This is a genomic window from Nitrospirota bacterium (assembly GCA_030684575.1).
In the GTDB taxonomy this organism is placed as follows: domain Bacteria; phylum Nitrospirota; class Nitrospiria; order Nitrospirales; family Nitrospiraceae; genus Palsa-1315.
This window is the reverse complement of the sequence record JAUXVD010000012.1, coordinates 55,048-110,906: the sequence shown is the minus strand read 5'-3', so window position 1 is coordinate 110,906 and position 55,859 is coordinate 55,048. Positions and strand designations below refer to the sequence as shown.

Here is a 55,859-nt window from a genome sequence, read left to right as displayed (position 1 = left end):
TCGACGGGTTGACGGCAATCCTCAAGCAGATTGAAGCAGGGGCCATTCGTTGTGTCGCGGTCGATACGCCGATCCCTTCGCCATTCTCGCACGAGATCTTGAATGCCAACCCCTATGCCTTTCTCGACGATGCGCCGTTGGAAGAGCGGCGTGCGCGGGCGGTGGAGATGCGGCGCACGTTGCCGGCTCAGTTGGCCGGCGAGGTTGGGGCGTTAGACCCTGCGGCCATTGAGGACGTGCAGCGCGAGTCCTGGCCCGTTGTGCGCGATCCGGACGAATTACACGATGCCTTGCTCACGTTGGTCTGGGTGCCCGACTCAGCGCTCGGCGATTGGGTAATGTTTCTTCCATCGCTGGTTGAGTCTGGACGTGCGGTGTCTATTCAGGCGAGAGGCGAAGGGCCAGGGGCGAGCGGATTGTCCCCCCTCTCGCCTCTGGCCTCAATCCTTACGCCTGGCAGTGCAAGAGGCTGGGTGGCGAAGGAATATCAGGCCCAGGTCGAAACGGCATTGGTGGGAGGGGATGAGACGACGCTCGATGCCATCATGCTCGGCTGGATGGAAAGCATCGGACCGACGACGGCCACGGAACTTGGCGCGAGATTGCACCTTCCGGCTGAAACGGTCTCTCATGCTCTGCTTCGCCTCGAAGCATCCGGTCAAGTCCTCCGCGGCCAATTCCGGCCATGCGCAGCACTCAATACTCAGCACACAGCATTGTCGGGCGCGGGCGCGTCAGAATGGTGTCATCGCCGGTTGCTGGCCCGCATCCATCGATTGACCATTGGCAGGCTGAGGAAGGAAATCGAGCCGGTCACGGCGGCTGAGTTCATGTCCTTTCTCTTGCGGTGGCAACATGTAGCGACTGGGGCTCGCCTGCATGGCGAGGCGGGGCTGGCTGACGTGATTGCCCAGCTGGCCGGCTTTGAAGCGGCCGCTTCGGCCTGGGAGCCACAGTTGTTACGGGCGCGGTTGGCGAAGTATGAGCCGGAGTATCTGGACCGGCTCTGTCTGAGTGGGGCCGTCAGTTGGGGCCGGTTGTCTCCTCATCCGCGGTTGGCACAAGGCAGCGATCTTGACCGGCGTCGGATCGTCCCGACGAGTGTGGCGCCGATCGGTATCTTTCCACGTGAGGAGAGCGAGTGGTTGATGGATGCCTTCCATGCTGACATCGCATCGGCCGCGCCTGACCCTTTTGTTCAGTTAAGTGCCGTGGCGCAAGACCTGTGGCGCGCCTTGTCTGAGCGAGGGGCCAGCTTCTTTGCCGATCTCGTTCGAATGACCAACCATCTTCCGACGGAAGTGGAAGAGGGGCTGTGGGAACTCGTGGCCACCGGCCAGGTCACGGCCGATGGGTTCGATAATCTTCGCGCGCTCATGGATCCGCGTCGCCGCCGTGCAGAAGGACGAGGGCGGTTTCGCCGGCCCCGTCATTCAGCCGGGCGGTGGTCGCTGCTCGGGCAAGCGGTCAGCGTTCAGTCATCAGCCATCAGCGCTAAGCCTGCGCTGCCTGGCGCATCACCCATCACGCATCACGCATCACCTCGTATCGAGTCCGTTGCGCGCCAACTCCTTCGTCGGTATGGCGTGGTGTTTCGCGATTTGCTGGCCCGTGAATCATTGGTTCAGTCCTGGCGCGATCTGCTGGTGCAATATCGGCGCATGGAGCTGCAAGGCGAGATCCGAGGGGGGCGTTTCGTATCGGGATTTGTCGGGGAGCAATTTGCCTTACCGGAGGCGGTCCAGTCGATGCGGGCGTTACGCCAGACCGGCTTCGGCCTGGCTCAGGAGGTCACGCTCTCTGCCTGCGACCCGTTGAATCTGGCAGGAGTCATCCTGCCGGGACCGCGGATACCGGCGGTGCCGGCCAACGTCTTGGTTTTCAAAGACGGGACGATCGTACGAACGGTCATCGACCGGGGAGGCGAAGACCGACCGATTGGCCTCGCGCAGGTCCTGCGGTAGCCCGATGCGCGCGGAGCGAGGGTTACTTCACGGCTGGCGCAGGGGCGCCGGCACAGAGCACGTTCCATTGCGTGGCCAGATTCGCACTTCCCCCGCCCCATGACAAAAATGTTCCCGTATGGTCGACGTTGGCTCCTGACCCTTCCCATTTCAGGTCTTTGGCGTCACCCTTGGCGCGGAATCGAGGTAGGCCCTTGCCCGCGCCTTCTTCCCAGATGCCGACGTAGCTGTAAGTCGTGCCATCGATGGCGATCAACCGGCCGGCGAGGCAATCCGCGCTGGCGCGATACAGGGGGCGAAACCCGATCCAGCCTGATTTGACCTGCTCTTTCGGGCAGTACTTGTCGCGTGGTTTGTTGCTGGCACACCATTTCTCCGCATCGTCGGGAGAGATTCTCGCTTCAGCCGTCGCTGCGGCTGTGCCGATTCCTGATTTGGTCGTCACTTGAGGATTCAGACATTTGGGGAGGTTGCAGATCGGCAGGTATTCAGGATTCCCGCTCGAGGCCGGAGGAACGGAGATGAGGAAGAGGCCCAGGAAGGTTGAGGCACAGAGCCAGGCGATATTGGGAATGGATGAGCGTCTGAGTTGCGGCATAGGATCTCCCTGTCGATAGTAGGTGGGGTGCGAGGTGGGGCCCACTGTACTCACCGCCTATTTTTCTGTCAACAGAGTCGTGGGGCTAGGCAGGTATTGCGAGCAGGGGACAACGGGCCCCACGGACCACCCGCTCGGTGGTGCTGCCGCGAAGCAGGTCGAACAGGCTGTTGTGGCCTTCCGTCATCATCACGATCAGGTCTACGTCGAACTCCGCTCCCGCCGCTAGGATCCACTCAACCGGATCGCCCTTGGCGGCGAGGGTCTCCCACGACCAGCCTGGGCGCTCGGGCTTGGTGAATTTCGGGAGATCGTCCTCTTTTCCAAGATGCACCAGTTCGAATAAGACCTTCTCGCTGCCCAACGCACTCGCCAGTTCTGCGGCAAGATCGATGGCCGGTTGCGGGTGCGGCGTATGGACGATGGGGATCAGCACGCGGGTGAGGTTGATCTTGCCCGTCTCCGTTGAGACGAACCCTTCGACGCCGGTCGGGACAAAGAGCGTTTTGGTCTGAGTCTTGCGCGATAAGGGTTCGGCTACGGCCTTGTGTGTGAGTCGAGCGAAGCCATCTCGCTGGTGCGTCGACAGCACTAACAGGTCTGAGGGGTGGGCCATCAACTGCTGGAGGATGGCGTCTGTGGCATGGTCTGCGACGGCGCGGACTCGTTTGATCTGGATCCCCAAATTCACGACATCGCTTTTCGAGCTGCCTTCCGGCAAGACTCCCCATCGAGCGAGGAGCGGCCGGATGCGAGGGAAGTCTTCGAAGTCTTTGCGCCCAACCGTGGGGTCGACATGCATCATCGTCAGCTCGCCCTGTACGAGGCAGGTGAGTTTGAGAGCATGGGCGAATGCAGACGACTCTGCGGCGGAGAAGTCGGTGGGATGAAAAATTTGTCGAAATGAGAGCATTGGTCGATTATTCCTTATGCAATGTCTAGCGAGCCAGCATCCGTACTTGTTGGATCTGGGTGTCTCGATCGGTGGTGGTGAGCGCCTCGAAGTTCTTCTGCGCCTTGCTGTGAAAGGAGGCCTGCTGGTCGTCAGGTAGTCCTAGAAGTGCGCCCAGCGACGTCACATATTCCCCACGCCCTCGTGCCAGATCCTGCTCTACATTGGCCTCGTTCAGGGCCAGAAAGGCCGTGAGTTTATGCTCGGGATGCAGGAGCCCGTCTTCATTCCACCAGGTGCGGCCGGACGTTGTCCCTGTCACGTTGGAGGTGGTATCGGTCGTTTCCTTGACGGTGGCTTTGAGTGTGCAGCCGGAGGCCAACAACAGAAGTACCGGAAATAGGGCCCAAACAGTACGTTGTGTCATCACGGTCCCTCCTCTGTGGAGCATGGAGTCGATGGCCTTGTCGCAGATCGTATTCGTTATATATAGCACAAGCAGGCCCCCGCACTAAAGTTCAACCTAGTGGGTGCCGATAGGAGAGCTACGCGGTAAGTTGCACCGAGCCTATTAATCGAGGAGAGACCTCATGCCCGTCCAAGCGCTGACTCAAGTCGATCCCAGCCAGTTCTTCAACCTCGCGCCAACCAATACCACTGGCAACCAGCGGCTGGATACGAAGGTCAGTGGAGTTGCTGTGTCGACCGACTTTTCAGGTCGGTTGAGCGTGACGACGGCAGAGGGAGACAAGATCACCATCTCGGCGAATCTTCAATCCAATTTCCGTGCGGTGAGCTATAAGTCCCATGCCGAAGGCGACGGCAAGACGGTGGATGTGAACGCTAAGTATGCCGAGTACTCGCTGAAGCAAGAGTTTGGCGTGACCGTCGAAGGCGATCTGAACGAACAGGAGGTCAAGGACCTCACCAGCCTCTTTCGGAAGGTTGCCAACATCTTCAAAAAAGTCTTGAGCGGACAGGATGACGCGGCCTTGGCCAAGGCCGTCAAGTTGGGCGAGAGTTTTGAGAACTACTCCTCCCTGTCCGCTCTAGACCTGAATGTTGATTATGAACGGTCGGTAACCGCCTTTGCCGCCCAATTGACCGGCGAGGTAGTCGGCCAGGCAGGCACCGCGCCTGAGGCCGTCCTTCCGGCTCCCACGACTCCCGCCGTGACCCAGGGACCGCTGCCGACGACGGATGACGTGATCCAGGCGCCCCCTGCCGACACCACGGTTCCTGATGGCGCAGTCCAGGCTTCAACGACCGAGGCCGTGCCTCAGGGTGAAGCACCTACGAATGACGTGGCGACGACGCCTCCGCCTTCCGAAACGCCTGTGCCCAGCGAGCCTGTGGCCTCAACGCCCATCGCGTCCGGCGTTGTCGGATCCCCGCTGACCACGGCGTCAGAATCGGCGCCCAACCAGCTCTCGTCCATCGTCCAGCAGGTATTGGACGCCACCAGAAACTCAGGGATCTCGCCGCGAAAGCTCGACAAGTATTTCTCGCAATTCCTGAGCAACCTCGGGAAGGCCTTGCAGAACGGGAAGCCGGCCGAAAGTCCGGTCGAAGGGACTCTGCCGACCCAGGCGAATGAGACTCCCGCGGCTCCAGCACAAGCAGGACCCTCGGTCTCTCTTGCATATCAATCGACCAGACAGACGACCTTCTCTCTTTCAGTCAGAACGTAACGGATGCTGAAAAATGGAGTGGGGTAGATGGGGCGATCCCTTTGCTCGCGCAACGCGCGGCCTCGGAAGGCCCTCGTTGGACGCGCGCAGTTGGGATCATCCCATCCACCCCTAAGTGAACGGGTGATCGCCTGCGGCCTTGCTGGACGGACTTTTTGAGCATCCTGGAAATATCTTCAACGGCATAGTAGAGCAACAGCGTCAGCCGCAGGGTTGGCGTGAGTGTACGGCGCGGCGTGGAAATCCCACGCCGCGCCGTTGTCGTTTCAGTGCCAGTCTCCGTGGTCAGTGTGCCCACAGATTTTTATACCACCTCTTGTCGCTCGGGGCTGAGGCCGTTTGAATGTTCATCGTCCGGCGGATCTCTCCGATGTTCCAACCGGTCAATGTCGCCAGCGTCTGTGCTTCCTTCTCATAGCGCTCGCGGAGCTGCTGCCGGTAGGCGGTCGCTGCCGCACAGTCATCCTGACCGGTCCAGGGATGACGCAGGATGTAGCGGGCCTGGAAGTTTGACCGATCCGATGTTTCCTGGAACGTGAGGTCTTCCGGAAAATGTGCCGCATCGTAACGGACATGCAGCCTGGTGAGAAAGACGTTCTGTGCCTGGCCCATGCCCTTACCCATCCGTCCGGTCGTCTCTTGCCAGAATACGCCGATTCCGCGAAGTTCCTCGACGGACAGAGGATTGGCTGCGCAGGGATCGCACCAGTTCATGTCCCAGGCATATTCCATAAACACACCGCGCTCACTTTCCCGCTTCACTTGTTGCGTAAAGAGATCGCGATAGAAGTCGCCAAACTTGTCTTTTACGTAGAGCGGAATCTCCTGTGCTTCAGGCAGACGCACAGTCCGATAGTTCGTGGTTTCAACGCGGCCCTGTTTCGTCAGGAAGTATATGAAGAGTTCCTGCGCCCCATCCGCATTCACCGTGCCGAGGCGGATCGGCAACATGAATTTCGGCGACTCGAAGGCGATCTGCAGTGGCCGCAAATGGGTGAGGCCCTGCTTGGTTTGCTCGTCCAGGTTCACTTTCGCCACAAAGAACTTCATCCCCTGTTTCAGATAGCTCTGCAGTACAGACGATGCGCCGACGGGAATACGATAACCGTTTTCGGTCAGCCAGGTTTCCATCCCGCTACTTTCCTTTGCGGAGAGGATCAGGATGTCGTATTCGCCGACGGTATATTGCGCCTCGACCGTGACGCCCAGGGCACGCTGCCGTTCAGCTTTTCCAACCGAGGCCGGTGCCATGCTTTTGAGGGCGTCCATGCTGCGTTCCTCCATTGCATAGCGCAGGCAGGGATTTTCATCGAAATATTCGACCAGTCTTGGCGCCGAATAGTCAGCCAGGTGTTTTAAGACCGTCGCATCGCCGACGTGGATCTGTTCCTTCTCCAAGATCGTCGGGACCGGCACCACCATCGCGAACTCCTTCACCTCGCCTGTGAAATCATTCGCCATCGTGAGGACCGTCTTGTTGTCGTGGCGTGCGATCACGACTTCTGAGGCCTTGTTGAAGAGTTTCGTGTCGGCCTTTCCGACATAGAAGCCGCAAAAGGCGGAAGCGTCGCTGCTCCAGATCAGCAGGCCTATCAGGAATGTAAATGTCGGAACAATGATGCGTCTCATGAGAACCTCCTTTGTGGTTGAAGGGACAATGTCAGCGGAACAGGCACAGAGGACTGGCCCGTTGTTGGGCGGGACCAGTTGTAACGAACACCGGGGAGCAAGTAGTCCAAAAATGGCACCAGTAGGGAACAGACAATCAGCCCCCAGAGCGGGCCGTTGGGTTGGAACAGGCCGAACTGCACGTAGAGAGCCGCGAAGGCGACGATCAGCGCGAAGACGATTCGACCCGCTCTGGAGTCCGGCGTGGTCTTCGGGTCCGAGATCATGAAGAAGGCAAAGATGAGGAGCGCGCCGCTTTCGATTTGATGGAGTGGAATGGTCAGGGGATCGCCCAGCCAGAATGCTCGTGCAAACAGTAGCCCGACATAGAACCCTAAGAATCCCAGCGTGACATCAGCCCGCGCCGCGCGGGTCACGACGAGGCTGCCGAGACAGACGATGAGAAAGCCGAACCAGGCGACCTGCCCCCATTGTCCCGCCGAAATCCAGCCAAACCCGCCGGAGAGTATGAGGACCAGCGCCAGGTTGGTGGGATTGAAGAGGTGCTTGTCCTTCCAGCGGATGAGGAACTTGCTGGCAATCGCGATACAGGCCGCCAAGGCGGCAATGGCGAGGTGGTCGGTGCGGAGGAGCAGGCAGAGGGAGAGGGCGGAGATGAGCGGGCTGCGGGGATCGAAGACAGGCAGGTTGTAGTAGCGCGTGCCGGCATATTGGGTCAGCAAGGCAGTGCCGAGTGTGACAACGATTTGCCATGGGGATACATCGAAGTGCAGCCAGAGGAGGCCATACAGCAGCAGGGTGCTCAGGCTGGCAATTTGGTAGAGGCGGGGGTCGAGAGAGGAGAAGTGGGTTTTAACTCGGTCTAGGATCATCCGGCACCTCGTGAGTAGGAGAATCACTGTTCCTACTCAGGGTATGGCGCGAGGGGGAGGATCCTTTCAGAGGGGGGAGGGGATGGAGCCTGATGATCTTCTGTGCTCGCGCAACGCGCGGCCTTAGAAGGCCCTCGTTGGACGCACGCAGTGGAAGATCAATCAGTCCCCATCCCTGAAGAGATAGCGAGCAAGCTTGGAAGGATCGTTTATATCGTTCGACGCGCGCAATAGAGGATCAACCAGGCCGCCCTTTTAGATAGTCATGAGCGAGCTCGGAAGGGCATTGAATAAGGAAGGGGGAGCAGCCAGACCGCCCTTCTTGCTCGCTGAGGCCGCACGATCAGAATGTGCTCCCTCAATGCGCGCAGTGAAGGGCAATCTGGCTACTCCCCTTGGAGAGGTAGATATGAATCAAGAAGAAGATTGGAAAGTTTTCTGTGCTCTCGGAACGTGCGCCCTTAGAAGAGCCCCGTTGGACGAGCGCAGTGGGTGGCTAAACAGACTACCCACTTGAAGCAGATATGAGCAAGCTTGGAAGGGTCGTTGACAAGATGTTATGCGCGCGCAAGAATCACGTGCCAGTGTTCAGCTTGTGCGATCCGTAGCCAAACAAATCAGAATGTCCCTGTTTCTGTTCTCAAAGGCAGCAGTAGAGCTAATACGAGCAGAACTTCGCAAGAACCAGTATCTAATTCAAACGGTGCGCAAGCAGTATGCGAAATCCACAAGGAAAGGCAAAGGGGTCTCACCCGGTAAATCCTCTCGGCTGTTACGGAAATTGCTGAAATATGTAAAGTCTCATGTGTCGGTTTCCGGTATAACCGTGTTTGGCTATCGTCGAGTATTGGAAATCTATGCCTGTTGATCGCAATCTTTACTCGAAATCAATCACAAAGGAAGGGGCGCCTAACTGGCCGTGCCCTCGCTGTCGTGGCGGTCACTTTCGTTTGGTGCCAGACTCGCTGGTATCTTCATGGACTGGGGACACGCGGGCCTCTTCTTCAGACGAATCATTCGATCCCAGCTGGGTTGAGCTACGATTTGGGGCCATGCTCAAGTGTGATAACCACAGATGCAGTGAGATAGCGGTCGTCGCTGGTACGGGAATGGTCGCGGAACGACCCGATGAGTACATGGGAAATATGTCATATGAAGATGTCTTTTCTCCGAAGTACTTTCTGCCATCGCCACGACTAATCGACATTCCAGTAAACGCTCCAGCAAAGGTTGTTTCTGAATTGGAGCAAGCATTTGTCGCTTCTTGGAGCGACTACGCATCCGCTGGAAATCGCATCCGCGCTGCCATCGAGCGGCTATTAGATTCACTACGCGTTCAAAGGCTAACTGTTAACGTCAAGGGTAAGCGCGAGCCAATCAATCTTCATAATCGTATTTCCAAGATCAAGGGGAAGCATACGGCTGCCCATGACTCCCTTATTGCGATCAAGTGGATAGGCAACGCCGGTAGTCATTCTAATGCGCTGACTCGTGAGGCTGTCTTCGACGCGCTCGACATCTTTGAGTCCGTGTTGGCAGGTCTTTACTCTAAGCATCCCAGTGTTATTACTCGTTTAGTCAAATCGGTGAATGCACGCAAGGGGCCAGCACGAAAGCGAAAATGAAAGTGGGCTGAGCCGGAAATCTTTTAGATCCCTCGCGGTTGAAACCATGGCCGCGAGTCTTCTATCAATCCTTGGGGAAGTAAATGGGGACGCTCTGGAGCCGATAAAGGTTCCAAGAACCATTGATTGCCACGCTATTTGGTGAGCCGTCTAGCTATTAGGCGAAATTCAGAATGCCTTCATTGGTTTGATCATTTCTCACCCAAGGAGCCTTGATGCAAGGATTCTATGACAACTTAGGCGATACTTCTTGGTGGATGAGTGTCGTATTCGTTGGCCTTGGTCTGAATCTTCTCGCGGCCTATTTAAAGTGGCCCATAGATACCATTATGAGTAAGCTCTTTACATCATGGACGAGGCGACTAGAAGCGCAGAATCAGTTCCGTGCGCAGTTGCTAGAAAAGGCAGTAGAGGATTCGCCACTTCAATTATTAATGGCCATAGAGCTACTTCGTTTGAAAGTAAAAATTCTCTATTCGATGTTCTTAGGGATTGTGTTCCTCTCAATGGCCTCGTCCTTCTCGCCGGAACTTTCTCCTGAGGGTGCGCCACATACTATATTGTGGGGGATGAAAGTAATCCTCTCTTTGGTTGGGACAGGTGCGCTTTTCTCCACCATTCCTTCCAGTATGCGCGCAATGAGGATGCAGAAAGTTGTTCAGTCATTTCCGTACTCCAAGGAACTAGGCAAACTTTAAGCGAAGAAAAATGTTTCAGGAACGATTGATCCTACATTGTGGGTAGCGTCATAGCTAGGCACCATGCTTGAACTCAGACCGACATGCGAGCACTGCAACAGGGCGCTGCCGCCTGATTCGATTGAGGCGCGGATCTGTTGGTATGAATGTACGTTCTGCGTGGCCTGTGTCGAACAGGTCCTGGGAAATGTCTGCCCCAATTGCGGCGGCGGGTTCGCTCCAAGGCCAATCAGACCTTCGATGAATTGGAATGGCGATAATTTCCTCGGCAAGGATCCGGCTGGTACGATGGGATGGATAAAGGGTCTTGGAACCATTGATTGCTCTCGGAGCCAGATAATGCGTAGCAATGTGCTTGGCCGCCACTCTCTAGTAGGTTCGTGACGGAGGTTGAAACAGACATGCGTACTCTAGAAAGCATTGCACTGATCGTTGTTTTGTTGATGGTAGGTTGCGCTACGGCCTCACCGGTACAGATGGCGGATAAAAGTGCCTCAGATTTTGAAGGTGCGGTCTATGGGGGTGAGGTCCACTTTGTCAGCGAGGACATGCCAGGCAGTGTGAAGTATCGAATCTTTCATCAAGGGGCCTTGCTCTTTACGTCTGTGCAGTCCGTTAGAGGCAGTGCGACGCAGAGGACAGAAGCCTTTTGCGCCAGAAATGGGAAAGTGCCTCAGGTGATTACGGAGCAGACATCGACGCCTCCGCACATTCTGGGAAATTTCCCCAGAATTGAACTCGTTTTTGTCTGTGTGAATGACCCCAAGACAGCACCTGCTTCCGTGAGCAAAGACGTGATGTACGAGCGTCTGAAGACGTTGAAGTCACTGTTGGATAGTGGAACGATCACCCAGCAAGAATTTGACGTAGAAAAGAAGACGATTCTATCCCAATGAGGCCCACCCTTAAGCGAAAGCAAAGGGGGCTGAGCCATAAAGGCCGTTCCCGAACTCAACGATTAGGTGCACGGCTCATCGAGCCATCGTGACCCCACGGACGGAGAGACAAGTTGTCTATTCATCTAGACCTCATACTGGTTCCGGTCCAGGACAGCGTGGTCTCTGCTCGGCTTCTTGACTCGCTCCGTAAGGTCGGAACATGCGCTATTTCATAGGACTCGTACTGGTATTTGTGTGGTTGGGGACTGCACAAGCATTAACGCCTCTGCCTGATCATTCGCCCAACTTCTTTTCGGGTGAATGGGCCGGTACTGGTCAGCAGGGCGCCTACTGCTATCTGAGTCTGAGTGCTGATGGCTGGGGCTGGGTGCTTATCGATGGCGGGGCGGGTGACTGGCTTGGCGCTCGAATACAATGGCGTAATCGGCAGCAGTCGTTGCACGTCGACACCATCATTCCCGTTCAGGCGTCTCCCCAACTACGCGTGATGCCATTGGAAAAGCTTGCCCTCAGCAGCGGGTTTAATCAATCCTTGACGTTGACGTGGCATGAACCGTCCGGTGGGTGCCAACTACAAAAGATAGAAACTGCGGCACGTCACCTCCTTGGGGCGCGTCAAGCCATAGAGCGCTTGCTGTCAGGAACAAGCAAGTGATGAAGGATGGGAATAGGTTCTGGCAGGCCGTCCGCATCTCATGGCCTGTGCTCGGTGGCATGTGGGGCGCGTGGGTAGGATTTGGGGGTTACCATGGAGTTACCCCCAATGCCGATAGTTTCGCGATGGTGTTTGTGTTGGGGTTTTATAGTTTGTTCGCATTGGGCGGCCTTGTCGCTGGCATGACATCGGCTGCGCTGACCGGTGGGTTGGTTGAGTGGCTGCTCCGGCGATATGGCGTGGGGCTTGCCGGCGCTGTGATCGTGGCAACCGTGGTGAGTGCATTGGTGGTATGGCAACTGTCCGTTGTCGTTCAGGCAAAGTACCCTGGATTGCGCCCCCCTGCTGCGAAGCCCGCAGTGTCTTCACCAATCAGGTCTTCTCCAGCGAATCCCTGTGCGCGCATGCCTCCGGAGAATTCTAAGGAGCGTCGAAGCTGGGACGCTGAATGCCGTTGACAGGTCAAAGACGTGATTGCTAAATCCGGGGCAAGGGTTCCAGGAGCCATTGATTGTCCTCGCCAGCTCTGGCTTGAGCGATGAATCGCCTCAAACACATTTCGCGCTGGCTGTATGGCCTGTTCTTTATCGCGGCCGGAGCGAACCATTTCCTTCACATGCCGTTCTATGTGAGCATCATGCCACCGTACCTGCCGTGGCCTGTGGCACTGGTGTACATCAGTGGTGTGGCGGAGATCGGGTTGGGAGGACTTCTGCTGTTCGAGCGGTGGTCGCGGTTGGCGGCATGGGGGCTGATCGCCTTGTTGATCGCGGTTTTTCCTGCGAATGTGCACATGGCCGTGCACTCTGAACTGTATCCCTGGGCCTCGCCGCTTGGTCTATGGCTCCGGCTGTTCCTTCAAGGCATATTGATTGCCTGGGCTTATTGGTTTACAAGGCCTCAATATGCGGGGGCGTAAGCGCGGAATGGTTGATCATGAATATCCTTGCACCGACAAAAAGTTCAGCCGCCGATGAATGTCTCCATGTTCTAATCTTGGCCAGGAGGAAATCGTGAAGCAGAGAAGCCTCGTATGTTCAGCGGTCGTGATCATGTCTCTCGTTGTGTCCGCCTCACCTCTGTACGCCGATATCAAGGTCACGCCGCCGGTTAAGCCGTGGCATGTGACTCAGATCGCGACCGACGCCCCCCGATGCGACTCGCCGACCACCTATTCGTATAACGTCACCTGGAAGCCCGTATACGAGACTTGGAACCAATTGCGAGCCCCGTCAGTCTGGACGCGCTACGTGGTGAGGACCTATAACTGCGCCGCAACCAGCATCCCCATTTGTGATGCCTTGTGCACGGCACGAGCTTCCGGTTGCTCGATCAAGCAAGCAACCTCCTGGATGCGGATATCCACGATTCTCACGGACAAGGAAGCGCCGATAGGCTCCTTTATGGAGATTAGCGGTATACTCAGGCCTGCCCTGACGCGGGTCGGCAAAGCTATGCAGTGCGTCAATTAGTCGCGTTGTATATCGCTGTCTGAACAGGGTCGAGCCTCATGCAGTCCAACGACAGTACCGATGAGTTAAGGAGCGATATGGAAGCCCCAAGACCACCATTGCCGCCATTCGACGCGACCACGGCTGCTCAAAAAGTTCGCATGGCCGAAGATGCCTGGAACATGCGTGACCCGCAGCGGGTTGCGCTGGCATACACGCCGGACAGTGTCTGGCGCAATCGCGCGGAGTTCCTGGCCGGCCGCGAAGCCATCGTGCAGTTCTTGACCGGAAAATGGAAGAAGGAGTTGGACTATCGTCTGATCAAAGAACTCTGGGCCTTCAACGGGAACCGCATCGCCGTCAGGTTCGCCTATGAATGGCATGACGCTGCCGGCAGATGGTTCCGGTCCTACGGTAACGAAAACTGGGAATTCGACGACCAGGGATATATGCGCCGTCGCATCGCCAGCATCAACGATTTGCCGATCAGCGAGCAGGAGCGCAAATATCACTGGCCGCTGGGCCGCCGCCCTGATGACCATCCGGGACTCTCCGACCTCGGCCTGTAGAACAGGTCAAGAATGGAAGAGAGTTCCTGGAACCATTGATCAGCCTGAATCCATTCCATCGTTCGCGCCTCTTACGTGCTATCGGGTGGTATTGAAGTCGAGGAGAGGATTGTTATGGGATCTGCAGATCTGGTTCGGGTGGGTTCGTATCTGTCCGTGCTGGTCATCATGGCCACGTGGGAAATGCTGGCGCCGCGCCGTGTGTTGACGGCTTCGAAGCTCTGCCGGTGGGGCGGCAACCTCACGATCGTCATCATGAATACGGTCATCGCGCGCGTGCTGTTTGCTGGTGGCGTGGTTGCGATGGCGGTGATGGCGCAGGAGCGCGGGTGGGGGCTTTTGAACTGGATTGACGGACCGGCCTGGCTCGAAATGGGTGTGGCCGTGGTGGCGCTTGATTTCATCATCTACTGGCAGCATCAGGTGTTCCATCTGGTTCCGATCCTCTGGCGGTTTCATATGATGCATCACTCAGATCTGGATCTGGATGTGTCCAGCGGGGTGCGGTTTCATCCGGTGGAGATGGTGCTCTCGGTGATGGTCAAGAGCGCAGCGGTGGTGGCGCTGGGGGTCGCTCCCCTGGCGGTGGTGGTCTTCGAGATCGTGCTGAACAGCACGGCCCTGTTCAATCACAGCAATGTGAAGCTCCCCCTCGCAGCCGAGCCCTATCTCCGCTGGTTCATCGTCACGCCGGACATGCACCGCATCCACCATTCAGTGGACGTGCGCGAAACCAACAGCAACTATGGATTCAATGTGCCCTGGTGGGACCGGCTGTTCGGAACCTATTGTCCGGAACCGGCCTTGGGGCAGACGGGGATGACGATCGGCCTCGAGCACCTGGGCCCCCCGGTCTGTTTGAACCTGTTCATGATGTTGCGGTTCCCGTTTGTGACGCGGCTCGGGCGCTACGTCGGGCGTACCCAACCATGACTCCGATCTAGCAGGATGCTGAAACAGTCCGCCAGCTTCGTTCTCGGCTCATCGAAATCCTCAACGTACCCCTGAGGGTACGCCTCCGGTTTCGATTCGCCTGCGGCCTCGCTGGACGAACTTTTTGAGCATCCTGCGAGGATGTTCTGATTTTTAGACGAACTGCCTCCGCCTGCAGAAGATTCCGGTACAATCCATTCTATGCTGGAGTTTCTGCTGGTACTCGCTAGTCTCGTGGGGCTGTGCGCGATCGCGCTTGCCACGGTTGTGGTTACGCCGCAGATCATGATCGAGCTGGGGCTCTGGGTCTTGGCTGTGGGCCTCCTCATCGGGATTCCGACGGGCCTGTGGTACCACGTGACACTCTATCGGCAGCTGGCGCCACGGGTGACGCTTCCGCCACGTTGGTGGAGGGATCCGGTCGCGTGGCATGCGCAGCTCTCACCATCTGACTTCAGACCTGTTCGTCCCTGGTTCCTGCTCGGCGCAGCGGGCTTTGTGCTCTGCTGCCTGGGTGGCGCGGCGGCGATCATCGGCCTCCTGGTCGCCAGACTCCAAGAGTGACTCGAACGAAGCTCAATCAATCTCCAGAGGCCATGTCATTACACAGACCGGTCGCGTATCGCACGCCGCCGTGGTCCTGAGTGGGCGTGAGGGCGTGACTGAGCCGGCGCGAGAGTTATGAGTGGCATAAGGGTGGCGAGGGCTCTTATGCTGGAGAGGTGCCAGCCTGTTCATCCCACTCGCTACCTCGGTCGCGGTGAATGTCTCAAGCTCGAAATCAGGAGGTACAGCCATGCAGAAGCGAATCATCGATCCCCTTCCACAACCATCCGCGACTCCTGACCAGGACTGGTTGAATGTGGAGGCGCTCGCGGAGGTGGAAATTACTTCTGAGGATGCGGCTCACCCGATTGAGTCCGCGTTGATCGCCGGGCGTACGTCGGGGTGGCGGGCGGCAGGGCCAGGCAAGCAGACGATCCGGCTCCTGTTCGCCCAGCCGCAACGGCTCAAGCGAATCTGGTTGAACTTTGCTGAACCCAGTACGGAGCGCATGCAAGAGTACGTGTTGCGTTGGTCTCCGGATGGCGGGCAGTCGTTCCGGGAAATCGTGCGGCAGCAATGGAACTTCAGTCCGCAAGGCGCCACCTCTGAGACCGAAGACCACCACGTCGAACTTCCGGCGGTCACGGTGCTCGAATTGAGCATTATTCCGGACACCAGTGGGGGATCCGCGCGCGCTTCGTTGGATCAGTTGCGGATTGCGTAATTCCGGTGGGCTATGAGGGCGATCGTGTGGTGTCTTGGGATCCTGCTGTTTCGGACCTACCGGCCAATCGGAATTTCGACAGTCGTCAGTGCGGTGAGTGAAGTGTCTTGGTTGACGACGTAGATGGCCTGTTCCTGTGGGTCGGCTGCTTCGGTCGCGCTGATGACTTCCTGGAGTTGAGTGGGAGAGAGCCGGTCGAACATGGCGGCTTCCTGTCTTGTGATCGGTCCAAACGGGACTCGGGAGAGGCGGGCCGTGAGGCTGCCTGGCTCGACGTCGGCCGGCACAGAAATCTGTAGCCGTTGTCCTGCTGCGATCTTCAGCGAGATCTGACCTGATGTGTTTTGAGGTATGAGTAGTTGTGGAGTTGAGGGTCCGGCTTTCAGCCAGACTTGTAGATAGGCTGCCTGGTTGGCCTCCAGGGTGAGACGCAGTGGGCCTGGGCTTTTCGATGCCATTGCCGCACTCACCTCTCGATCCTGCCCGCCTGCTCCTTGAACCATAAAGCTGTAGCGGAGCCCGAGCGGCTTCAGTTGGGAACCACTCGTCGCGGCTTTCCCTGCCGGGGCGGACTGATCCAGCTTTCGCTCAAGCCGGTTGGCTTGGGCTGTCGACTCGGCCAGGGGGCTCATCGCCCGTTCTCTTGTCGGAGCGACCCTGCCTGTATCCTGGCGAATGGCGACTTCGCCATAGAACAATGCGCGTGCGCTGATTGCCGGTGCCGGTGGTGGGGCAACGCTGGCTGCGACTGTCTGATCGGCAGAGGAGCTGCGTCCATCCGCGTTGTCGCTGAGCGCCGCTACGGGCGTATCAGCTTGTCTGCGGACCTCGTCTTGTTCGTTCCGCTGGCTCAGATTGTCGCGGGTGCTGTCTGCTGCCTTGTGTTTTTGTTGGGAAGGCGGAGCCGCCCGTTCTTGCTTGGCCGGCTCGGCGGCAAGTGTGTCTTTCTTTGCCGGGGCAATCGCTGTCTCGCTGTTCTCTTTGGCGTTCACCTGGGGCTCAACGGCTTGCGGCTGCGCTGGCTGAGATGCCGGAGCTGTCGACGTTGGTGGAGCTGCGGGCCGTGACTCTTCAGTGACGACCGATTGCGCCGCCTGTTTCAGACTATCCTGATAAATCCTGATGCCCAGCACGACTGCAAGGGCCGCTGCGGTGAGGCCGCCGGCGAATGCCAGTCCGGTCGGACGTCTGACCCAATCCAGCCAGGAGAAGGACCGGCCTGCACGTGAGGCATTCGGCTGCTTCAATGCAGCGAGGAGCCTGCGGCGCACGGCCGGATCGGCGAGCAACTCCTTGAAGGCCTGTTCGTCGGCCAGGGCGTTGAAAAGTTGCTGGTCTTGCAGCGCCGCGCCGTAGAGCTGCTGTTTCTCTTCAGGCGTCAACGTGTCCGCTGCGAATCCACCCAGCAGTTTTTCGAGATCGTGTTCAGACATTCTTCACCGTCGTTCGTGAAATGTGAAGCATATCTCGCTCAGGACTGAGCACTTCCTCCGTCATTCCCAGCTCCCGCCCAACAATGTGAGTAGCTGTTTTCGGCAGCGCAGGTCCCAGGTGTAAATGGTGTTGATCGAATTCTGGCCCATCAGCTTCTGAATCTCAGGGAAGCTGTTGCCTTCCAGTTTCCACTTGAACAGTTCGCGGCAGCGTTCGCCGAGTTGAACCATGGCGGCTAGCAGCCGGTCGACGCGCTGCTTTTGATCGAGTTGCGTGGCAGGGTCGTCCCGGGAGTCGGCAATGGGAATATCGTCAATGGACTCTGCATTATACTCGCCTCGCCGGAGCGACTTGCGATGGACATCCAGCATCTTGAACCGGAGGATTTGAAAGGCCAGAGGAACCAGTTCGGTCAGTTCCGTGACGCGCGCATATTTGTCATGAAGGACCGAGAGCACGTCTTGGACAAGGTCCTCGGCACGATCCCTCGATACTCGTAATGTCGCGAAGGCCAGAATCCTTTCGCGCAGACTGGCAAGTATCTCCTCTCGATGTATAGACATGTCGCTCTAGCCGGTCGTTTTCGCGGCTGTATGGGGTAGCAGGTCTCCGAGTGAGCGGAAGCCCAGCTTCAGCCCATTGCAGACCTCGACTTGGCGGTCGAAGCGGTTTTTGGTCTTCATCATCTTACGCAGCGTCCCGAAGGCCACGCGGCCCCAGGCGGCGACGTGGAATACGGACAGGGGATAGTCGGTGCCGAAGAGCAAACGTTCATGGACCTCGGGATATTTTCGCAGATGCAGGAGCATCTTGAGCCGGTTGGGCAGCGTGAGGGCGGAGATGTCCGCATAGAAGTTGGGGTACCGTTGCACAAAGTCCCGCATCGTGGGAAGGAACTTTTCGTAAAGAATCAGTCCGTAACTGCAGGCATGGGCGGCGATGACGGTGGCCCCTTCGTCGAGCGCCACCCGGAGTCGGTCGGGATCGCCGACTGATTGGTCCTTGCCGATCAAACTGAATTCATAGCCGACGTGACTGAGGAAGGGTAGTTTTCGTTCCGTCAGGGCCCGATAGAAGGGCTTGTACTTCGGATTGGCCGGGTCGAACTGTTTCGCATTCGGCAACACTTTCACCAGGACCGCGCCGGCATCGGCGCAGCGATGGACTTCATCGATGGCGTCGCGCCGCTGGGGATTGATCGAGACCCCTGCGAGTAATTCATGTGGGTGGGCTTGCGCCGTCTTCAGCACGTAGTCGTTGCTGATGAGAAAGTCCGTATGCTCGCGACTGAGTAATCCGTTGTGATCGTAGACACCGTCCATGCCCAGGAGGACGGCTTTCTGCACATGGCGGGAGGCGCGCAGTTCAACTAGTAGGTCGTCGAGATATTTCTGATTGGCTTCGCGCGGCCGGTTCACGGAGAGTCCGTGCTTCCAGAATAAAAACCTGAACAGCGGGCTCTTCAACATCTTGGGCGAAATGAAGCAGCCATTGTCGCCGTCCGGCAGCGCAGCCAGATGCACATGGCAGTCGATCAGCGACTTTGTCGTAGAGGGTCGTTCCATACAACTGCGACTTTCGTTCTTCCTGTCTCAGTACTCAGGACTCAAGGCTCAGCCCTTCCCCGAAAGCCGTTCCATCGCAATCCGCTTGAGACCACGCAAGTCCATCTTGCCGGTCCCCAGCAGCGGAAGGGCGTCGACTTTGACGAAGTTCGCGCGTGATGGAATAAAGAGGTTCGGGAGGCCGTTCGCGGTGAGCTTGGCCACGATACCGGGAATCTGCGCTTCATCGAGGAGGTGCAGGACCGCGAGCTGTTCGCCTTTCTTCTCGTCGGGAATGCCGGTGACGGCGAAGGTCTGGGTCTCAAGCCCGGCCGCGAGATGGAGTGCTTCTTCGACTTTGCCATGAGGGACCATTTCACCGCCGATCTTGGAGAAGCGGGACAGCCTGTCTGTGATGGTGAGAAAGCCGTCGTCGTCCTGCATGGCGATGTCGCCGGTGATGTACCAGCCATCGCGCATGACCGTGGCGGTTAGGTCTTCACGGCCGATATATCCGTTCATGACGTTGGGCCCTCGCACCAATAACATGCCGGGTGTACCGGGCGGCATTGGCGCGAAACTGTCCGGATCGACGATCTGTACGGAGACTCCTGGAAGGGGCTGGCCGACGGTGCCTCGTCTCGAGGCTGGCTGGTAGTAGCCCGCCGCGCGAAAGTCCGGACAACTGACGGCGACGACGGGGGAACATTCAGTGACGCCGTATCCCTCGATGGGGGTGATGCCGAACTGGTCTTGAAAGGCCTGGGATACACGCGCCGGGAGTTTTTCCGCGCCGGTCAGGACCACGCGCAACGAGCTGAACTGTTCCGGCGTGCAGCGGCGTTGATAGAGCTGGAGAAAGGTCGGCGTGGTCACGAGGAAGGTGATGCGGTATCGGCGCACGAGTTCACCGATCGCGGCGACGTCCAGCGGCGAGGGATGGAAGACCATCGTCGCATTGTTCGACATGACGAACCAGAAGACGAGATATCCGAACGAATGGAAGAATGGGAGAATGCCGAGCACCCGCTCATCTTGATACAGATGGAGCACTTGGCTGGCGCCCTGCGCGTTGGCATCGACGCTGAAGTGCGACAACATTACGCCTTTGGGATCGCCGGTGCTTCCACTGCTGAAGATGATCGTGGCCAGGTCATCTATCGTCAAGGGCTTGCGCTGTCCGCAGGCCAGTTCGATGATCCGTACAGGAGCGCAGAGGGCCAGGAGGCTCGCGACGAGTTTCTGTCCGGTGCCGATTTGCTTCGCCAGATCCTCCAGCCAAATGATCGTGGGTCCGTCCGGCAGGTCAAGTTTGGCTTTCTCGGCGAAGGCGCGGCTGGTGACGATGGTGCGCAGGCCTGCGAGGCGTACGGCTGCTTCGAGACCGGCTTTCCCGACCGTGTAATTCAGGTTCACGCTCGTTTTCCCGCAGAGGGGGGCGGCGACGTTCACGAGTGCGCCGACCACGGTCGGCGGGAGCAGGATGCCGATGTTCTGCTGGTTGCGCCAATGGAGCGTGAGGGCTCTGGCGAGGACGATGGACCCGATCAAGGCCTGGAGCGACGAGACATGGGGGCGTTGCTGGTCGGCCATGGCCAATCGAAACGGATGTCGCCGCATGGCATGGATGAAGGTGCGGTGCAGCGGTCGGCGATCGTGTTTTCTGAGACGCCATGCGGCTTCGCCGAGCGAACGGATTTGGGTTCGCAGTTCATGTGCGGGCGTGTCGGCGGGAAGGGGCGCGCCGAATGAAACAGTCACGGGGTAAGGAATTTGGTCGGGAATCTTTGAGAGAAAGCGGCCATGGTTGAAGCTGAAGATACTGCCCCACACACGATCCAGGTGGACGGGAATGATCGGCGCCGTTTTCCCTTTCATGATCCGCTCGAAGCCGCGACGAAATGGTAACAAGGTGCCCGTTCTGGTGATCTGCCCTTCGGGGAACAGGCAGACGATCTCGCCCTTGTCGATGGCGTCGCCTGCTGCACGAAGCGCGCGCAGGATCACGCGTAAACCGCCGTGAGAGGAGATCGGGATGACGCCGAGGAGCGTCATGAACGGCTTGAAGAGCCGTTGGTTCGCATATTGTTCGTCGACGATGAACCGGACGGGGCGGTCGAGACTGGCGATCAGCAGAAAGCCGTCGATGAAGGAGACGTGATTCGGCACGAGCAGCGCCCCGCCTGATTGCGGAACATGGTCTTGGCCGACAATGCGGAGCCGATAGAGTGTGTTCGTGACGATGACGAGCACCAATCGTAAGCAGGCATCGGGCAAGAGCCAGAGGGCCCAGGCCGTGCCCCCGACAGTGATGCCGGCGGTGACGAGGAAAATCCCGCTCGTGGAAAGACCCGCATGAGCGAGCGCCCCGCCGGCGAGGGAACCCAATAAAATTCCGGTGAAGACGCAGGTGTTGGAGAAGGAAATAACGGCGCCGCGCCGATCGGGAGGCGACTTCCATTGGAGAATCGCGTTGAGCGGCACGAAGATGAAGGCGCTGGAAATTCCCAGGAGCCCCATCAGCAGAAACGTTCCGGTCAATGCCGGTGTGAATGCGCCGATCAAGGTCAGTGCGATGAACACACCGGTGGCGCCCAAGGGGATGAGCCCGTATTCGACCCGGTTTTGAGAGAGTCGCCCGACCAGCATCGCGCCGAGGCCGATGCCGACGGACAAGACCGTGAGCGGAAGTCCTGAGAGCGCATCGGAGAGATGGAGGACGGCCTTGGCATAGACGAGCACGTTCTGGGCGAAGAGGCTCGCGATCGTCCAGAAAAATATTTCTCCCGGGATGGCCAGCCGTAGCAGCCGTTCTGACTGGATGGCGGCCCAGGCACCACGGATCGTCGCGCCCACGCCGCCGCTTGCGCGTGCGGGCGAGACGTGGGGCACTGCAAAGGCTGCGATCAGGCCGACGATCGATAGGGCGGCCAAGGCGAGTGGGGCGAGCCAGAGTTGGTCGCCGGCGGTCTGCAAGAGAAACCCTCCGGCAGCGGTGCCGGTGAGGATGGCGGCAAAGGTCCACATCTCCAAAAGGCCGTTGCCGGACGCGAGCCGTTCATGCGGAATCAATTCTGGGAGAATGCCGTATTTCGACGGGCTGAAGAGCGCACTGTGCACGCCCATTCCACACAAGACGATCAACGGCAAGATCCCGCCGCCTGGGCTTACCCAGAGCGCGATGGTGCCGGCGCCCATGAGGAAGACTTCGACGACTTTGATCGCGATGATGACCGTGCGTTTACTCAGGCGATCGGCCAAGGTGCCGCCGACCAATGACAACAACACCAGCGGCAAGGTGAAGATGATGAAGGTGATCGCGGTTTGGGTCTGGGCTGCGGTTTCCAGCTCAGGGCCGGGAGCCATCTGTGCCGTGGCTTGTCGGATCGCCAGCAGGGCGACCATCAGCTTCCAGGCGTTGTCGTTGAACGCGCCACAGAATTGCGCGATGAGGAGGCCGCGGAGGGGATGTTTCTGTTCTTGGGCCATGCGATGGGCGGGGCGATTGCGCGTGAATGTTCAGGTAAATATGGAGCAACTGATGGCAAAGGTCAAAGAAAACTATGACTTAGGAGAATGCATCTGGCGAGGAACCGGCAGACCTTCCAGTTCCATGATGCGCAAGGCGTTGGTGGTGGGGCAGGGACCTGAACGGAGCTGGTAGTCGAATTGGAGTGCGCCGGCTGCCACCGTTTCCTGAAAGTGCGCATTGCGCAATCCTGGCACGGTCTTGTCGAGATCGGTCAATTCAAGATCATGGGTCGTCACCATGCCGAATCCATGGCTTTGCGAGAGTGCGGTGATAAAAGAACGGCTCCCGATCAATCGCTCGCGATTGTTGGTGCCCTTGAAAATTTCGTCGATCAAGAAGAGCACCGGGGCATGGGATCGATCCATTGTCGCGTCGAGCAATGTCTTGAGCCGTTTCACTTCCGCATAGAAAAATGACAGCCCCTCGTCGAGCGAGTCGTCCACCCGAATACAGCAGACCACTCGTACCCAGGTCCATTCGAAATGACTGGCGCAGACCGGTGCGCCGGCTTGTGCGAGACAGATATTGATTCCCACAGTCCGGAGGAAGGTGCTTTTCCCGGACATGTTGGAACCGGTCACGAGCAGCACCTGTCCGAGGCCTTGAAGGGAGAAGTCGTTGGCCACGCGCGCTGCATGGGGGATCAGTGGATGACCGAGATCGCGAGCGGAGCAGCGAGGGGCTGCCCCGTTCTGTTCGTTGTCGGTTTGACGCGAGGACGGCCAGATATAGCTGGGGTGCAGGTGGGCGAACGTCGCCAATGCCGCAGCCGCTTCAATTTCCGCCAGTCGATCCAGCCACAGAGGGAGATGATCGCGGATCTGATCCTGGATCTGGCCCAACCTCCTGGCGAACCAGAGGTCCCAGGGGCAGAGGGCGTTTACGGCAAGATGGACGACCGGATGGGCTTTGATGCTGATGGCATGGAGGACCTGTGCGGCCTGCCGGATCAGACGAAGGGGCGATGTGGAGCTGTTCGCGAGCGGGGCCCAGGTGCGCGAGAGGACGGAGCGAGAGCGTCTCGCATGGCGGTCGATGTGCCCGAACACCGTTCCGAGCTTCTCGACTTCATGGTGGAGGCCGACCGCCTGTTCGAGCAATTCCTCTCCCTGGTCCGTGAAAAAATAGAAGAGGGCGTAAAGGCCGAAGGACCACATCCAGTACCCTGGCAGCAGATTCAGCAGCGCGGCGAGTCCGAGCCCTGCCGTGGTCGCGGCGAGGATAGCCTGGATCGGCAGGATGAGGTGCAGTCGAGGAATCTCCAGGCGATGTTGCAGTACGGCAGCCAGGCGATGACCGTCGATCTCCTGTTCACCGAGCAAGCGGGCTTCAAGCGCCAATCGGTCTCGAAACAATGGCCGTGTCGTGAGCTCGCGGACCAAGGCTTGGCGTTCTACCCATGCGTCCTGGGTCGGTGGCTGCGTAAGAAGCCAGGCCGCCAATCGCTCGCGGCCGTGCGAGGAGACGGTGGTGTTGAGCAGTTGAAACAACGAATGGGGGCCGACGAGATCGAGATCGTTCGCATAGAGATGATGGGCCGGCCCGGCGAAGGTCTGTGCAGGGAGTTGGTTCCAATCGAGGCGGAGGCGAGCCACATGCGTCCGCTTGATCTGTTGCCATTCCCTGAGCCGATGAATCCGCTGTTCCAGCCTGGTATGATAGCTCGCGACGATCAGAAACAGGATGAGGAACCCGGCGAGTGAGCCATTGCCGGCCTGGTACCACTCGAGTCGGTAGAGCGTAATTGTGCAGAGCAGCGCCGTGACGAACAAGACGACCCGCCAGCGGGTAAAGGTAGCACTGGTTCGAAGGCCGGTCTGGAGCAACCGATCGGTTCGTCGTAGCAGCCGCTGCAACGTCTGCTCTCGAACTGGCGCTTCTGTGCGGTGCTGATTCTGTTGCATGGTCGCTTCGACCTTACTGGATGGGCTTGCCTCCGTCAATAACAGGATAGGATTCAATGGCACAGGATTGGATAGACGTCACGATTCACGCCGACATCGACGCGGGAGAGTTCCTGGGCGCGCTGTCGGATCCCTTCGTACAGGGGGCCTGGCAGGATGGTCCTGCGATGCATCTCTATTGGCCGAGCGACCGATGGAGTGCCGATCATGTGGCAGCGTTGAGAGCGGTCTTGCAACAGTTTGGTGGGGCCGATGCCGAGATGCTGGTGCAATCGATACCGGATCAGGATTGGAACCGGCAATGGGCTCAGTCGGTCAAGCCGATCAGGATCGGCCGTCGGATTGTCATCCGGCCGAGCTGGGAGCCGGCGGTGCTGCAGCCACAAGATATTGAGATTGTCCTCGACCCCAAGCAGGCCTTCGGGACCGGACACCATGCGACGACGCGAATGTTGCTCGAATGGCTGGAAGATCTCGTACACGGTGGCGAGTTCGTGCTGGATGTGGGGTCAGGCAGCGGGATTTTGGCGATGGTCGCGCTGCGGCTGGGGGCGGCCTCGGCCCTTGGCGTGGAATGCGATGCTGTTGCGGTGGACTGCGCACGGGACTATGCAACAGAGAATGGATTTGGACGCGAATTGCAATTGGTTTGTGGGACGCTGAGCGATGTCGCCGGATCATCTCGGCCCCATCTCGTGCTGGCGAACCTCGACCGGCAGACGCTCTTGCTGCTATGCGATGAACTGGCGCGATACGTGGGCCAAGGAGCGCGGTTGTTGCTGTCCGGCATTCTGCTCGATCAAGAGCAGGAGATTCTCGACGCCTTCTCCAAGGTGGGTGCCCTGTTGTCTCAACGGCGTGAGCAAGAGGGCTGGGTGGCATTGGAATTGTTGATGGGGGAATCCTGCGAAGGAGCCAGTCGATGACCGTATCCGGACGACCGTCCTATCCTCATCTGCATCAGATCAGCGTCTCTGACGGCGGTGTGCCGAAGAAGCCGATTGATGAAGCGAAGGTGACAGAGCGGGGTGTAGAGGGCGACCGGCAACGAAATCTGCAAGTACATGGTGGGCCGGATCGAGCCGTCTGTCTCTACTCGCTTGAATTACTCGAACGGCTTCAGCGCGAAGGTCATCCGATTCACGCGGGGTCGTCGGGGGAGAACCTGACGCTCGCGGGATTGGAATGGGGGCTCATTCGGCCTGGCGTGCAGTTATCCGTTGGGCCTGAGGTTCAGCTTGAAGTGAAGAGCTACACGGTCCCCTGTAGTCACAATGCGCCATGGTTCCGCGAGGGAGACTATCAACGCATCTCGCAGAAAAAGCATCCAGGCTGGAGCCGGGTCTATGCCAAGGTATTGCGTGAGGGGCTGGTGAGATCGGGGGATCGGGTCAAGATTGAGAAGACCGCATAGTTCCCAGCCCTCAGCGAGTACCGCTGAGGGCTGAATGCTCGGTGAGTCCTGGAAATGGCTAGTTGACGGAATCTTTGAGCGCCTTGCCGGGTCTGAATTTCGGAACTTTGGCTGCCTTGATTTTGATCGCTTTGCCGGTTCGAGGATTACGTCCGATGCGAGCGGCGCGGTTGCTGACTTTGAAGGTGCCAAATCCGACCAGGGATACGCTGTGCTTTTTCTTGAGGCTGCCTTTGATCGCAGACAAGGCCCCTTCCAGCGCTCTGCCTGCTGAGGCTTTTGACAGTTTGGCATGTTTGGCGATGGCTTCAATGAGTTCAGATTTATTCACGAGATTCCCCTTTCGGTGTTGGCACGAATGTGCAGGAACATCCTGCGAGAGTATTTATAGCAAGCGGTTGGGGCATGGTCAAGTAAGTGAGTAGGGTCTATCGCTGAGTGGTTGTGAAGATGCGTGAACAGCCATAAGCTTGTTGCGACAAGGGGGGAGCGATGAATCGAACTCTCGAACCGGAATTGATGGAGGACGACGCGCAGGTTCAGGCCTATGCGGCGGCGGACTTTTCGCAGGAAAACCAGAGCTTCGTCGATCTATTCCGTGAATACTTTCCGGAATTCTCCGCGGGCCATGTGCTTGACCTGGGTTGTGGTCCTGGCGATATTCCCATTCGTTTGGCTCGCGCGGTGCCGGGCTGTCGGATTACTGCGGTCGACGCGTCCTCTCCGATGATCCGGTTGGCCGAGGACATGGTACGGCAAGCGGGCCTCTCCGATCGTATCACCTTCCGCTGCGAACGATTTCAGGACCTTGCCGGGGCCAATATGGCCGATGCCGCCATGTCCAATAGCCTGTTACACCATGTGCCGAACCCGCTGCAGTTCTGGCACAAAATACGGTTGGCTGTGAAGCCAGGCTCGCCAGTACTCGTGATGGACCTCTTGCGACCGGAATCGCCGGAAGAGGCGCAGGCGATCGTCGATCGGTATGCCTCTGAGGCTCCGGACATTCTGAGGAGAGATTTCTATCACTCGCTGCTGGCATCGTTCACCGAAGATGAAATCAGTGCACAATTGGCACAAATGAATTTGACGCGGTTGATCATCGATGTGCCGGATGATCGGCATTGGGTCGTAGGAGGGCTTATCCATTAGTCCTCAGGATGGTGAAAACGGTCCCCAACGGCGTTCTCGCCTTGGTCACATCCTCAACGTACCCCTGAGGGTACGCCTGCGGTGTGGCCTTCGGCTCCGGCCTTGTTGGATGACCGTTTTGACCATCCTTTTCTTTTTCGTGTTCGATTCTCATACGATTGCTCAGCTTGATCGGCTGAGAAGATCGAAGGCCCTGGAGCTGCCGCCTCTTGTTGAAACTCCAATGGTCGAGGTTCCCGAAGGGCCGTTTACGATGGGTGTCGATGGAATGCAGGCGCTTGAAGATGAGCGTCCCGCGCATCACGTGTGGCTATCCAGGTTCGTTATCGACGTTCACGAAGTGACGACGGCGCAGTACGCAGTTTTTCTCGCTGCGACGAATCGCCCAGCCCCGTGGCAATGGAATATGGTCGAGCCATCCCAGCATGGCGATCGGCCGGTGATCGGCGTGGACTGGTCTGATGCGGATACCTATTGCCGGTGGAGGGGGAAGCGGCTTCCGACCGAAGCGGAATGGGAAAAGTCGGCCCGAGGAACGGATGGACGATGGTATCCCTGGGGCAATCAGGTGCCGAACAAGGAACGGGCGAATTACGCATTGGGTGCGCGGTTCAGTTATAGCCAGGTCTTGATGCCTGTGCAGTCCTATGGGCAGGGCAAGAGTCCATACGGGCTCTTGCAACTGGCCGGGAACGCCGGGGAATGGGTAGAGGATTGGTATGGTGTGAACTACTACGAGCACTCGCCGGAACACAATCCGCAAGGACCTGAGTCAGGTCAATTTAAAGTGCTCCGCGGTGGATCCTGGTCCGACGCACCGAAATATCTTCTCACCTATGGGCGTTTCAAACTGCTGCCTGAGACGCGCAATAGTTATACGGGCTTCCGCTGCGCCCACTCCTAGCAGGATGCTGAAATAGACGCCCAACGTCGTTCTCAGTCGTCCGTCTCCTTGCGACGTACCCCAAGGGTACGCCTCAGTCGCCGGACTCCTTGCGGCCTAGTTGGATCGTCTATTTGAGCATCCTGCAGAGAATACGCTCCTTCGCATCTCCACTGAAAATAGGCTGCTCAAAACGGTCACCCGAAGAGATCGTAGTAGCTTGCCGAATATTCTATGAGCTGGAATATTGCGATCGCTCAAAATCGCTGACCAGCAAGGCCGCAGGCGAACTAAAACCGGAAGCGTACCCTTGCGGTACGTTGAGGATTTTAGGGAGCCGAGAACGCAGTTGGCGGAGATTTTCAGCGGTCGCTAATAGAGGCTCTTGCTGATTTCCGCCGAGAGCGCACTCTCGTTCCCGGCATTGTCGTAGGCGGATAAGGCGAAGAAGTAGGTTTGGGGCTTTGGAAGGTTGGAGACCGTATACCTCGTGACGAGTCCTGTCATGAAAGGAGATCCAGGGAAATCGTATCGGCCTGACGCTGTGCCGACGTAGACTTTATAGCCTGCCAAGTCTGGTTCCATATTTGCCGTCCATGAGAGTGTCACGTTTCCAGTCGATGGACCTGGAGGAGACGTCGATGGAGGAATTTGAGAGGGCGGGGATGCCGGAGGTGCGACGACCACAGGCGTGGGAGCTTGGAGTAAGCTCGCAATGGCGGAGGTCCTGAGCAGGTTCACTGCCGATCTTGAACCGCTGGATGAAGAAGTTGAACCGCCTCCAGTCGAGGCCACAGAACCGGCAGTTGCCGCATTGGCTAAGGGAGATGGCGTGGAAGATCTCGGAGCTGCCGTCGCAGGAGCAGTCGAAGAGGGGCCTGCGACGGAGCTTGCGGTCGATTGTATTATTGGCGCCGTTGCCGGAGGCGCAGTCGCCTTGCTGGAATCGGATGTTGTCCGTGTCACTTGCACGGCTGCGGCGAGCGATGTTTCTCGGGCTGCAATAGCGGTCGATACAATGGTTGGGCGCGTGGCGAGTTTTCGATGATGCTTCACTGGCGCGCTTGTTGGCGGCGCTGAGGCTGTCGGCAGTTCGGCCCTGGGTGTGAGGCGAGGAGGTTGATCGTTGAGAGGTCTGACCCCGGTCTCTCGGCTTGGCGCGCGCAGAGCAGGGCGCGCTGCCTGTGGCCGGTGAATCAGGCTATGCGGGCCTTCCCTCCCTTGTTCAGCAGCGATAACCATCGAGGGCGTGAGGCCCGCGAACAGGGTGATGGTAAGAAAGATACATGTGGCAGGGTGCGATGTGAGGACCGGTGTCACGGTACCTTCCTTTATCGTGAGAACGGTGGTGGAACAGATGGTGATAGCTACGCAAAGCGTATGCCCCGTACATGCAGGGGAATTCATCCGCATGTTTCGTGAAAATCGTTTGATTGGCGAGGAAACTCTCGGTGTGCGATGGCGGTGTCCACGTATATCTGTAGAGAGAGGAAGGAAAAGCCGGAAGAAACTTCCTAGGGTCGGCAAGAAAGGGCGCAGAGTTGGAGGTCTGAATGTTGTGAGAGCTGTGAGCGAGCGTTATGAAGAGAAGAGGAGCGAGAGCAGGAACAGGCCCGTCAATGACCAGAGCGACACAAAGTAGAGGGTCGCAGTCCGATCGCCCAGCCAGGCGGTCTTCCACCCTTCCGGATAGAGAGAATGGTTCTCGACAAAAAGGCCGTCTTCGTAAAACCCCAACGCCTGCTCGAGCTGAATCAGGATTTGTTTGGCCAGCCGATGTCGGGACTGTTGTTGAGAGATCAATGCGCAGAACAGCCCGCACCAGATGAGACTGGCCATGCCGAGGACCAGCGCATCGAAGCCCGTGAGCCGATCCTTCTGTGGACTGAAGATGAATGCACAGAGCAAGGCAATCAGGCCCAGTGAACCAAAGGCCGTGAGCCGCATCATCTGTTCACGTCGCCGGTAGACCTCCTCTTTGTAGAGGGGATACAGCACAGTTAATACTTGTTGGGCACCTTCGGTAATCATGCTCGGTTTAGTAGGATGCTGAAAAAGTCCGCCAGCGTCGTTCTCGGCTCATCGAAATCCTCAACGTACCCCAAGGGTACGCCTCCGGTTTTGATTCGCCTGCGGCCTTGCTGGACGGACTTTTTGAGCATCCTGCGGGAGGCTCCTTTGCTATGGAGTCGTGCGATTTGTTGCGCACGACTCTAGTCAGCCTAAACGATCTTGTCCTCAGTCATGAGATGCCTGACGAGCCATTCGCTGATCGAAGTCGTCATCTGGAGAAAATCTTCCCCGCGTGTGAACTGGTGATCGGCGCCAGGCAGGAGATCCAGCCGCTTCAGACCTCCCAGCGCCTCGTGCAATCGCCGGCTTTGATGGAGCGGCACACATTCGTCCTGCTCACCCTGAACGATCAATGTGGGCACGGTGATTCGTTCAGCCGGCCGATACGCAATCTGTTCGAGGCAGTCTTCGTAAAAACCATACTGTAAACGGACTCGGTCGAGCCCGCCCATGATGTTCGGAATCGTGTCTGTGGCTTGCCAGCGAGCCAATTCTTCAGGCCCGAATGTTACGCGCAGCTCTTCCGCAAAGTCCACCACTGGACATTTCAGGGCCAAGCAGGTGACGTCCTGCCGTCGGGCCGTCGTCAGAATGGCCACGAGCCCTCCGAAGCTTGAGCCGACGAGTCCGATTCGGTCGTATCCCTTGGCGGCCACCAGGTCCAGGGCGGCTTCCGTTTGTGCGATTGCCAGCGTGGTCGTGATCGCTTCGAACGGTCCGTCGCTCTCTCCTTGACCGAAAAAGTCGAACCGAAGGGTGGCCAGGCCCTGTTCATTGAGGAGGCTGGTCAAGGTTTTGTTGGTCGTGCTGTTCTTGCCGGAGAGAAACCCGTGGCAGAGCACCGCGAGACGCGACGTTGCTTCGTTTGGCCTGCTTAGGATTGCGGCAACATGGTGACCATGACGATCACGGAATGTGAGGGCTTCTTCCATAGGGCCGTGTTCTATTAAAGGGGAAGCAAGCCGGTTAACCTTTGGGAGGAGCCCCGAAGGCCCAGGCGAGTTTGGCGGTAAAGAGGGCCAGGCTGCTCAGGAGCAGGCCGACGGTAACCCAGGTGGCGATTTGCATGGGGAGTGAATTGAGCGGGAAGTTCCAGGTCATCGCTGCGAGTACGCCAAAGCCCATCGATCCCATGCTCAACCCGGCCAGCTGAACGGCTCGCCATCGGTCCATGATGGCTGCCAGTTGCTCTCGATAGGGCTCCTGTTTTTTTCGGCTGGCGACACGGCTAGTCGCCAACATGACAGGAATGGCATAGGACAAGCCTCCATAGATGGTCTGCAACATAAACCCGATGAAAGCCATATGGGCATAGGCTGCGAGGTGCAATGATCCAAACGGCAATACGGGTAGTTGCGGGAGGAAGTTGCCCCCGACGAGGACGCCTAGGGTCATCGTGAGGACCAGGAAGAATGTCGCGACCAGGAGGTGATCGGAGGCGGCGTTTCCAGGCTGGCCTGAGCCGATCCAGGTGCGTAAGAGGTTATAGGCATAGAGGCCAATGGTGAGGGCGAGCAGTCCCCCGACTACGAGTTCGAAGCGGAGGGACGAGGTGATAAACCCGCCGATCAAGAGGGCGAAGCCGGCGGGAAGCAGTCGCATGACGAGCCGGGCGAGCCGCGGGCTGTAGAGTTCGGCATGTAAGATCGTGGGCAGGAGCCGGTGCGTGGCGCCGATCAGCCCCAGCGTGACGAAACCCATCAGAATGATGTGCAGGTGCAGCAGGCGCGCATGGGCATAGTATTCCGGCATGATTCGAAAGGTCATGGCGATGCCGATGGCCAACCCTCCGAGCAACGCGATGAGTGAGAATCGATAGAGCCAGGAGGGATTGGCCTGGTCGGTCGAGCCTTGCCGGTGGTATTGCCAGGCGACCGAGGCGATGGAGGCGACTGCTCCAAGTACGACAATCCCGGCCAGGCCGACGATCTGCATGTTTCCGAGTCCGAATCCTACGAGCAAACCGACCGTGGCGGCGTTTAGGGCTGCGAATAGACCGAGATGGGAATCTGAGGGAGTGCGATCACTATGGGAATTATGCGAGAGGGAGGCAAGCAGCCCGCCGACCATCAGTTGCAGGATGCCGCCGATGAGGGTGGCATGCACATGGACCAGTTTGAACCAAGTGGGCAGCGGTGTGCCATGGATCAAGCCAACGAGGACGGCCAATCCTGCCAGCGAAGACAGCAGCAGCCAGCCGAACCCAGTGATCAGAAACGTGAGTGGGCGGGCGGTCAAATGACCCATAAATTTCTCCTGGCAGGAGGCTGAAAACTATGTTGGTGTCCGAGAGCTGTGATCATCTGCATCCGTGAGCCCAATGGATAACATTCCCGCAGGATGCTCAAAAAGTTTGTCCAGCAAGGCCGCAGGCGAATCAAAACCGGAGGCGTACCCTTGGGGTACGTTGAGGATTTTGATGAGCCGAGAACGACGCTGGCGGACTTTTTCAGCATTCTGCTAGGACTGGAGGAAATAGAAGTGATTCGTGGGTCCCGTTCCGTGGCCGATGGCGAGGCTGTGGCGAATGGCCTCGGTGAGATAGGCCTTGGCTGTCTGAACGGCGTCGTTCATGGATTTGTCCCGTGCAAGATGGGCCGCGATCGCGGAGGCGAGCGTGCAGCCTGTGCCATGTGTGTGGGGGGTGTCGATGAACTCCCCTTTAAATACATTGAAGAACCGGCCGTCATAGAGCAGGTCGGTGCCTCGTTCTGCCAGCAAGTGCCCACCCTTGATCAGCACATACTTGCAGCCGAAGGCATGAATGACTTTGGCAGCGCGGCGAGCGTCTGCGAGGGTTGTGATCTCGATGCCGGACAGTTGCTGGGCCTCGTGGATATTCGGTGTAACGAGCAATGCCAAAGGGAAAAGCAGCGTCTTCATGGCCTCGGTGGCCTCGGGCTTCAGCAGCGCCTGGCCGGTCTTCGAAATCATGACCGGGTCCACTACGAGATTCGTGACATTTTGAGGTTTCAGGAGCTTAGCGACGACTTCGACGATGGCCGTGGAGGACAACATTCCGGTCTTGACCGCCGCGACGTCAAAGTCGTCGAACACCGCATCGATTTGCGCCGCGACGATCGAGGTCGGTAATTCGAAGACCTGGGTGACCTCTTCCGTATTTTGTGCCGTGATCGCCGTAATCACCGACATGGCATAGACCCCGTTGGCTGACATGGCTTTGATGTCGGCTTGGATGCCGGCACCACCGCCAGAATCGGATCCGGCAATCGTTAACACCTGTTTGATGAGTGATGTGTTCATGTGCGTTTCAATTGGTGGAAGGTGGTGCTGTCGTATCGGTGACTGCTGGAGAGGCTCCAGCCGGTTCGGCTGTGAGGCCCTCGATGGTGAACCGGGCATCAGTGCGTGGCGTTCTCTCGTGATAACGCAAGGTAAAGTGGCTCGCCTGCGCACCGGCCGGAGCCGAGAAGGTCAGCACGGCCCGGTCTTTTTCGCGTGGTGAGAGTTCGAGCCCACGCGCACAGAGCCCTTCACGATTGTCTTGTGCCTCCAATTTCCATAGCGCGCCATGGTTGTCTTCCAGCAGGGTGTTTTGCAACAGGCAGAGGACTTTGATGTCACGCGAAGAGGTATTTTCGATGGTCAGATCGGCCGTGATCTGATTGTCCCGCTGGTGCAGCGCGGTCACGACCAGCTGATACTGCTCATTACGATGGAAGCCGAGACCAGATGGTGGCGGCGTCTTGGCGGATGGATCGATGATGACGACAGGTGGCTTGTTCACGTCCTTGATCAGGTCCCCAAGCGGGCCGGCTTTGGGAAGGGTGCCGCGCGTGGCGCCCAGTGATTGAACGGTGCTGGGGTTGAGCAGCTTGACGGTGACCCGGACTTCTCCAGCCGATTCGAGATACGATCCAGCAAGAAACACATCGGCTCGTACCGCTTTGGCCGCACGCGTCACGGCTTTCGCCTGAGCCGGTTCGAGCTTCGTGACATGGAATTTTTTCAACGTCGAACTCACGAGGGCGCGGTCGACGACTTTGAACTCGCCGGTGACCATGATCTGCGTGCCCAGTTCTTCCGCGATAAACTGTCCGACCGGTGTGACGATGCCTTTGGCATCGGTAAAGTCCATCACCGCCAGACGGCTCCTTTTCGCCGTTGCGACATCGGCGATCACTCCCTCCGCCAGCAGCCTCAGGCTGTCCTCGTACGGCGAGGCTGCGTGAGCAGGAACCGTCCAGCAGGTGGAGATGGTCAGGAGGATCGTGAGGAGGAGGCGATTCATGCCGGGAAAGTCATCCTGTGAGATCGGGAATCACGTCAACGCTAGCGCACATTATACTCAGCAGGCAGGGCCTGTCTAGCGGGTTCCCTCTGTGGAAGTCGGCTGGCTGAAAGTTGACGCTTCAGGGAAAGTGCCTTAGAGTGATGATTACATGAGGTGATTGTCATGGCGACTCAAACGGTCAAGCAGAAAATTCTTCAGGCTGTCGAGATGCTTCCCGATACAGCCACGCTTGAAGATGCCATCGAACGGCTGTGTTTCCTAGCGAAAGTTGAAGAAGGCCTCCGCCAATCCGATGCAGGCGAGACAGTCCTCCACGCCGACGCCGTTCCCCTGATCTCTGAATAGTTTCTCGCCCGCTCCTCCTGGATCTTTGGTCTCGGCTAGACACAAATTCGTTCTCCTCGCACCACCCGCAACCAGCTCTCAACCAATAGGCACACCTCAGAAGTGCCATAAGTGCGGCTAGTCCATCCAGATTTCAATAAAACTCTCGAAACGTCACAGCGTCAGCCCTCCACGTTGTGGGGCTGACCCATTGCCGATAGAGTTGCCATGTAGGCGTCCTTCATCGAGCGGAATACTTTTGCCTGTGGTGAGTTTGGATTGGCAACAAAGAAGATAGTCGTTGCAGTTACTAGGTTATAAGTTGTGACCGGATTTCCTGATGAATCAAGGATTGAACTTATCTTATGGACAGTGTGCACAGGGGTCCTAATATAGAGAATTGCGCCAATAACTTGTTGTCGAAACTGTCGTCTCACGACTGGAACCACTTTAGAAGCTAGCAGGCTATCTATGAAATCTGCCGCTTTCTTATCAGTTTGAGCTTCCAATACTTGCCCGGCTGGTCTGATAGCAGCTGAGCAGTCAATTGCAATAATGCCATTAATGCCAGATAACTGCCTTCGGGCTTCGGCGGCTCGTGCATACATGGCTTCAATCGATTGAGGTCGTTTGCACTCTATTGGGATGAGCAGATCACAGTGCTCAATCGCAATATCTGACTTTATGATGATACCTTCGTTTGGGTCACGAGCCCGAGCGCTTTTATTCCGTCGGATGCCTTCAATGGACGCAACTGCGATTCCTGCTTTGTTCAACTTCCCAGCTAGAATGATTGGGAAGGCATCGTTCCTTGGCCGACTACCTGAGTTCCCCGGACGCTCGTCTTCGCGAAGCAGGGGGCCGCTTGAAAATACCTCACGAATCATTTCTTTCAACCCTGGAAACAAGTCCACTTCGTTGAGCCATAGTTCGTATGCCTCCGACACATCTGAGAGTTCGTTATAAGCAAAGAAATGTTCGCGAGTTTTCTCTTCGATTGTGAAGTGTTCTGCGAACAGAGCTCCGTACTCTAATGCTCGCCCTCTAGAGATTCCTGCCCAATCGCACGCTGCGGTTAGTTTGGTCAGAATCTGGCTTCGGGTACTTTTTGCTGATACTAGAATCTCGTTCATTATCGACATGGCGAAACAGGATGGGGCTAGAACTTGGTTCTATTTATAGTGGGCGTATGAGCGTAGACGACACAATTTTTCACGCTTCTCTTTTCCCCGCCCCTTCTGTTGTTCCTGATGTGTTTCACAATCAGCGGGGTACCAGCGTCTGTCCGGCGATTTGCACGGAGGTTCAAGCCTCCCGCTTCCTCTTATTTTCATCCCCTCTCCCTCTCGGCCGGTGACCAATTTTAGGGCCGGGGCTTGGCGGCTCTTGGAGCGTAATCAGAGCGCCGTTGGGTGACCGTTCATGCTGAGCTGCAGCGTCTGCCGTAGGCAGTGGCGACGAATGTTCGACGCCACACCGGCGCGACGGTGTGGCTAGTTTTCGGCGCCAAGCGGAGGCGAAGCATCGAGCGGCCAACGGCGCTCTGTGGCTCCAAGCGGAGAGAGCCGCCCAGTTCTGGCCCGCCCTCTCTCACACCGGCCACTTCTCCTCGTTCCACGCCATCTCCCAGAACATCCACTCATACCGCGAGCTGATGACGAACGCTTCTTCCATGCGCCGCTTTTCTTCCTTTCCCGCGGTTTTGGCCCACTGGTCGACTTTCTTGCGCATCCACGTCTGCACTTCTGCAAATTCTGGCGAGGCGTAGAGCATGAGCCAGTCGCGATAGGGATGATTTTTAGATGGAGGTCCGTTCTTCAATAAATGCTGTCCGACGACGCAGTAGATCCAGGCGCAGGGGAGGGCGACGACGGTGATCTCCGCTACCGAGCCTGTATGCGCGACGGTCAGCATATGCCTGGTGTAGGCATAGTTGGTCGGTGCCATGGGCACGGAGGACATCTGTTTGGCGCTCATCTCCCAACGCGACCCATATCCTTCGTGGAGGCTGCGTTCGACGACGATGGTGTCTTCTGCGAGCTTTGTGAGGCGCAGCGCCGTCTCTGAATCAGGCGCTCTCATCGCTCCGGCAGAAAATACGCGGGCCAGGTCGCCGAGAAACCTGGCGTCTTGCAGGATGTAGTACTTGAATTTTCGTTCCGGCAATGTTCCCTTGCCCAACGCCACGACGAACGGATGGGTGAGCTGTGCATCCCAGATCGGTTGAGCCAGCATACGCAGATGATCTGAAAACGACATGGATTCACTCCTCTCTCGTTAAACGCATCCTATGAAGGAAGGTTTCGGAATGTGTTGATTTGATGAATGCCAGACATTCATCAAATTCATCAGATCGACAGATGCTGTTGTCTCACGGTTCACCTTTCACGGCTGTCGTCGGCTGCGGCCAGGGCCTCGGCAATCGATTGATGCCGTCCAGCGCGGCGACTTTATAACATTCTGCCAGGGTCGGGTAGTTGAAGACCGTGTCGATGAAGTAGTTAATTCGTCCTTGGTAGGCCATGACGGCCTGGCCGATGTGAATGAGCTCCGTGGCTCCTTCTCCGATGGCATGGACGCCTAGCAGCGCATGGGTGTGGGGATCAAACAGCAGCTTCAGCATGCCGGTGTTGTCGCCGAGGAGTTGCCCCCTGGCGATTTCCCGATAATGTGCGATGCCGACGGCATAGGGAACCCCTGCCTTGGCCAGTTCTTCCTCATTCCTTCCCACCATGGAGATTTCAGGAATGGCATAGATGCCGTAGGGGAGGAGGTCTGTGTCGGTGCGGTCATGGTGCCCGAAGGCATGGCAAGCGGCAAGACGCCCTTGCTGCATGGAGGTGGAAGCCAGGGCAGGAAACCCGATGACGTCGCCGACGGCGTAGATATGGGGGACAGAGGTTTGGAAATGGTCGTTCACAGTCAGGCGGCCTCGCGCATCCGGTTTAATGGCGACCGATTCCAGGTTTAAGGGCTTCGTGGCGCCACTGCGGCCGATGGCGTACATGAGCATTGAAGTGGCAATTGGCGGCCGGTTCTTCAACGTGACGATGACCTGTCCGTCGGCCTCTTTCTGGATCGTGACCACTTCTTCTTCGTGATAGAGCGTGATGCCCATGTCGGTCATCTGCTGCTGCAGAGCCTCGATGATCTGCGCGTCGACAAATTCGAGCAAGCGCGGACGCTTGTCGATCAGGATGACCGGCACACCGATCGCGGCTAAGATCGAGGCATACTCCGTGCCGATCACGCCGCCTCCGACAATGACCATCGATGTTGGAAGGTCTGTGAGCGTGAGGAGACCGTCGGCATCGATGATCGTGCGATCATCGAAGGGGATGTCGTGCGGCCTGGCCGGTTCTGTTCCGACCGCGATGACGATGATATGCGCTCGATGTTCCGTCGACGTGCCAGCCTGCTGGATGAGGAGCCGGTGGGGATCGAGGAATCGGGCCTCTCCGTAGATGAGATCGATATGGTTGCGGGCCATCTGTTTCCGCACGGTCTCGATTTCGTTCTTGATGACGTGGTTGGCGCGAAAGGCGAGATCGTCGATCGTGATGGTTTTCTTGACTCGATAGCCAGCTCCATAGAGATGGCGTTGGCGAAATCCCGAGAGATAGAGGACCGCTTCGCGGAGGGATTTACTGGGGATGGTGCCGGTGTTGGTGCAGACGCCGCCGACGACGGCTTTGCGCTCGATGATGCCGACTTTCTTGCCCAGCTTGGCGGCTTGGACCGCCGCTTTCTGGCCCGCCGGGCCGGTTCCAATCACCAGCATGTCGTATTGTGCCATCAGGGTCCTGTCTGCAACGGGTGAGGATGAGGTTTAGGTTCAGACAGAACAGTTCGAGGTTCCAGGTTCGAAGTCCCAACACCTCGAACGCCGAACCTCAAACATCTTGACCATGGCCTGAACTCCGACCGTGCCATTTTCTCAGCCTAGCTGGCCGTGATCAAGGACTTGGCTACGGCAAACGCTTCATTCATATCCGGAAGCTGTGCCAGCTCGGGCGTGATTTGCAGGTACCGCACCTGGTTGTGGGCGTCGATGACCATGACGGTACGCGCCAGGATGTGGGGGGCCTTGAGGAAGAGCCCGTAGGTCTTTCCGAATTCTGCGCCTCGATAGTCGGAGAGGAACGTGACGTTGGTGATATGGGCCTCTTCCGCGAATCGCTTTTGGGCGAATGGCGTATCGATGCTGACGGTGATCAGCTCGATGAGCTTGTCCAGCCCTTTATTCTTCTCGCTCAGAAAATGGGTTTGTTGCTCGCAGACTTTCGTGTCCAGCGACGGCACGATGCTGATGATCCGGACCTTGCCCTTGCCCTTGGTATCGGTGATGTTGACTTGCGAGAGATCCGTCTGTGTCATTGTGACCTCTCGGAGAGGATCGCCGACTGTAATGCCGGTTCCCGAGAGGGCTAGGGGGCTTCCCTTGAAAAGGACGGTATGGCCTTCACCCGCCATAGCGCTGCCGTCTGCGACGGTGAGGTTCTTATAGAGAAAACTGGTCCCGCTTCCGGTACTCCCGCATCCGCTAAGCCCGATCGTCAGGCAGATTGTGGCGCCGATGATTGTTCGACATACTGACCTCATCATGTTCTCCTTGGTAAGACAACCATATGCATTGTCGTGTGGTCCTGTGGGCTGTGCTGGTGTAGCTAGGGTTTCATAAAGTCCAGGAGTGCCTTGTTTACGGCCTCCGGTCGTTCCCACTGCGGGATGTGCCCCGCCTTGGGGATGCGGACGAAGGTCGAGCCGGCGATGGCTTGGTGGAGCTGTTCGCCGGCTGTGGGGGGGAACACGCGGTCTTCCTCACCCCACAGAATCAGGGTGCGGTGGGTGATTGATGTGATGCGTGGCGCAAAGTGTTCTTCCCACAACGGGAGGTTGGTGCCGATGGTCAGCAACGCTCGGAAGAGTCCTGGCTGCTGGCGGTTGTGGTTGGAGCGGTCCAGTACGGCTTGAGTCAACAGGGCTGGATCGTAGACGAATTCACGCAGCGTGGATTCGAGCATCAGGCCTCCAACGAGCCAATTGCCGAACGAGACCAGCCAGGATGGAGCGCTGGTCGTTAAGGCGCGACGAAGCGAGGGGCTGGCCAGGTGCTCCATGACATGAGCCGGGAGCCCGTCGATGAGAACGAGCTGTGAGACTCGTGCTGGGTGGTCGAGGGCGAGCCCGATGGCAAGGCCTGCGCCCATGGAGTTGCCCACCATCGTAGCCTGAGGAATGTTGAGCGCATCCATGAAGCCCACGAGAAATGCCAGCAGTTGATCCGGCCGGTATTCGATATCGGGTTTGTCTGACAGCCCTGCGCCGACCAGGTCAGGCGTAATCACGCGGAAATGGGCAGAGAGCGCCGCTTGTTGATGCTCCCATTGCCACATGGAGCCCCCGAATCCATGGAGGAGCAGGACGGGCGGCCCCTGCCCCACGTCGAGGTACGCCATGCGTTGACCCTGGACCGTGACGCTGTTGAGGGGGAGGCGTCCGAGGGCGTCGAACCACTGAGGCAAGGAAGAGGGTGACGTGCAAGCAGTCAGCATGAGCGACAGGCCTACGAGCGAAGTGCGCACCCAGGTACGAGCGCTGCGAGGTGGTGGCGCCGGGCTGTCGTGAAGGGAGCTATTCCAGCTGGATGACTGTTTCATCCGTCTTCACGTTGTCGCCTTCTACGACCAGAATGGCGGTGATTGTCCCGTCGATCGGCGCGGGGACCTGACTTTCCATTTTCATGGCTTCGATGATCAGGAGCGGGTCACCGGTCTTGACCACGGCATCGATTGCGACGAGTACTTTGACGACGCGACCAGGCATCGGGGGGGCCACGTCTCCAGGCTTGGAGGGTCTAGGTCGTTTACGCTTGGTGCCGGTGCCGCTGTCAGGAGCCTCCGGTACGCCAGCCAGGATTTCCTCAATCGGTTCCAGCGAGACTTCTTCGAGTTTGTCGTTCACCCGGATGTAGTAGGGTTTGCGCCCGTCCACCTTCCTCCCGGAACCGGATACCTTCACATGGTAGGTTTCGCCATGGACCGTGACGTTGAATTCTGCGGGTGCCAAATGGAGTTCGGTGCCGGCACCAGGTCCACTGGGCTGGAAGCTCTCAAGAGGCTCCATCGTCAGGTCCCCCTTCTCGCGCGCTTCGAAAAAGTCACGCGCGATGGCGGGGAACAGCGTGAATGAGAGCTGGTCTTCTATCGTGGTGGCCGATGCAGGCAGATCTTTTTTGATGGCGTCGAGTTCCGGCTCCAGTCGATCAGCCGGCCTGGTTTTGATGGGTTGTTCGTCCCCGATCGCCCGGGCCATGATGTCGTGATCGAGCGGTCCCGGTGCCCTGCCGTAGAGTCCGAGGAAGTAGTTCTTAGTTTCCGTGGTGATGACTTTGTAGCGTTCTCCCGTCAGCACGTTCAGCGTGGCTTGGGTGCCGACGATCTGACTCGTGGGGGTCACGAGCGGGGGATACCCCATGTCCTTTCTGACGCGTGGCACTTCATCCAGGACCTCTTTCATTCGATCGAGCGCGTTCTGTTCAGTCAGTTGGGCTGCGAGATTCGAGAGCATGCCGCCGGGGATCTGCGACGTGAGAATTTCGGCATCGACCCCGGTGAATTCGCTTTCGAATTGACGGTATTTTTTTCGAACGGTGCGGAAATGTTCGGTGATCGGGAGGAATGCGGCGAGATCCAGCCCTGTGTCATACGGAGTATTTTTCAGCGAGGCGACTACGGTTTCCGTCGCGGGATGTGATGTCCCGCCGGCCAACGGTGACATGGCGGTATCGAGCATGTCCAGCCCGCCGAGGATGGCCATCAATGAGGTCATCGAGGCCATTCCCGAGGTGTAATGCGAATGGAGATGGATCGGGACCTTTACGGCGGCTTTGATCCGGCGAATAAGGTGATAGGCGTCGACCGGGGCCAGGAGGCCGGCCATGTCTTTGATGCAGAGGGTGTCGGTTCCGAGGTCCTCCAGCCGTTTCGCCATATCGACAAAACGGTCTACGCTGTGGACGGGACTGACGGTGTAGCTGATGGCGGCTTCGACATGTTTGCCGCAGGCTTTCACTTCGCGCATGGCCCGCTCGAGGTTGCGGATGTCGTTCAGCGCGTCGAAGATGCGGAAGACGTCGATGCCGTTTGCGGCGGATCGTTCGATGAACCGTTCCAGCACATCGTCGGCATAATGCCGATAGCCGACCAGGTTCTGCCCGCGGAGCAGCATTTGCAGTTTGGTGTTGGGCATGGCGGCGCGCAGTGCGCGCAGCCGTTCCCACGGATCTTCTTTGAGAAAGCGGAGGCAGGTGTCGAAGGTGGCCCCGCCCCAGACTTCGAGCGACCAATAGCCGACGGCATCAAGTTTCTGGGCGATGGGCAGCATGTCCTCCGTCCGCATGCGTGTGGCTAATAACGACTGATGGCCATCGCGCAAGGCGACATCAGTAATCAGGATGGGCTTGCCGGTTGCCGGTTGGATGATCAGCTCAGGGCTGACCTTCGCACGTGTCTTCGACGTACGGACGGCTGGTGCTGCCGCTCGTTTCTTAGGGGCCTGTTTTTTTGTCGGTCGTCGTGTCGCCATGATGTTCTAGTCTGCCGGTTAACTCGTTATCGGTGGTTGATCGGCGGCTGTGTGGTCACAGCCCTTCGTAGGCGGCGATGGCAGCGGAGAGCGCCAGCACCAGATCCTCCGGCTGCTCGAACTCGTCGTAATTGAACAGGGCAGGATGCGTTTCCAGGTAGGAGGTGTCGAAACGCCCTGCCATGAAATCCTCTTCCTGCATGATCTCCTTCATAAAGGGGATCGTCGTCTTCACCCCGCGCAGAACATATTCTTCGAGCGATCGTCTCATGCGGCTGACGGTTTCTTCCCAGGTACGGCCACGGACGGTGAGTTTGGCCAAGAGGGCGTCGTAGTAGGGCGGTATTGAATAGCCGTTGTAGACCGCTCCGTCGATGCGGACCCCGATCCCGCCCGGCGAGAGATAGGCGGTGATGGTGCCCGTGCAAGGCATAAAGTTGTTCTTGGGGTCTTCGGCGTTGATGCGGCATTGGATGGAATGGCCTTGAAGCGTGACTTCATTTTGCGTGATGCGAAGCGGATTACCGGCCGCAATGGCAATTTGATTACGCACGATGTCGATCGCGGTGATCTGTTCGGTCACCGTATGCTCGACTTGGAGGCGAGGGTTCATCTCCATGAAGTAATAATGGCCGTCCTGGTCGAGCAGGAACTCGACTGTGCCGGCATTGTCATAATCGACCGCCTTGGCGATCGTGATGGCCGCGTCACCCATTTCGGCTCGTAGCTTCGGCGTCAGGATCAACGAGGGGGCAATTTCGATGAGCTTTTGATGCCGGCGTTGGATCGAGCAATCGCGCTCGCCCAGGTGGATCATGTTGCCGTGTTTGTCGGCCAGGATTTGAAATTCGATGTGATGCGGCCGTTCGATATACTTTTCGAGGAAGACGCTGCCATCGCCGAACGACGCTTGTGCTTCCCGAGACGCCACCGCCATGTTTTCACGGAGTTCGGCGTCGGACCGGACCACCCGGAGGCCGCGTCCCCCTCCGCCTGCGCTGGCTTTAATGATGACGGGATACCCCGTAGCTTTCGCAAAGGCCAAGGCCTCGTTTACGTCGGTGACGCCGCCTTCGGTACCGGGGACGATGGGAACGCCCACTCGCTTGGCGAGATCGCGGGCGTTGACCTTACTCCCCATTAAGTCGATGGCTTGCGGCGATGGGCCGATGAAGGTAATGCCGGAGGTTTGGCACAGTTGCGCAAACTTCGAGTTTTCCGAGAGAAATCCGTAGCCTGGATGGATGGCGTCGGCGCCGATCCGTAGGGCCAGACTGACGATTTGTTGGCTATCCAGGAAGCCTTTGACCGGTCCCGGGCCGACCATGTAGGCCTCGTCCGCTTTTTTGACGTAGATCCCGGTCGAATCAGCTTCGGAGTAAATGGCGGCGGTGGCGATGTTCAATTCGCGGCAGGCGCGAATAATCCGCATGGCGATTTCGCCGCGATTGGCCACCAAAATCTTCTTGAACATACCAGTCCCCGTCTCCTCAGATCGCGCGCGAATCCGCGAGAGTTCTCAGGCGAAAATGAGCGCGTAAGCTAGCATAAGATCAAGAGTCTTGTCGAGAGAACGAAGGCTGAAATGGGCTTGATCGAGGGGACACGAGGCACGGCATTGTGCCGCGCCTCGTGAGGAGATTGCCGGCTTCCGGTTACTTGGCCTGGACTAAAAAGCCCTTTGACCTGGCGTTGCCGCCACCGGCGACCACGTCGATGAACGACATGCCGGCCCGGACGTCAGGAACGGTCGCTTCGATGGTCGTTTCGCTGACGAAGGTATAGTCGATTTTGGCAGGCCCTGCCGCGCTGAAGGCCACCCCGTGGAAACATTCTTTGGCCCCGAAATTCTCGCCTTTGATCGTGACTTTCTGGCCAGGTTTGGCTTCATCCGGTTCGACCTTGAATATTTTTGGCCGCTTGCTCCGGTCGCAGACGGGGTCCCGTTCGACCTTTGCAGCATCGGACCCCTTGATCGATTCGGTCCCGTAGAGGGTGAATCCCGCGCCGTCCACCATGGATCCCGGCTCTTCCGCATAGGAGAGAGGAAGCGGTGAGCTTATACTTCCGATGAGCCCCAGTACCATGAAGATCGATGATCGCCACATGTGCATAGGTGCCTCCTTCAATAAACGACGGGTTGGGACTATTTCTCTTTGAGCGGAATGTATGTGTCGGCCATGAGTTCTTGACCGGCTTGGGACAGTACGAACTGCGTGAAGGCCTCAGCCAGGGGGTTCGGTTCCTTCTTGGACAGGAGGAGGAGCGGGCGTCGGAAGGGATAACGTCCGTCTTTCACGGTGGGGACTTCCGGCTCGATCTTGTCGATGGGCAGGAGTTTGACGGCGACGCCGCCTGAGACGGCAGGCAGGGCCTGACTTAACGAGAGATAGGTGATGGCAGACAGTGGGGGTAATGTTCCTACGACGGTTTTGACGACCTGCTCATCGGAGCCGATGACTTTGGCGCTACCAGTGATCTTTCCGGTCACGCCAAGCTGATCCTCAAACGCATCGCGGATGTTTTGATTGCGAGGCCGGTCGATGACCAGTATTTTCGTGTCGAGACCGCCTAATTCAGACCACATCGTGATCTTGCCGGAGAAAATGTCGGCGACATGCTGCTTCGTCACATCTTTTGTCACATTGGAGAGGTGCACGAGTATGCCGATTCCATCCCAGGCGATGACGGTGGCCGAGAGATCCGGCGTTTCAGTTCCGGTCACGGCGATATGGGCCTGGCCCGATTTGACCATCTCAACCGGTTTCGAGTTGCCGTCCCAGACGACATCGAGATAGGCGCGTGGGTTGGCTTTTTCAAATGCGCGGGCGAGGGACTCCAGCGTCGTGACCTCAGGTCCGTTGCCGGCGATAATGAGATTGCCGGCGACCTCTGCAAGGGCGACCTGCGCCGTCCCCCAGCTGAATAGCAAGCCGAGGCCTAGCGAGAGGATCTGTCTCGCAATCATGAGATCTCCATAGCGTTGGGGTGGATATTGGGGCGGGGATGCTGTGCGTTCACATGCCGACCCACGGTTCAGTTCTCCGTGATGCCGCCGCTTGCGGGGTCGGGTGGTGCGCCAGCCTCGGGGGCGGCACGCCTCCCCATCAGTGGTGGAAGCTTGGAGAAATTATCCATCCGCTCGTCCAGCATGTTGTAGGCTTTTTGTTCAGCAAAGCCGGTTTTGTGAGTCCCTTTCACCACTGTCGTGCTGGCGGAGATCAAGCGTGTCGCCTCCTGGGCCTGACAGTGCGGGCAGATCGTGTCTTCTGGTCTGACATGGACGGATTGGGTCGCGTCGAACTGCTTTTCGCATTTTCCACAACGATATTCGTAGATCGGCATCGTGCGTATCCTTCATGCTGGATTTTACCGGGGCAGAGTGCGAATCCGCTCTTGACCGGCCCGTGAACTTTACCTTATTGTACACACCTTGTTGAGGTGACTTCTAGTGGCTTACGAGGAGGATTTCGATGCCCCTGTTGATTCGGAAATACAAGAGTACCAGTGGAATGATGCAAGAAGAGCGGATCGATGACGAGGATCGGATCGAGCGCTACATGAGGCTCTTCGATAAGGACGATATCAAGAAACTCGAGACCGGCGTCAAGGTCTTCATTGAGAAAGATGAGTGGCAGCTCCTGCCGTAAGTTGTCTCAATCGTCGACGAGACTCCCTCGTCGATCGAAGTGGAATCTGATCGCAGGTCGTGAGCGCGGACGAGCCCAGAGTCGTAACCCAAGGGCCGCGTCTCGGTCTGTCTGTGAAGGGCTGTTCCTATGATCTATTGGATTCACATCGCCCGCTCAATTGATCGGGTTACGCTCCACAAGGATCGTTGTGCCGAAGTGCCCTCGTCGACGATCGGCTCCTCCAGCGATTTCTGGGAAGGCGGCTGGTTCGACTATCCTGACAAGGAGCGAGCGCTCGCGGCGATGGAGCAGGCTGGGACGACGGATCAGCGGCGCTGCGTCCTGTGCAAAGCGTAGCGGGATGCTGAAAAAGTCTGCCAGCGTCGTTCTTGCATCGTTCAGATCTTCACCGGGGACCCGGCCGCCTCACCACTCGGCGGCGCGCACGGACTTGGTGCTCCTTATTCGTCGCACCGTGCGCCCCTGAGGGGACGCTTCGGCCCATCACTCATCACTGTTCACCCATCACACGATCTGATGCCACGATTCGCACTCCTTCTGACAACGTTCATTTGGGGCGCGACGTTTCCTGCGACCAAAGCGGTGTTGGAGCAGATTCCACCGTTGTCGTTTTTGTTTCTGCGATTCCTGCTTGGGGCGTTGCTGGTCGGGGGCGGGTTTCTGCTGTGGAGACTTCGCCTGCACCGTGACCCGGCGGTGTTGCGGGCCGGTGCGATCGCCACAGGCTGGCTCTTTCTCGGCTATGTCCTGCAAACGGTCGGGATTCACTATACCACCTCATCGAACTCTGCCTTTATTACGGCGCTGTATGTCGTGATTGTGCCCTTGATTCTTCGCCGATTCGACTGGCGCGTCTTATTGGCCACCGGAGTCGCGACGGTGGGGCTTTGGCTGCTGGTGAAGCCCAGCGCATCCGGAAATCTTGGCGACCTCATGACGCTTGGCTGTGCGTTCGCGTTTGCTGCGCATATCGCCTGCCTCGAGCGGTTTACCCGCGAAGTCGATGCACCGTCCCTCTTTGCCTGGCAGATGATGGCCATGGTCGTCCTGTTACTCCCCACTATGCTGATAGAGCAGGCGCCGGCTCAGGCCTTTGCACCGACCGCGTTGTTGTTGCTCGGGCTTGGGGTGACCGGGGGTCTTGCGACCGGGGCCTTCGCGGTTCAGATGTGGGCGCAGCGGATTCTTCCGGCACAACAGGTGGCGTTGATCTTTGCCTCGGAGCCGGCCTATGCGGCCTGGCTCTCCTGGTATTTTCTGGGGGAAACGTTGGATCTACAAGGATGGATCGGCAGCGGCCTCATTTTAGTCGCGGTAGTGGTGGGCTCGCTTGGCAGCGGATCGAAAGCGCCATTGCCCGGCGCTGCCTCAGTCCAGCCGGTCTAGTATATCGGAGGAGTCGGATGTCACAAAAATTTGGCAATGGGCGCTGGGTGCAGGAAGGGTTTCTGGACAATCGCGTCGAGGGAACGATCGTGGGGCGGATCTTGTTTGCCGTGATCGGTCCAGTCGATGTGTATTTGCGTGGAAATTTTAAACCCGATATCGCGGGGCAGGTCATTCAGTTTCGGAATTCCCGGTTTGAAGACGAGGATCTTGCCGGGCAGATCATCGGGGACATGGAAAATCCACAAATCGGAACGGTGAATCTGATCTCGTTCGACCCCCACCCGAACCTCGTGCCGCATCCCTACATCGAATGGTTTTCGGCGAGGAAGAACCATTACCGAATTGAACTTGAACCGGCAGAGGCCTGGATCGTTGCGGCCTCGGATCTTGGGGACATCGATCAGGTGAGCCGAGAGATTCGTGCAGCGCTCGTTGGGCGGGTGACTGAAGGCCCCTCTCGAGAGTCGACGGAGTGGGTGTAGAGGAACCGCCGTTTGTAACGAGTCACAAGCGGCGGTTCGCACGTTATACCGCGATGGCGTCCTGCTTGCTCTTGCCTTCACGCACGTAGATCGGCACATCCTTGATGTCCCACACCAGCCCGAGCCGTTCCATCAGCTTGAGGCAGTAGTAGGTCATATCGACTTCCCACCAATAAAATCCTTGGCGGGTGGATGCCGGATAGTAGTGGTGATTGTTGTGCCAGCCTTCCCCCATGGTGATCAGCGCAAGAATGAAATTGTTGCGGCTGGTGTCTCCCGTTTCGTATCGCTGAGAGCCGTAGACATGAGAAAGGGAGTTGATGGTGCAGGTGCCGTGGATGAGCACAACGGTTGAGACGAAGAAGCCCCAGATCAACATCTGGGGGCCATTCGTGCCGAGGCCTGGGGCATAGGCTTCGAGCAGCATCCCCAGTCCGAACATGCCGAACCCGGCGAGGGTGGGCACGAGGATATCGAATCGATCCAGGAAGCGGAGCTCGGGGAACTTCGCGAAGTCTGCAATGTTCTTCAACCGAGGGGCAAAGTGCGTCTGTGAAGTGAACCAGCCCATATGTGACCAGAGAAATCCTCCGTGCAGAGGGGAGTGGACGTCATCCGGTGTATCTGATGCGATGTGGTGATGGCGATGGTGCCCGGCCCACCAGAGCGGACCGCGCTGGGCGCAGGAGCCTCCCAGGACCGCGAAGGCAAATTGGCAGGCGCGTGACGTCTTGAAGGTTCGGTGCGAAAAGTAACGGTGGTACCAGCCGGTGATGGCGAACATGCGCACAAAATAAAAGGCCGTCGCCACAGCAACGGCTGTCCAGCTCCATCCTACCCAGATAATTCCGAGACACATCACATGGACGGCGATGAGCGGGATGCAACGGATCCAGTCCATTTTTGGAGGGCCTTCGACCTTCATATTCTCAATGCCGGCCCAGGAATCGAACCAACGGAGTACCGTGAGCTTGAGGTTCTGGGCTTTCGTTGTCTGTAGGACGGATACATCTGACATTCGCTTACCTCCAAGATCAGGGGGCGATGCGTTACTGGGACGTGGTGCAAGGCACAGATTGCCCCGGTAAGGCTGAGTGAGATCGCGGCGCGTGTGAATATAACTCGTTAGGCAGGCCGCAGATACTAGAGTGCAAAGACTACGACTTTGGGACTCCAGCGGTGCAAGAACGAGTCATTATACACAGAACCGTTTGAAAAGTGAAACAGGACGTCAGCGGCAGCATGAACCTTCCCTTGTATTCTATAGAAATCAGAGGGGTTGTCTACTGTTTATGCAGACGCGATGTCAGGACGACCTCGTGCCACGGCACTCGTTCCATTGCGAATTGACACCCTCGCCCCCTCGTCTCTAGAATGCAGAAATGATGAATGATCGTTTTCTCAAAGCGTGCCGGCGCGAACCGGTTGATTGTACGCCGGTCTGGTTCATGCGCCAGGCGGGCCGTTATATGGCGGAATACCGTGCGCTTCGCGCGAAGCATTCGATGCTGGAGCTGTGCAAGACGCCGGAGTTGGCGGCGCAGGTTACGATGCAGCCGATCGATCGTTTTCCGCTCGATGCGGCCATTATTTTTGCCGACATCCTGTTGCCACTCGAACCGATGGGCCTCAATCTAGAGTTCGCGGAAGGCGAGGGGCCGGTCATCCACAATCCGGTTCGCACCCAGGCGGACGTGGAGCGGCTCAAGGTGATCGACGGGGATGAACTGGAGTATGTGGCCGAAGCCATCCGTCAAGCGCGCCGCGCATTGAACGGGCGCGTGCCGTTGATCGGGTTTGCCGGGGCACCGTTCACGCTCGCGAGTTATGCCATTGAGGGCGGGAGTTCGCGGAACTATCTCCTCACCAAACAGATGATGTATGGCGAGCCGAAGACCTGGCATCTGCTCATGGACAAGTTTGCGCGGGTGATTACCGGCTATCTGCGGCGGCAAATCAAGGCCGGCGCGCAGGTGATTCAGCTGTTCGACAGTTGGGTCGGCTGCCTTTCCATCGGCGACTATGAAGAATATGTGATGCCGCATGTCCAATTGATTTTTGAAGGGTTGAAGCGGGAAGGCGTCCCGATGATTCATTTCGGTACGGGCACCTCGGCGATGCTTCGTCAGATGCGGAAAGCGGGCGGGGATGTGATCGGGGTCGACTGGCGCATCCATCTCGATGAGGCCTGGGCCATGGTGGGGCATGATGTGGCGGTGCAGGGGAATCTCGACCCCTTAGCGCTCTATGCGCCATTGCCAGAAATCGAACGCCGCGTCGCCGATATTTTGCGCAGAGCCGCTGGCCGGCCAGGCCATATCTTCAATCTGGGCCATGGAATCTTGCCGACGACTCCGATCGAGCATGTGGCTGCCACCATCGATATGGTGCACAAGCTCAGTCAACGCTAGGAGCGGTGAAGCGTCTCTTACATCCGAGACGCTTCACGTTTCACGGACGACGAGGAACGATGCCTGAATCGAAACGCCCTACTGCCGTGCTGCTCATGGCCATGGGTGGGCCGGATAGTTTGGAGAATGTGGAGCCGTTTCTGCTGGATGTGCGGGGCGGTCGCCCCACGCCACCTGAACTGGTCGAAGAAATTCGGGAACGGTATCGAGCCACGGGCGGGAAGTCCCCGGCGGTTGGCATCTCCAAGGATGTGGCGAAGAAGCTCGAACAGCGATTGAACGAGGCCGGTGGCGAGCGATATCGCGTCTACGTCGGGTTGCGGCATTGGCATCCGTTTATCAAGGAGACCTATGCCGACCTGTTAGGCGAGGGGCCGCAACAGATCATCGGGCTTTGTCTGGCGCCGCAACAGTCCTCGCTGAGTACCGGCGCCTATCGGAAAAAAGTCGAAGAGGCACAGGCTGCGCTGCTGGGTGACGCCCCGGTGAGTTACGTCGGCAGTTGGCATCGACATCCCGGACTGATTGCAGGGATCGTCGAGAACATCCGGCAGGCGTTGCTGAAATTTCCGGCAGATGTACGAGCGACAGTGCCGGTGCTCTTTACGGCCCATAGCCTTCCCGAGCGTATCGTCGCGATGAAGGATCCCTATCCCGACGAGGTCAAGGGCACGGTCGATGCCGTCAAGATGTTGCTGGGATCCCAGCCGACACGGTTTGCCTATCAGAGCCAGGGCCGGTCGAGCGAGCCATGGCTGGGGCCGACGGTGGAGTCGGCGGTGGATGAGCTGGCGCGTGAGGGCCACCGGCAGGTATTGGTCGCGCCGATCGGCTTTCTCTGCGACCATGTGGAAACGCTCTACGATATCGATATCGAACTGAAACAGTATGCGGCTGGTCGTGGTCTCCAACTTGAGCGCATCGCTATGCTGAACGATTCACCCGCCCTCATCGATACGCTCGCCTCGGTGCTCAAGGCACATGAATCATCCCACTGCAGTATCTCGTGACGACTCCTCGTACAGTGGCAGTCATCGGTGGAGGGATCTCAGGCCTTTCGACGGCCTATGCCCTTCACGAAAAAGCGGCCGCCGCCGGTATACCGATTCGCTGCGCGGTGGTGGATGCCGCTTCGGATTGGGGAGGCAAGATCGTGACTCATCGAGTCGGCGATCTCGTCACGGAAGCAGGTCCTGATTCCTTCCTGTCTCAGAAAACGGCAGCCGTTGAACTTTGCACTAAGTTGGGGCTGGCCGATCAACTCATCAATACCAATGAGACCAGCAAGAGGGCCTGTGTGTTTTCGCAGGGCCGTCTGCGCGAACTTCCTGAGGGATTGGTCGTCATCTCGCCCAATCAATTGGGGCCCTTTCTCCGAAGCGGTCTGCTGAGTTGGTCCGGGCTTGCGAGGATGGGACTGGATCTGGCCATGCCGGTGAAGCGCTCACCGGATGATGAATCGCTGGCAGCGTTCTTCAGACGGCGGATGGGCCGACAGGCCTTCGAGCGGATGCTCGAACCCTTGATGGCCGGTATCTATGCCGGTGATGCGGAGCAGATGAGTGTGCAGGCGACGTTCCCGCGTTTTGTCGAGTTGGAGCAACAGTATGGCAGTGTGATTCGTGGGATGATGACGGCCAGGAAGGCCGGCTCCTCGGCCAGTCTTGCGGGTCCGAAGCGCACGATGTTCGTGAGTCTCAAGAACGGGTTGTCCGATTTAGTCACGGCCCTGGTGGCTCGACTGACGGAGCAGGGCGTGACGCTGAGGGGCGGCTGCGGCGTCGAGGCGCTTCGCGTGCGGTCCCACCAGCTCGGCCGTTGGATGTATGATGTCATCCTCAACGACGGCTCGGCTCTGTCCGTGGACAGTCTCGTCCTGGCCACTCCGGCCTATGTGTCCGCCGAGCTGGTCCGTCCACTGACGCCGATTGCCGGCGGGTTGCTGGAGATGATTCCCTATGCCTCCACGGCAACGATCGCGATGGCCTTCCCGCGTGCGGCAGTTTCCGGCGCGGCCGAAGGGTTTGGCTTTGTCGTCCCGCGGGCCGAAGGGCGCGACCTCATTGCGGCGACCTGGACCTCGCTCAAGTGGCCCCATCGCGCTCCGTCGGACCAGCTATTGGTTCGCTGTTACGTTGGCGGAGTCGGACGAGAGGCTATTTTGCAATTGGACGACCAGGCGTTGGTGGCGCGGGTCAGAGAAGAGTTGGCCAGTATGTGCGGTGTGACGGCGGAACCAGGGTACGTGGAAGTGAATCGCTGGACGAAGGCCATGCCGCAGTATACGTTGGGACATCTCGATCGGCTCAATCAGATCGAGGGGGCCCTCAGTCGCTACGGGGGCCTGGTGCTGACCGGCGCCGGCTATCGGGGCGTCGGAATTCCGGACTGTATCCGTGACGGGGCGATTGCGGCCGATCGGGTCGTGCGTTATCTGTCCGGAGAACGACCGTCATAAGAAACGAGGACACAGGATGGATGCCCGGATGCAAATTGCGAATGTGACAGGACCTTTCCGAGAGCCTCGAGAGCAGGTGTTCTCCTACGACTATTCGATCCATCGCGCCTCGTGGCCGACGGCCCAGGCCATTCGCGTAAAGGTCGCGATCCCGGAGGAGTTGGATTTCGTGCGGGGGAAGGTCTTAGGGGACGTCGTCGGGACGCCGGGGCAGCAGTTGATGATTTCGAAATTCTTATCGCGCCAGATCTCGGACGAGAAAATTCGCATCGCCGAGGCCGACGGTATGTTGTCCGAACGCCGCGACACCGTCGTCGCTCCCTTCACCGGACCCATGGCCTATTTGTTTCCACGACTCGATGCCTGGGCGGATGCACAACAAGAAGCGTTGAGAGCAGAGATTACAAAGCTGGTCGGACTGTAGTCGCGGCTAGCAGGCTGCTGAAAAAGACCGCCAGCTTCGTTCTCAGCTCATCGAAATCCTCAACGTACCCCTGAGGGTACGCCTCCGGTTTCGACTCGCCTGCGGCCTTGCTGGACGGCCTTTTTGAGCAGCCTGCGGGAATAGCCTTTTGCCGTACCCACATATTCCTTTCGGTATCCTGCTGGAAGACTTTTCGACACTGCTTCGAATGCACGCCAGATTCGTCGATAAAGCCGAGAGATAGCGAGGCATCATGGTGAAGCAGAAGATCTCCGATGAACTTCATATAGGATGGGATACTTCGGGTTTATTTTCTCTTCCGGTATCCGGAATATTTCAAGCTGGTTGTTACATTTTTTTAGCTCATCTTGTAAGCAAAAAACCAAGACCTCTTCGAAAAATGTCAGCATGTTATAAATTCTTACATCCAGGTCGGATATTAAATCTGTATACTCGTCCTGGCGCCCGAGTTTCTTTTTCGTCAGATCGTATCTCCATCCCGCGGAAGCAATCTTGTTGCCCGGTTGAAGGGAGAAATTCTTGATTTCAAGTTTCAATCCCTTTTCTTCATGCCTGACAGCATTACTGCACTCGGCAATCAGACGAATCCACGGTTCATCAGCCTCCAGAGTTTTGTGTATAGGATGTTCTTCGCCCAACTTTTCCTTTATCCATTTTCGATGATTGTCGAAATGAGCCTCTTGCCTTTCCTTCAGGGGCATCCCGTAGAATAAATGCAGCAACCCATAGGCGAATACCAGGAACTTTTTCCCGCTTATTAAAAAGTCAGAAATGTGTGTCTCCAAATCAGGGATCTTTGGCATTGCCGGTATGGCCAGTTTCTTTTTGTGCGCTTCAACAATTTCGTCGCATTTCGGCATCAACTCCATCGTGTGTTTATATATATGGAAGTAGGCTTTCTCACATCCCAGCAACAATTTGTTGGCTTCCCAGACGTATTGGACAACTTCATTTTCACGCGTTGTTTGGGAGATGGCCAGGCCGATCATATCCCTGAATTGCAGAATCATTCTCGCCACGAATGAATTAGCTGCTCCTACAGAATAGAGAATCTCGCTTGAATGGCGGGTACTAAGGTCGCTCTTTTGGGGGTCGATGGTATCTGCTGTAATCAATCGATGGATGCTGGTTGTCTTGAAAAGTAGCAGCTCATCCTCAATTGTAAGCGCCCGGACAATAGGAGCCTTATTGTCAGGATCGGCAGGGTCTCTGATTTCCATTGAGAAGGCTGAATCACGGTCAAACATTGTTAGCTTTGACATCTTTCATTCTATTTTGGACCGCGAGAAATACGATAACCCTCATATAAGACACGACAGAAGAAGACTCCAGCAGGATGCTCAAAAGGGCTGTCAGTAAAGCCTCAGTAAACTATAATTCATAAGGGGTGGCTGGGATGATTCTAACTGCGCGCGGCTTCCCAGTTCCCTATTTCACTTTCAAGGGTAGCCTGGTTGATCCTCGATTGCGCGCGTCGAACGAGCACATTCTTATCGTGCGCGTTCCGCGAGCAGGAGGACAGCCAGGCTGCCCCGCCCACTTTTTCAGCAGCCGGTTAATTAGAAGATTTTTCGATATTGCTTCGAATGCACCCCAGACTCATCGGCAAAGCCGAGCGAGGCGCTGTCCGGATTACTGGTGTTGTTGAGATCGATTCGATAATGTCCGCGGATAGCTTCCATCGCCACTTCAAAGGGAACGGCTTGGGGATAGAGGTCGCCGGGGGCATGTGCGCCTCTGGTCAGGGTGCGGATCACGTCGGCTTTTGCATATTGGGCATCGGAGACAATGTAGATGTCGGCGACGGCATGGTCCCCGAGGGTGTGGCCGGCTGTGGTCGCGGGGAGGAGTTCGGTCAGGGTGCCGGCGAGCCGGTCCCGTTTAAACTGTTTTAAGAGTCCGGCCACTTGGCTCTCGGTCGCTTCCGGGGGGACGATGAGACTGATAGCGTTCATATCCGGGACGGTGGTGTGGACTTTGAACAGCACCGGCGCCGCCTCTGGGTCTTCGATGATCGGCCCGGCCGGTCCTTCTGTCCCGGCGGCTTGCTTATTTTTTGAGCTCGGCACGATCAGGGCGACAAAGAGCCAAATGCCGAGCAAAATGCTGAAGATGACGATCAGGGGGTGGATTCCGGCACGTTTGCCTTCTTCGTAGGGACTCGGCTCATCACTCATGGCGGCGTTCCTCAGTATGGGTCGCAGACTTCTGTCGTTTGGCTTCGTTCCACAGTCGATCCATTTCTTCGAATGAAAGCTCGCCGACCGTTCGGCTCGACGCGGTGGCCCTGGCTTCGATGAATTGGAATCGTTCGACGAATCGGTTGACGGCTTGGCGCAGGGCATCCTCTGGGTTCACTTTGATAAAGCGGGCGAGGTTCACGAGCGAAAACAGCACGTCGCCGAACTCCGCGACGATCTCCTCTTGCCGTGCGGTCGTCGTTTTGGCGTTGGGCTCTGTCTGATTCGATGCCAGGGGGCGGATGGCGACGCGGAGTTCCTGGATCTCCTCTTCGATTTTACCGAGGACGTGATCGAAGCCCTTGGCATCGTGGGTCCAGTCGAAGCCGACGCGTGAGGCACGTGCTTGAACCTGGTAGGCTCTCAGGAGGGCCGGCAGCATCTGCGGTACGCCGTCGAGGACCGAGTCGGGTCTGCCAGACGCCTGCCGTTCCGTGCGTTTGATGTCTTCCCATTTCGCGACCACCTGGTCGGCATTCGTCGGGGTTGGGTCTGCCGCCCCGTTTCCAAAGACGTGTGGGTGCCGCCGCGTCAGCTTGTCGGCCAATTGCTCCAGCACATCCTCGATGGTAAAGCTGCCGGCTTCTGCGGCGATCTGACTATGGAAGAGCACTTGGAGCAAGACATCGCCGAGCTCCTCCGGCAGTTTCTTCCGGTCCTGCCGGTCCAGAATTTCTAAGACTTCGTAGGTTTCCTCAAGCAGATAGGGCTTGAGCGATTCATGTGTTTGTTTGCGGTCCCACGGACATCCGTTCGGGGCGCGCAACGCCGCCATGAGGTCGACTAGTTTGTGAAATCGTTCAGACATTGCCATCCTTTTTCTGCCGCAGGGTTGGGCGCCCATTATACCCGGTTCTGGTGAGGCTCACTACTATCAGGTGTTCAGGCTGAAGGCTGAAGTGTAAAGACTGTCAATGATCTCACAAGGAACGC

The 55,859-nt window shown here is 57.8% G+C and carries 59 protein-coding genes and 1 pseudogene (1 of these 60 running past the window's edge); 28 read left to right on the top strand and 32 right to left on the bottom strand.

Going from position 1 to position 55,859, the window contains the following annotated elements:
• Nucleotides 1-1,964: the 3' end of a DEAD/DEAH box helicase gene (locus Q8N00_09845; protein ID MDP2383092.1), read on the top strand. It extends 2,452 nt beyond the left edge of the window; only the last 1,964 of its 4,416 coding nucleotides appear in the window; its start codon lies off the left edge, out of view; its stop codon occupies nt 1,962-1,964.
• Nucleotides 1,965-1,986: 22 nt separating this feature from the next.
• Here Q8N00_09845 and Q8N00_09840 read toward each other — a convergent pair whose 3' ends face one another.
• The 3 genes from Q8N00_09840 to Q8N00_09830 form a co-directional block, all read right to left on the bottom strand.
• On the bottom strand, nt 1,987-2,562 hold the full coding sequence (locus Q8N00_09840) for a hypothetical protein (protein MDP2383091.1): 576 nt from the start codon (nt 2,560-2,562) through the stop codon (nt 1,987-1,989).
• A gap of 85 nt (nt 2,563-2,647) precedes the next feature.
• The gene (locus Q8N00_09835) at nt 2,648-3,475 is read right to left on the bottom strand and encodes a universal stress protein (GenBank protein ID MDP2383090.1); all 828 of its coding nucleotides are present in this window, start codon (nt 3,473-3,475) and stop codon (nt 2,648-2,650) included.
• 25 nt (nt 3,476-3,500) lie between these two features.
• Nucleotides 3,501-3,881 (bottom strand): DUF3015 family protein, encoded by a 381-nt coding sequence (locus tag Q8N00_09830; protein ID MDP2383089.1) that lies wholly within the window; start codon nt 3,879-3,881, stop codon nt 3,501-3,503.
• A gap of 163 nt (nt 3,882-4,044) precedes the next feature.
• On the opposite strand from Q8N00_09830, the gene Q8N00_09825 reads away from it, so the two are divergent.
• Complete coding sequence (locus Q8N00_09825; protein MDP2383088.1) at nt 4,045-5,145, top strand: hypothetical protein; 1,101 nt, start codon at nt 4,045-4,047, stop codon at nt 5,143-5,145.
• Here Q8N00_09825 and Q8N00_09820 read toward each other — a convergent pair.
• Genes Q8N00_09820 through Q8N00_09810 form a run of 3 tightly spaced genes read right to left on the bottom strand, consistent with a single transcriptional unit; the run spans nt 5,135 to nt 7,646 of the window.
• Nucleotides 5,135-5,443, bottom strand: coding sequence for a hypothetical protein (locus Q8N00_09820; GenBank protein ID MDP2383087.1), 309 nt, complete (start codon nt 5,441-5,443; stop codon nt 5,135-5,137). The genes Q8N00_09825 and Q8N00_09820 overlap by 11 nt on opposite strands.
• The gene (locus tag Q8N00_09815; protein MDP2383086.1) at nt 5,431-6,774 is read right to left on the bottom strand and encodes a DUF2330 domain-containing protein; all 1,344 of its coding nucleotides are present in this window, start codon (nt 6,772-6,774) and stop codon (nt 5,431-5,433) included. The genes Q8N00_09820 and Q8N00_09815 overlap by 13 nt, the downstream gene beginning before the upstream one ends.
• Nucleotides 6,771-7,646 (bottom strand): RnfABCDGE type electron transport complex subunit D, encoded by an 876-nt coding sequence (locus Q8N00_09810; protein ID MDP2383085.1) that lies wholly within the window; start codon nt 7,644-7,646, stop codon nt 6,771-6,773. The genes Q8N00_09815 and Q8N00_09810 overlap by 4 nt, the downstream gene beginning before the upstream one ends.
• Before the next feature lie 1,145 nt (nt 7,647-8,791).
• Between Q8N00_09810 and Q8N00_09805 the strand changes: the two genes are divergently transcribed.
• From Q8N00_09805 to Q8N00_09750, 12 genes and pseudogenes are all read left to right on the top strand, one after another.
• Entirely contained in the window at nt 8,792-9,271 is a 480-nt protein-coding gene (locus Q8N00_09805; GenBank protein MDP2383084.1) for a DUF4145 domain-containing protein, read from the top strand.
• Between the two features lie 215 nt (nt 9,272-9,486).
• Nucleotides 9,487-9,969, top strand: a complete 483-nt coding sequence (locus tag Q8N00_09800; protein ID MDP2383083.1) for a hypothetical protein — start codon at nt 9,487-9,489, stop codon at nt 9,967-9,969.
• A gap of 63 nt (nt 9,970-10,032) precedes the next feature.
• Nucleotides 10,033-10,254: pseudogene (locus Q8N00_09795) on the top strand (DUF1272 domain-containing protein).
• A gap of 116 nt (nt 10,255-10,370) precedes the next feature.
• On the top strand, nt 10,371-10,865 hold the full coding sequence (locus Q8N00_09790) for an SHOCT domain-containing protein (protein ID MDP2383082.1): 495 nt from the start codon (nt 10,371-10,373) through the stop codon (nt 10,863-10,865).
• A gap of 202 nt (nt 10,866-11,067) precedes the next feature.
• Complete coding sequence (locus Q8N00_09785) at nt 11,068-11,523, top strand: hypothetical protein (protein ID MDP2383081.1); 456 nt, start codon at nt 11,068-11,070, stop codon at nt 11,521-11,523.
• A complete protein-coding gene (locus Q8N00_09780; GenBank protein MDP2383080.1) occupies nt 11,523-11,981 on the top strand; it encodes a hypothetical protein in 459 nt (152 codons plus the stop codon). The genes Q8N00_09785 and Q8N00_09780 overlap by 1 nt, the downstream gene beginning before the upstream one ends.
• Nucleotides 11,982-12,061: 80 nt before the next feature.
• Nucleotides 12,062-12,442, top strand: a complete 381-nt coding sequence (locus Q8N00_09775; protein ID MDP2383079.1) for a DoxX family membrane protein — start codon at nt 12,062-12,064, stop codon at nt 12,440-12,442.
• A gap of 94 nt (nt 12,443-12,536) precedes the next feature.
• Nucleotides 12,537-12,995 (top strand): hypothetical protein, encoded by a 459-nt coding sequence (locus Q8N00_09770; GenBank protein ID MDP2383078.1) that lies wholly within the window; start codon nt 12,537-12,539, stop codon nt 12,993-12,995.
• A 77-nt stretch (nt 12,996-13,072) separates the two neighbouring features.
• Nucleotides 13,073-13,543, top strand: a complete 471-nt coding sequence (locus Q8N00_09765; protein ID MDP2383077.1) for a nuclear transport factor 2 family protein — start codon at nt 13,073-13,075, stop codon at nt 13,541-13,543.
• A gap of 114 nt (nt 13,544-13,657) precedes the next feature.
• Nucleotides 13,658-14,476 carry a sterol desaturase family protein gene (locus Q8N00_09760; protein MDP2383076.1) on the top strand — a complete coding sequence of 273 codons (819 nt, stop codon included), beginning with the start codon at nt 13,658-13,660 and terminating at the stop codon, nt 14,474-14,476.
• A 201-nt stretch (nt 14,477-14,677) separates the two neighbouring features.
• Complete coding sequence (locus Q8N00_09755) at nt 14,678-15,040, top strand: hypothetical protein (GenBank protein ID MDP2383075.1); 363 nt, start codon at nt 14,678-14,680, stop codon at nt 15,038-15,040.
• A 232-nt stretch (nt 15,041-15,272) separates the two neighbouring features.
• Entirely contained in the window at nt 15,273-15,746 is a 474-nt protein-coding gene (locus Q8N00_09750) for a carbohydrate-binding protein (protein ID MDP2383074.1), read from the top strand.
• Between the two features lie 56 nt (nt 15,747-15,802).
• Here Q8N00_09750 and Q8N00_09745 read toward each other — a convergent pair whose 3' ends face one another.
• The 5 genes from Q8N00_09745 to Q8N00_09725 all read right to left on the bottom strand — a co-directional run bounded on the left by Q8N00_09745 (nt 15,803) and on the right by Q8N00_09725 (nt 24,160).
• Nucleotides 15,803-17,179, bottom strand: coding sequence for a hypothetical protein (locus tag Q8N00_09745; protein ID MDP2383073.1), 1,377 nt, complete (start codon nt 17,177-17,179; stop codon nt 15,803-15,805).
• A gap of 60 nt (nt 17,180-17,239) precedes the next feature.
• Entirely contained in the window at nt 17,240-17,743 is a 504-nt protein-coding gene (locus tag Q8N00_09740) for a sigma-70 family RNA polymerase sigma factor (protein ID MDP2383072.1), read from the bottom strand.
• Nucleotides 17,744-17,749: 6 nt separating this feature from the next.
• Nucleotides 17,750-18,745, bottom strand: coding sequence for an amidohydrolase family protein (locus Q8N00_09735; protein ID MDP2383071.1), 996 nt, complete (start codon nt 18,743-18,745; stop codon nt 17,750-17,752).
• A 48-nt stretch (nt 18,746-18,793) separates the two neighbouring features.
• On the bottom strand, nt 18,794-22,213 hold the full coding sequence (locus Q8N00_09730) for an acyl-[ACP]--phospholipid O-acyltransferase (GenBank protein MDP2383070.1): 3,420 nt from the start codon (nt 22,211-22,213) through the stop codon (nt 18,794-18,796).
• 72 nt (nt 22,214-22,285) lie between these two features.
• Complete coding sequence (locus Q8N00_09725) at nt 22,286-24,160, bottom strand: hypothetical protein (protein MDP2383069.1); 1,875 nt, start codon at nt 24,158-24,160, stop codon at nt 22,286-22,288.
• Between the two features lie 56 nt (nt 24,161-24,216).
• Here Q8N00_09725 and Q8N00_09720 point away from each other — a divergent pair, with 56 nt between their 5' ends.
• On the top strand, nt 24,217-25,086 hold the full coding sequence (locus Q8N00_09720) for a 50S ribosomal protein L11 methyltransferase (protein ID MDP2383068.1): 870 nt from the start codon (nt 24,217-24,219) through the stop codon (nt 25,084-25,086).
• Complete coding sequence (locus Q8N00_09715) at nt 25,083-25,574, top strand: MOSC domain-containing protein (protein MDP2383067.1); 492 nt, start codon at nt 25,083-25,085, stop codon at nt 25,572-25,574. Before Q8N00_09720 ends, Q8N00_09715 begins: the two co-directional genes overlap by 4 nt.
• A 58-nt stretch (nt 25,575-25,632) precedes the next feature.
• Here Q8N00_09715 and Q8N00_09710 read toward each other — a convergent pair whose 3' ends face one another.
• Nucleotides 25,633-25,905, bottom strand: coding sequence for an HU family DNA-binding protein (locus tag Q8N00_09710; protein MDP2383066.1), 273 nt, complete (start codon nt 25,903-25,905; stop codon nt 25,633-25,635).
• 161 nt (nt 25,906-26,066) lie between these two features.
• Here Q8N00_09710 and Q8N00_09705 point away from each other — a divergent pair, with 161 nt between their 5' ends.
• Nucleotides 26,067-26,726 carry a class I SAM-dependent methyltransferase gene (locus Q8N00_09705; GenBank protein ID MDP2383065.1) on the top strand — a complete coding sequence of 220 codons (660 nt, stop codon included), beginning with the start codon at nt 26,067-26,069 and terminating at the stop codon, nt 26,724-26,726.
• Nucleotides 26,727-26,844: 118 nt separating this feature from the next.
• Nucleotides 26,845-27,630, top strand: a complete 786-nt coding sequence (locus Q8N00_09700; protein ID MDP2383064.1) for an SUMF1/EgtB/PvdO family nonheme iron enzyme — start codon at nt 26,845-26,847, stop codon at nt 27,628-27,630.
• Nucleotides 27,631-27,981: 351 nt separating this feature from the next.
• Here the strand turns inward: Q8N00_09700 and Q8N00_09695 are convergent, their stop codons facing one another.
• Nucleotides 27,982-28,194 (bottom strand): hypothetical protein, encoded by a 213-nt coding sequence (locus Q8N00_09695; protein ID MDP2383063.1) that lies wholly within the window; start codon nt 28,192-28,194, stop codon nt 27,982-27,984.
• A gap of 130 nt (nt 28,195-28,324) precedes the next feature.
• On the opposite strand from Q8N00_09695, the gene Q8N00_09690 reads away from it, so the two are divergent.
• Entirely contained in the window at nt 28,325-28,657 is a 333-nt protein-coding gene (locus Q8N00_09690; protein ID MDP2383062.1) for a hypothetical protein, read from the top strand.
• A gap of 530 nt (nt 28,658-29,187) precedes the next feature.
• Here Q8N00_09690 and Q8N00_09685 read toward each other — a convergent pair.
• The 5 genes from Q8N00_09685 to Q8N00_09665 form a co-directional block, all read right to left on the bottom strand.
• A complete protein-coding gene (locus Q8N00_09685; GenBank protein MDP2383061.1) occupies nt 29,188-29,640 on the bottom strand; it encodes a hypothetical protein in 453 nt (150 codons plus the stop codon).
• A gap of 191 nt (nt 29,641-29,831) precedes the next feature.
• Nucleotides 29,832-30,614, bottom strand: a complete 783-nt coding sequence (locus Q8N00_09680) for an alpha/beta fold hydrolase (protein MDP2383060.1) — start codon at nt 30,612-30,614, stop codon at nt 29,832-29,834.
• A gap of 34 nt (nt 30,615-30,648) precedes the next feature.
• A complete protein-coding gene (locus Q8N00_09675) occupies nt 30,649-31,929 on the bottom strand; it encodes a hypothetical protein (protein MDP2383059.1) in 1,281 nt (426 codons plus the stop codon).
• A gap of 213 nt (nt 31,930-32,142) precedes the next feature.
• Nucleotides 32,143-32,931, bottom strand: coding sequence for a bifunctional hydroxymethylpyrimidine kinase/phosphomethylpyrimidine kinase (thiD, locus tag Q8N00_09670; protein ID MDP2383058.1), 789 nt, complete (start codon nt 32,929-32,931; stop codon nt 32,143-32,145).
• A gap of 22 nt (nt 32,932-32,953) precedes the next feature.
• Complete coding sequence (locus Q8N00_09665; protein ID MDP2383057.1) at nt 32,954-33,934, bottom strand: FlgO family outer membrane protein; 981 nt, start codon at nt 33,932-33,934, stop codon at nt 32,954-32,956.
• A gap of 165 nt (nt 33,935-34,099) precedes the next feature.
• Between Q8N00_09665 and Q8N00_09660 the strand changes: the two genes are divergently transcribed.
• Nucleotides 34,100-34,282 (top strand): hypothetical protein, encoded by a 183-nt coding sequence (locus Q8N00_09660; GenBank protein ID MDP2383056.1) that lies wholly within the window; start codon nt 34,100-34,102, stop codon nt 34,280-34,282.
• A 161-nt stretch (nt 34,283-34,443) separates the two neighbouring features.
• Here the strand turns inward: Q8N00_09660 and Q8N00_09655 are convergent, their stop codons facing one another.
• The 10 genes from Q8N00_09655 to Q8N00_09610 all read right to left on the bottom strand — a co-directional run bounded on the left by Q8N00_09655 (nt 34,444) and on the right by Q8N00_09610 (nt 45,193).
• Nucleotides 34,444-35,394 carry a hypothetical protein gene (locus tag Q8N00_09655; GenBank protein MDP2383055.1) on the bottom strand — a complete coding sequence of 317 codons (951 nt, stop codon included), beginning with the start codon at nt 35,392-35,394 and terminating at the stop codon, nt 34,444-34,446.
• Nucleotides 35,395-35,851: 457 nt separating this feature from the next.
• Nucleotides 35,852-36,520, bottom strand: coding sequence for a thiaminase II (tenA, locus tag Q8N00_09650; GenBank protein ID MDP2383054.1), 669 nt, complete (start codon nt 36,518-36,520; stop codon nt 35,852-35,854).
• A 112-nt stretch (nt 36,521-36,632) separates the two neighbouring features.
• Nucleotides 36,633-38,057, bottom strand: coding sequence for a Si-specific NAD(P)(+) transhydrogenase (gene sthA, locus Q8N00_09645; GenBank protein ID MDP2383053.1), 1,425 nt, complete (start codon nt 38,055-38,057; stop codon nt 36,633-36,635).
• 146 nt (nt 38,058-38,203) lie between these two features.
• Nucleotides 38,204-38,866, bottom strand: coding sequence for a thiol peroxidase (gene tpx, locus Q8N00_09640; GenBank protein ID MDP2383052.1), 663 nt, complete (start codon nt 38,864-38,866; stop codon nt 38,204-38,206).
• A gap of 62 nt (nt 38,867-38,928) precedes the next feature.
• On the bottom strand, nt 38,929-39,720 hold the full coding sequence (locus Q8N00_09635; GenBank protein MDP2383051.1) for an alpha/beta fold hydrolase: 792 nt from the start codon (nt 39,718-39,720) through the stop codon (nt 38,929-38,931).
• A gap of 175 nt (nt 39,721-39,895) precedes the next feature.
• Nucleotides 39,896-41,848: a sodium-extruding oxaloacetate decarboxylase subunit alpha gene (gene oadA, locus Q8N00_09630; GenBank protein MDP2383050.1), complete on the bottom strand. Its 1,953-nt coding sequence runs from the start codon at nt 41,846-41,848 to the stop codon at nt 39,896-39,898.
• Nucleotides 41,849-41,903: 55 nt separating this feature from the next.
• Nucleotides 41,904-43,322 carry an acetyl-CoA carboxylase biotin carboxylase subunit gene (accC, locus tag Q8N00_09625; protein ID MDP2383049.1) on the bottom strand — a complete coding sequence of 473 codons (1,419 nt, stop codon included), beginning with the start codon at nt 43,320-43,322 and terminating at the stop codon, nt 41,904-41,906.
• Nucleotides 43,323-43,503: 181 nt separating this feature from the next.
• Nucleotides 43,504-43,956, bottom strand: a complete 453-nt coding sequence (locus tag Q8N00_09620; GenBank protein MDP2383048.1) for an IPT/TIG domain-containing protein — start codon at nt 43,954-43,956, stop codon at nt 43,504-43,506.
• Nucleotides 43,957-43,994: 38 nt separating this feature from the next.
• Complete coding sequence (locus Q8N00_09615; protein MDP2383047.1) at nt 43,995-44,816, bottom strand: substrate-binding domain-containing protein; 822 nt, start codon at nt 44,814-44,816, stop codon at nt 43,995-43,997.
• A 68-nt stretch (nt 44,817-44,884) separates the two neighbouring features.
• Nucleotides 44,885-45,193 (bottom strand): zinc ribbon domain-containing protein, encoded by a 309-nt coding sequence (locus Q8N00_09610; GenBank protein MDP2383046.1) that lies wholly within the window; start codon nt 45,191-45,193, stop codon nt 44,885-44,887.
• Nucleotides 45,194-45,321: 128 nt separating this feature from the next.
• Here Q8N00_09610 and Q8N00_09605 point away from each other — a divergent pair, with 128 nt between their 5' ends.
• The 4 genes from Q8N00_09605 (at nt 45,322) to Q8N00_09590 (ending at nt 47,372) form a co-directional block, all read left to right on the top strand.
• Entirely contained in the window at nt 45,322-45,498 is a 177-nt protein-coding gene (locus Q8N00_09605; GenBank protein ID MDP2383045.1) for a hypothetical protein, read from the top strand.
• Between the two features lie 129 nt (nt 45,499-45,627).
• Complete coding sequence (locus Q8N00_09600; GenBank protein ID MDP2383044.1) at nt 45,628-45,837, top strand: hypothetical protein; 210 nt, start codon at nt 45,628-45,630, stop codon at nt 45,835-45,837.
• Between the two features lie 180 nt (nt 45,838-46,017).
• On the top strand, nt 46,018-46,887 hold the full coding sequence (locus Q8N00_09595) for a DMT family transporter (protein ID MDP2383043.1): 870 nt from the start codon (nt 46,018-46,020) through the stop codon (nt 46,885-46,887).
• Nucleotides 46,888-46,904: 17 nt separating this feature from the next.
• On the top strand, nt 46,905-47,372 hold the full coding sequence (locus tag Q8N00_09590) for a hypothetical protein (protein ID MDP2383042.1): 468 nt from the start codon (nt 46,905-46,907) through the stop codon (nt 47,370-47,372).
• Nucleotides 47,373-47,415: 43 nt separating this feature from the next.
• On the opposite strand, the gene Q8N00_09585 is transcribed toward Q8N00_09590, so the two are convergent.
• Nucleotides 47,416-48,390, bottom strand: a complete 975-nt coding sequence (locus Q8N00_09585; protein MDP2383041.1) for an acyl-CoA desaturase — start codon at nt 48,388-48,390, stop codon at nt 47,416-47,418.
• A 367-nt stretch (nt 48,391-48,757) separates the two neighbouring features.
• On the opposite strand from Q8N00_09585, the gene hemE reads away from it, so the two are divergent.
• Genes hemE through Q8N00_09565 form a run of 4 tightly spaced genes read left to right on the top strand, consistent with a single transcriptional unit; the run spans nt 48,758 to nt 52,665 of the window.
• Nucleotides 48,758-49,783, top strand: coding sequence for a uroporphyrinogen decarboxylase (hemE, locus tag Q8N00_09580; protein MDP2383040.1), 1,026 nt, complete (start codon nt 48,758-48,760; stop codon nt 49,781-49,783).
• Nucleotides 49,784-49,842: 59 nt separating this feature from the next.
• On the top strand, nt 49,843-50,793 hold the full coding sequence (gene hemH, locus Q8N00_09575) for a ferrochelatase (GenBank protein ID MDP2383039.1): 951 nt from the start codon (nt 49,843-49,845) through the stop codon (nt 50,791-50,793).
• Nucleotides 50,790-52,241 (top strand): protoporphyrinogen oxidase, encoded by a 1,452-nt coding sequence (gene hemG / locus Q8N00_09570; GenBank protein ID MDP2383038.1) that lies wholly within the window; start codon nt 50,790-50,792, stop codon nt 52,239-52,241. The genes hemH and hemG overlap by 4 nt, the downstream gene beginning before the upstream one ends.
• A 28-nt stretch (nt 52,242-52,269) precedes the next feature.
• Nucleotides 52,270-52,665 carry a hypothetical protein gene (locus Q8N00_09565; protein MDP2383037.1) on the top strand — a complete coding sequence of 132 codons (396 nt, stop codon included), beginning with the start codon at nt 52,270-52,272 and terminating at the stop codon, nt 52,663-52,665.
• A 251-nt stretch (nt 52,666-52,916) separates the two neighbouring features.
• Here Q8N00_09565 and Q8N00_09560 read toward each other — a convergent pair whose 3' ends face one another.
• The 3 genes from Q8N00_09560 to mazG all read right to left on the bottom strand — a co-directional run bounded on the left by Q8N00_09560 (nt 52,917) and on the right by mazG (nt 55,734).
• Entirely contained in the window at nt 52,917-53,948 is a 1,032-nt protein-coding gene (locus Q8N00_09560; GenBank protein MDP2383036.1) for a hypothetical protein, read from the bottom strand.
• A gap of 297 nt (nt 53,949-54,245) precedes the next feature.
• Complete coding sequence (locus Q8N00_09555; GenBank protein MDP2383035.1) at nt 54,246-54,863, bottom strand: hypothetical protein; 618 nt, start codon at nt 54,861-54,863, stop codon at nt 54,246-54,248.
• Complete coding sequence (mazG, locus tag Q8N00_09550; protein MDP2383034.1) at nt 54,856-55,734, bottom strand: nucleoside triphosphate pyrophosphohydrolase; 879 nt, start codon at nt 55,732-55,734, stop codon at nt 54,856-54,858. The genes Q8N00_09555 and mazG overlap by 8 nt, the downstream gene beginning before the upstream one ends.
• Nucleotides 55,735-55,859: the final 125 nt, after the last annotated feature.

Coding starts and splice junctions, on each gene's coding strand:
- Q8N00_09595 (MDP2383043.1), top strand. CDS start 46,018: ATGCCACGATTCGCACTCCTTCTGACAACGTTCATTTGGGGCGCGACG.
- Q8N00_09840 (MDP2383091.1), bottom strand. CDS start 2,562: ATGCCGCAACTCAGACGCTCATCCATTCCCAATATCGCCTGGCTCTGT.
- Q8N00_09750 (MDP2383074.1), top strand. CDS start 15,273: ATGCAGAAGCGAATCATCGATCCCCTTCCACAACCATCCGCGACTCCT.
- Q8N00_09810 (MDP2383085.1), bottom strand. CDS start 7,646: ATGATCCTAGACCGAGTTAAAACCCACTTCTCCTCTCTCGACCCCCGC.
- Q8N00_09615 (MDP2383047.1), bottom strand. CDS start 44,816: ATGATTGCGAGACAGATCCTCTCGCTAGGCCTCGGCTTGCTATTCAGC.
- Q8N00_09725 (MDP2383069.1), bottom strand. CDS start 24,160: ATGCAACAGAATCAGCACCGCACAGAAGCGCCAGTTCGAGAGCAGACG.
- Q8N00_09620 (MDP2383048.1), bottom strand. CDS start 43,956: ATGTGGCGATCATCGATCTTCATGGTACTGGGGCTCATCGGAAGTATA.
- hemE (MDP2383040.1), top strand. CDS start 48,758: ATGAATGATCGTTTTCTCAAAGCGTGCCGGCGCGAACCGGTTGATTGT.
- Q8N00_09560 (MDP2383036.1), bottom strand. CDS start 53,948: ATGTCAAAGCTAACAATGTTTGACCGTGATTCAGCCTTCTCAATGGAA.
- tpx (MDP2383052.1), bottom strand. CDS start 38,866: ATGATGAGGTCAGTATGTCGAACAATCATCGGCGCCACAATCTGCCTG.
- Q8N00_09805 (MDP2383084.1), top strand. CDS start 8,792: ATGTCATATGAAGATGTCTTTTCTCCGAAGTACTTTCTGCCATCGCCA.
- Q8N00_09790 (MDP2383082.1), top strand. CDS start 10,371: ATGCGTACTCTAGAAAGCATTGCACTGATCGTTGTTTTGTTGATGGTA.
- sthA (MDP2383053.1), bottom strand. CDS start 38,057: ATGGCACAATACGACATGCTGGTGATTGGAACCGGCCCGGCGGGCCAG.
- Q8N00_09685 (MDP2383061.1), bottom strand. CDS start 29,640: ATGATTACCGAAGGTGCCCAACAAGTATTAACTGTGCTGTATCCCCTC.
- Q8N00_09610 (MDP2383046.1), bottom strand. CDS start 45,193: ATGCCGATCTACGAATATCGTTGTGGAAAATGCGAAAAGCAGTTCGAC.
- Q8N00_09655 (MDP2383055.1), bottom strand. CDS start 35,394: ATGAACGAGATTCTAGTATCAGCAAAAAGTACCCGAAGCCAGATTCTG.
- Q8N00_09835 (MDP2383090.1), bottom strand. CDS start 3,475: ATGCTCTCATTTCGACAAATTTTTCATCCCACCGACTTCTCCGCCGCA.
- oadA (MDP2383050.1), bottom strand. CDS start 41,848: ATGGCGACACGACGACCGACAAAAAAACAGGCCCCTAAGAAACGAGCG.
- Q8N00_09800 (MDP2383083.1), top strand. CDS start 9,487: ATGCAAGGATTCTATGACAACTTAGGCGATACTTCTTGGTGGATGAGT.
- Q8N00_09815 (MDP2383086.1), bottom strand. CDS start 6,774: ATGAGACGCATCATTGTTCCGACATTTACATTCCTGATAGGCCTGCTG.
- accC (MDP2383049.1), bottom strand. CDS start 43,322: ATGTTCAAGAAGATTTTGGTGGCCAATCGCGGCGAAATCGCCATGCGG.
- Q8N00_09755 (MDP2383075.1), top strand. CDS start 14,678: ATGCTGGAGTTTCTGCTGGTACTCGCTAGTCTCGTGGGGCTGTGCGCG.
- Q8N00_09730 (MDP2383070.1), bottom strand. CDS start 22,213: ATGGCCCAAGAACAGAAACATCCCCTCCGCGGCCTCCTCATCGCGCAA.
- Q8N00_09665 (MDP2383057.1), bottom strand. CDS start 33,934: ATGAATCGCCTCCTCCTCACGATCCTCCTGACCATCTCCACCTGCTGG.
- Q8N00_09635 (MDP2383051.1), bottom strand. CDS start 39,720: ATGGCGTACCTCGACGTGGGGCAGGGGCCGCCCGTCCTGCTCCTCCAT.
- Q8N00_09715 (MDP2383067.1), top strand. CDS start 25,083: ATGACCGTATCCGGACGACCGTCCTATCCTCATCTGCATCAGATCAGC.
- Q8N00_09695 (MDP2383063.1), bottom strand. CDS start 28,194: ATGGAACCAGACTTGGCAGGCTATAAAGTCTACGTCGGCACAGCGTCA.
- hemH (MDP2383039.1), top strand. CDS start 49,843: ATGCCTGAATCGAAACGCCCTACTGCCGTGCTGCTCATGGCCATGGGT.
- Q8N00_09780 (MDP2383080.1), top strand. CDS start 11,523: ATGAAGGATGGGAATAGGTTCTGGCAGGCCGTCCGCATCTCATGGCCT.
- Q8N00_09830 (MDP2383089.1), bottom strand. CDS start 3,881: ATGACACAACGTACTGTTTGGGCCCTATTTCCGGTACTTCTGTTGTTG.
- Q8N00_09680 (MDP2383060.1), bottom strand. CDS start 30,614: ATGGAAGAAGCCCTCACATTCCGTGATCGTCATGGTCACCATGTTGCC.
- Q8N00_09825 (MDP2383088.1), top strand. CDS start 4,045: ATGCCCGTCCAAGCGCTGACTCAAGTCGATCCCAGCCAGTTCTTCAAC.
- Q8N00_09745 (MDP2383073.1), bottom strand. CDS start 17,179: ATGTCTGAACACGATCTCGAAAAACTGCTGGGTGGATTCGCAGCGGAC.
- Q8N00_09705 (MDP2383065.1), top strand. CDS start 26,067: ATGAATCGAACTCTCGAACCGGAATTGATGGAGGACGACGCGCAGGTT.
- Q8N00_09775 (MDP2383079.1), top strand. CDS start 12,062: ATGAATCGCCTCAAACACATTTCGCGCTGGCTGTATGGCCTGTTCTTT.
- mazG (MDP2383034.1), bottom strand. CDS start 55,734: ATGTCTGAACGATTTCACAAACTAGTCGACCTCATGGCGGCGTTGCGC.
- Q8N00_09765 (MDP2383077.1), top strand. CDS start 13,073: ATGGAAGCCCCAAGACCACCATTGCCGCCATTCGACGCGACCACGGCT.
- Q8N00_09690 (MDP2383062.1), top strand. CDS start 28,325: ATGGCGGAGGTCCTGAGCAGGTTCACTGCCGATCTTGAACCGCTGGAT.
- Q8N00_09565 (MDP2383037.1), top strand. CDS start 52,270: ATGCAAATTGCGAATGTGACAGGACCTTTCCGAGAGCCTCGAGAGCAG.
- Q8N00_09605 (MDP2383045.1), top strand. CDS start 45,322: ATGCCCCTGTTGATTCGGAAATACAAGAGTACCAGTGGAATGATGCAA.
- Q8N00_09785 (MDP2383081.1), top strand. CDS start 11,068: ATGCGCTATTTCATAGGACTCGTACTGGTATTTGTGTGGTTGGGGACT.
- Q8N00_09585 (MDP2383041.1), bottom strand. CDS start 48,390: ATGTCAGATGTATCCGTCCTACAGACAACGAAAGCCCAGAACCTCAAG.
- Q8N00_09675 (MDP2383059.1), bottom strand. CDS start 31,929: ATGGGTCATTTGACCGCCCGCCCACTCACGTTTCTGATCACTGGGTTC.
- tenA (MDP2383054.1), bottom strand. CDS start 36,520: ATGTCGTTTTCAGATCATCTGCGTATGCTGGCTCAACCGATCTGGGAT.
- Q8N00_09735 (MDP2383071.1), bottom strand. CDS start 18,745: ATGGAACGACCCTCTACGACAAAGTCGCTGATCGACTGCCATGTGCAT.
- Q8N00_09600 (MDP2383044.1), top strand. CDS start 45,628: ATGATCTATTGGATTCACATCGCCCGCTCAATTGATCGGGTTACGCTC.
- Q8N00_09760 (MDP2383076.1), top strand. CDS start 13,658: ATGGGATCTGCAGATCTGGTTCGGGTGGGTTCGTATCTGTCCGTGCTG.
- Q8N00_09555 (MDP2383035.1), bottom strand. CDS start 54,863: ATGAGTGATGAGCCGAGTCCCTACGAAGAAGGCAAACGTGCCGGAATC.
- Q8N00_09660 (MDP2383056.1), top strand. CDS start 34,100: ATGGCGACTCAAACGGTCAAGCAGAAAATTCTTCAGGCTGTCGAGATG.
- Q8N00_09740 (MDP2383072.1), bottom strand. CDS start 17,743: ATGTCTATACATCGAGAGGAGATACTTGCCAGTCTGCGCGAAAGGATT.
- Q8N00_09720 (MDP2383068.1), top strand. CDS start 24,217: ATGGCACAGGATTGGATAGACGTCACGATTCACGCCGACATCGACGCG.
- Q8N00_09590 (MDP2383042.1), top strand. CDS start 46,905: ATGTCACAAAAATTTGGCAATGGGCGCTGGGTGCAGGAAGGGTTTCTG.